Source organism: Rothia nasimurium (genome assembly GCF_004569295.1).
Taxonomy (GTDB): Bacteria; Actinomycetota; Actinomycetes; order Actinomycetales; family Micrococcaceae; genus Rothia; species Rothia nasimurium_B.
The window spans coordinates 1-57,671 of the sequence record NZ_SPQC01000013.1 but is presented as its reverse complement, the minus strand read 5'-3'; the positions used below and the strand labels follow the sequence as shown (position 1 = coordinate 57,671).

Here is a 57,671-nt window from a genome sequence, read left to right as displayed (position 1 = left end):
GGTAAGGGCCTCTCCGGCGGCCGCATTATTGTGGCTCCGGACGCCGCAGCCCCCCTGGTTGCCGAAGAGAACGTGGTAGCCGGTAACGTCATCGGCTACGGCGCCACCAGCGGCGAAATGTTTATCCGCGGTATCGTCGGTGAGCGTTTCCTAGTTCGTAACTCCGGTGCCACTGCCGTTGTTGAAGGCATCGGCGATCACGGCTGCGAATACATGACCGGTGGCAAGGCCCTGATTCTGGGCTCAACCGGCCGTAACTTCGGCGCGGGCATGAGCGGCGGTACCGCCTACGTGCTCGACCTCGATATGGCCAAGGTCAACAAGCAGTCCCGTGAATCCGGCGAACTCGGCTTCTTGGAACTGACCGAGGACGACCGCGCCGAGGTTGCCCAGCTGCTGACCCGCCACCGTACCGAGACCGGCTCAACCCTGGCGTCCGCCCTGCTGGAAGACCTGGAGGGCACCTACGCCCGCATCACCAAGGTACTGCCGCGCGACTTCGCCGCCGTACAAGCTATCCGTGCCGAGGCCGAAGCCGCCGGCGAAGACACCGAATCCATGCAGGTTTGGAACAAGATTTTGGAGGTGACCGCTCGTGGCTGATCCCCGCGGTTTTCTGAAAGTAACCACCCGTCAAGACCGACCCAAGCGCCCCGTCCCCGTGCGCATCCTTGACTGGAACGAGGTGCAGGTCGCCCAGAACTCAGCAGTTCTCAAGACCCAGGCCTCCCGCTGCATGGACTGCGGCGTTCCCTTCTGCCACGTCGGCTGCCCCCTCGGCAACCTGATCCCTGAATGGAACGACCTGACCTGGCGTGAGCAGACCGAAAAGGCTGTGGAACGCCTGCACGCGACGAACAACTTCCCGGAGTTCACCGGACGCGTGTGCCCGGCTCCCTGCGAAACCTCCTGCGTGCTGGGCATCAACCAGCCCGCGGTAACCATCAAACAGATCGAGTACTCGATCGCCGAGCAGGCTTTCGAGGGCGGCTATATCGAGCCGATCATGCCCGACCGTATGCTCGATAAGACCGTGGCAGTGGTCGGTTCAGGCCCCGCCGGCCTAGCCGCAGCCCAGCAGCTCACCCAGGCAGGCTTCACCGTTGCTGTTTTCGAACGCGACGACAAGGTGGGCGGCCTGCTGCGCTACGGCATCCCCGACTTCAAGCTAGAAAAAGATATCGTTGACCGCCGTATCGAGGTTATGAAGGCAGAAGGTACCCGCTTCCGCACCGGCATTGAAATCGGCAAGGACATCACCTGGGATGACCTCAAGCGCCGCTACGACGTCGTCATCGTGGCCACCGGCGCCACCGCCCCCCGCGCCCTGCCCATCCCCGGGGCCGACCTGGACGGCGTCCACTACGCCATGCCTTACCTGACCGAAGCCAACCGCGTGGTAGCAGGTGATCTCGCCGCCCCCACCATCGACGCAGCGGGTAAGCATGTAATCGTACTCGGTGGTGGCGACACCGGCTCAGACTGCATCGGCACCGCCGTCCGCCAGGGAGCTGCCTCCATCACCACCCTGGCCATCGGCGCCCAGCCCCCGGCAAACCGCGCCGACCACGAGCCCTGGCCCATGTTCCCCAAGGTCTTCGAGATATCCTCATCCCACGAAGAAGGCGGCGAACGCAAGTACCTAGCCTCAACCGTCGAATTCGTGGGCGAAAACGGTAAACTCACCGGCCTCAAGGTCGCAGAAACCGAATACCTACCCGACGGCCGCCGCGTTCCCAAGGTAGGCACCGAACACGTAATCCCCGCTGACCTGGTCTTCCTAGCCCTGGGCTTCACCGGCCAGGAAAACGATGCCATCATCACCCAGGTCGGTGCAGAACTCGACCGCCGCACCAACGTGGCCCGCGACGAGAACTACATGACCAACGTCCCCGGCGTCTTCTCCTGCGGCGACGCCGGACGCGGCCAGTCCCTGGTCGTGTGGGCTATCGCCGAAGGACGCGCCTGCGCCGCAGCCGTCGAAAAGCACCTGACCGGCTCCACAGAACTGCCCTCACCGGTAGCTCCCAGCGACCGGGCGATTGATTTGGCGCTCTAGATAGAAAGGGAGGCAGATTCGCAGCGAAGCTGCTGGCTCGGCGGCTGGCGTGAATCGCTTGTGAGCGAAGTGAACCGGCGAGAGGGTCGGCAGCGAGCGTGAATCTGCCTCCCTTTTCGAACAAAAACGGTAAAAGAAACCGGCCCCGTCCCAGAGATTCTGGGGCGGGGCCGGTTTTCTGTGGTGCCTTGGTCTTGCCTTAGGCTAGGGCGGCTACTGCCTCGACCAGCGGTTCAACCTGCTCTTGACTGGAGTAGTCAACGGTTTTGCGGGTGAAGCTATCGAGCATCTGCTGGTTAGCATCAGACTTCTTAGGCAGGGCGGCAATGGCCGAGCGGATGCCCACCATCACGGTTTTGTGCTTGAAAGAAAGCCGGGTGTGGTCGAGGCCGCCGCGCAGGTGAAAGGTGCCCAGGGCGTCCTGAACCAGGCTCTCGCCCAGGTTCTTGGCCAGCAGGGTATCGAGCTTCTGCTGGCTTGCCCCTGCCAGGCCACTAAACGAGACGGTGAAGAGGGCAAAGGGCTTGAACCTCAGTTCCTGCTCGTACTTCTTGAGCTCCTGGGCGCCGGTGAGGAACCCGCCGTAGTCGCTCAGGCCCGCCACCAGGACGTCCGCGTCGGCTACGGCGCGTTCGGTCAGCTGGTCTAGGGGGAGTAGCTGGGTGGCAAAGTGCCCCTCTAGCTGCTGGCTGATCCAGCGGGCGTACTGCTCGGTGTAGCCGTACTGGCTACCGTAGGCGATCAGTAGTGTTTTCATCGCTAGGAGGCGGCGATGTCGGTCAGGTAGGTTTCGACCTCGGCGACCAGGGGCTTGGTCCATTCGCGGTTGGTGTGGTCGGCGCCGCCGTTCTCGAAGGCTTCGATGAGCTGCTTGTCGTACTCGTTCTGCTTGGGCTTGAGCTTGTAGGCGGTCTTGACGCCGGTGAGGGCGGTCTTGTGCAGCTTGGACATTTCGTCCATCTTGAGGCCCCCGCGGAAGTGGAAGGCGGGGCGGTCGCCGGCAACGTCCGCCTTGTAGCTCTTCATGACGCGCTCGTCGAGGTAGGAGCGGGGGTAAACTTCGGTGCCGTTGAAGGAGACGGTGTAGAAGACGCGGTTGGGCACGGTGAGCATGGCTTCGCGGCGCTTGCGCAGGGTGGGGGCGCCGGTGAGGAAGCCGCCCAGGTAGCTGGCGCCGACGATGAGTACGTCGGCCGCTTCAATCATTTCGTCGGTGGCTTCGGCGACGGGGGAGAGGGTCACCTGCGGTGCGGACGCGTGGGCGCGCAGGTCTTCTGCGATCCAGTGGGCGTAGCGTTCGGTATGGCCGTAGGTGGAGCCGAAGAGGATGAGGACGTTCGGGGTAGGCATGGGCACTCTTTCGTCGGTTTGCGGTTGGGTAGCTAGCGTTGTGTTCTGCATTCAGGATACGCGCCCGGGGCGTGTGCTCTCAAAGCTGACAAGCTAGATGACAGATTTTGTTTGTTTGTGACTGTTTATGTGTGTTTTGGTGGGGTTTGTGTCGAATATTTACACAGAAAGTACCCAATGCCTCCACCAAAACCTCACGAAACAACGTATAATGAGGTGTGGACATGTTGGTTTCATGCTGACTATCTGTGAATATGTTGGTTGTTGGCGGTGGTCAATCCGCTACCGACAGAAACCACGCCAAAGGTTCTCAGGCCCCTACAAACCTAAGGTTGATTGATGAGACGCGCAAAGATTGTTTGTACTATTGGCCCCGCAATTTCTGCACCCGAGAAAATTGCAGCGGCTATCGAAGCGGGCATGAACGTCGCCCGCCTGAACATGAGCCACGGTGACCACGAGGTTCACACCAACTCATACGCAACCATCCGCGAGCAGGCCGAAAAGCTTGGTCACAACGTCGCGATTCTCGCCGACCTTCAGGGCCCCAAGATTCGCCTTGAAACCTTCAAGAATGGCGCTGAGGTTCTCGAACCCGGTGACACCTTCAAGATCACCATCGAAGATGTTGAAGGCACCAAGGAAATCTGCGGCACCACCTTCAAGGGTCTGCCCGACGACGTCAAGCCCGGCGACACCCTGCTGATTGATGACGGCAAGATCCGCCTCGAAGCTATCGAAGTTGACGAGACCACCGTGACCACCCGCGTCATCGTCGGCGGCCCCATCTCCAACAACAAGGGCATCAACTTGCCCGGCGTTGCTGTTTCCATCCCCGCCCTCACCGAGAAGGACGAGCGCGACCTGCGCTTCGCCCTGAACCTGGGCGTGGACATCATCGCTCTCTCCTTCGTCCGCTCCGGCGACGACATCCAGCGCGTCCACGAAATCATGGAAGAAGAAGGCCGTAAGATCGCCGTCATCGCCAAGATTGAAAAGCCCCAGGCAGTTGAAAACCTGCAGGATATTGTCGACAAGTTCGACGGCATCATGGTCGCCCGTGGCGACCTGGGCGTGGAGTTCCCCCTCGAAGAGGTTCCCCTGGTACAGAAGCGCGCCATCGAACTGGCCCGCCGCTGGGCAAAGCCCGTTATCGTGGCAACCCAGGTGCTGGAAACCATGATCCAGAACCCCACCCCCACCCGTGCAGAGGCCTCTGACTGCGCGAACGCTATCCTCGACGGTGCCGACGCTGTCATGCTCTCCGGTGAAACCTCAGTGGGTAAGTACCCCATTATTACCATCCAGACCATGGCCCGCATCATCAAGTCCACTGAAGAGCGCGGCCTCTTCCGCGTTCCCGAACTGGGCACCTCACCTAAGACCCGCGGTGGCGCTATCACCCGCGCAGCGGTCAACATCGCTGACCAGCTGGATGTTAAGTACATCGCCACCTTCACCCAGTCTGGTGACACCGCTCGCCGTCTGGCCCGCCTGCGTCCGGCCAAGCCTGTGCTTGCCCTGACCCCCGAGCCCTCCGTGCGTGCCTTCCTCTCCCTGCTGTGGGGCGTTGAGGCAGCGGTTTCACCCACCGCTAAGGACACCGACGAGATGACCGCCGTGGTCGACCGCTACATGCTGGCTAACGGTCTGGCTCAGGCCAACGACATGGTCGTCATGGCTGCCGGTTCACCTCCCGGCGTTGCAGGCTCCACCAACACCGTCAAGGTTCACCGCGTTGGTGACCTTGATGACGCCGGTGCTGTGCTCCCCGAGGCCCGCGAGCAGGTTGGCCCCTACACTGACTAAGGGTTAGCCCGCTCCTAGGAGCTGACATCAAGGCCCCGCCGCTTCATTACGATGAAGGGGCGGGGCCTTCGTCTGGGCAGAATGGTTGACATGACAAATACTTTACTCACTCGCTCCACCGCTATTGATGCTCCCGTTGATCAGGTTCGCGCCCTGATTGAGGATCTGCACGCCTGGGGGAGTTGGTCACCCTGGCAGGAGCTTGACTCCGCTATGCAGCAGACCTACTCCGGTGCTGAACGTGGCGTCGGCGCAAAGATGGCCTGGGTGGGCAATAAGAAGGCCGGCGAGGGCCGCACGACCGTGGTGACCGTGCAGGACGACCTGGTTGAGGTTGATATCGAATTCATCAAGTCTTGGGCCGCTAAGAACCGCAGCCACTTTAAGCTACAGCAGGTTGGCGAGGGCACCGCGGTGTCGTGGTCGATGAGCGGCGAGCAGAACCTGATGATGAAGGTGATGTTTAAGGTCTTTAATATGCAGAAGCGTATGGCGCGGACTTCGAGCACGGTCTGGCCCGCCTTAAGGCGGTAGCGGAGCGTTAGGACGCCCGCCGCCGCTGGTTGCCTGCGGGAAAGTTCTTCGTCATATAGGGGTCATAGTTGCCTATTTTGGTTGAAGAATGAACTTTAACCTGACTGACAGGTGTAGACTGGTTAATGGTGATTCAGGACCGGAGATTTGGTTTTGAATCGAACCGCCGTAGGAACCACAAGATTAAAGCCTGGCTTCGGTCTTGTATCCTCACCAGCCCGCCTACCCTTCGGGGTGGGCGGATTTTCAGTTATAGGACAGAAGGTGTGTCCCTACTCGCATGAACTAAATCGCCGAATGTGCACCGGGTAAACGCACGCTCAGCGATATCAAGCACGCTCACTTATGGACACAGGCAGCACAAGGGTTGCACTGTGAGAAAAACCCGGCGGTATCTGGCCAAGCCTGCATAGACGTCAATGCTCAGATTCACCTCAAAACTTCCCGGGGTGGGGCACCCGTTATGTCCTATAATCCGATTTTGTGCCGTTCGCTGTCTAAAGGCAGTCAAAACAGCCTGTTTGGAAAAGCAAAACCCCCGACCTTGAATATTTCACCAGGTCGAGGGCTTGTTTTGTGCCCAAGGTGGGACTCGAACCCACACTCCGAAGAACCGCATTTTGAGTGCGGCGCGTCTGCCAATTCCGCCACTTGGGCAAGTGCGAAAGCTCTTCTACAATACACGTTTTTGCCCGCTAAAAGCCAATCGGCCCTTACCCTGGAAGAAAGTGCCCGCTCCCGACTATGATGGGAATCGAAGAGGGTACGCACCGTCACCCGTTGCATGCACGTCCACAAGGTTGTGCGCGTGCGAAAATAGATAGCGAACCTCAACCAAACGCTGAAACGACCTAAGGAGCAGGGTATGTCAGAGCAGACCACCCAGGAGCCCGAGAACCACGATCAGCAGCCCGCACGCACCGTCGTCGTCGCTGAAGACGAGGCGCTCATTCGCCTCGACATCGTTGAAATCCTCAAAGACCAGGGCTTCAACGTCATCGCCGAAACCGACAACGGCAAAAAGGCTGTAGAACTGGCCGAGGAGCACCGCCCCGACCTGGTGCTCATGGATGTCAACATGCCCATCATGGACGGCATCGAAGCAGCCGGCCAAATCAGCGAGCAGCAGCTGGCCCCGGTCGTCCTGCTCACCGCCTTCAGTCAGAAAGAACTGGTAGACCGCGCCACCGAAGCAGGCGCCATGGCCTACGTGGTCAAGCCCTTCACCCCCAACGATCTGATTCCCGCCATCGAGGTGGCAATTAGCCGCTACGAGCAGATCCGTGCCCTTCAGGACGAGGTCACCAGCATCAAGGAACAGTTCGAGACCCGCAAGCTGGTTGACCGCGCTAAGTCCCTGCTGATGACCAAGATGGGCCTGAGTGAGCCCGAGGCCTTCCGCTGGATTCAGAAGACCTCCATGGATCGCCGCCTCTCCATGCGCGAGGTCGCCGAAACCATCGTCAAGCAGGTTCAGTAGGGCAGCACCCCCTAGCCTGTAACAAAGCCCACCTCAGCATGTTGCTGGAGCGGGCTTTGCTGTATCCCAAAAAAAAGGGGGCGGACGCCTGCCGGTGAGGTAGGCGTCCGCCCCTCTTCCGGGGCGCTAGAGGGCGTCCTTGTGGTCGCTCTTCGTTCCGATTCCCCAGAGGGTGATGGCGGCACTGACGGTCACAGCGGCCCACCAGAGGCCGCCCTGGCTCAGGGTCGTCACCGTGAAGATGAGGGTCAGTACCAGGAAGATATTGCCGATGAGTTTGCGGCGTGCTGCGGTCATGGTGAGCCTTTCGTGAACTGGAGGTTAGTGGGCTGCTGCCAGGCTGCCGTTGAGCTCGTCGGTCTCGGGCAGGTCGTCCTCGTCCGCGCCGAAGGCCCTAGCCACGCGCTCGGTGAGTGAGGCGATAGCGGCGTCGCCGGTGACGTTGGTGGCGGTGCCGAAGGAGTCCTGGGCCAAGTAGAGGGCAATCATCAGGGCGATCATAGACTCATCGAAGCCCAGCATGGACTGGAGCAGGCCGATAGCGGTCATCACGGCACCGCCGGGCACGCCGGGAGCTGCAACCATCATGAGGCCCAGAACCAGAACCACGGGGATCATGGCGGTGATGCTGAGGGAGCCGCTGGTCATGTACACCACAGCAACCGCGCAGGAGGTAATGGTAATCATGGAGCCGGAAAGGTGAATGGTGGCGCAGAGGGGGATCGCGAAGTCCACGATCTTGCCCTTGATGCCCACGTTCTTAGCGGACGCCACGGTCACGGGGATGGTGGCGGCTGATGACTGGGTGCCGATTGCGGTGAAGTAGGCGGGCAGCATGCCGCGCAGCATGGTGATGGGGTTGCGCTTGGAGACGGCGCCGGCGACGGTGTACTGGATAGCCAGCATGACCCAGTGCAGGATGATGACCATGATGAAGACCTTGCCGAAGACTGCAAGAATCTGGCCGACCTGGCCTGCCATGGTCATGTTGGCGAAGACACCGACGATGTGGACGGGCAGCAGGGGGATGATGACGTAGCCCAGGAGCTTCTCGATGATGGTCTGGAAGTCCTGGAAGAGGTTCAGCATGTTCTTGCTGTTCAGGGCGGTGATGCCCAGGCCCATGATGAAGGCCAGAATCAGGGCGCTCATGACCGACATGATGGGGTCAAGGGTGAATTCCAGGTAGCCGGCTGAGAGGGCTTCTTCGGGGTTTTCGAAGGCGGTGAGCTGCTGGCCCTTGAGGATGATGGGGTAGAGGAAGTGGGCCACGGTTACGGCAAGGAAGCCCGCTGCGATAGATGAAGCATAGGAGAGAGCTACGGTGGTGCCGAGCAGTTTGCCTGCGCCCTTGGCCAGTGAGCCGATACCGGGCACGATGAAGCCGATGATAATCAGCGGAATCGCGAAGCTCAGGAAGGCGCTAAAGACGGTGGAGAAGGAGACAAAGAGCTGGACGACGAAGTCGGTGGGAATGGCTGTTCCCAGGGCGTCGTTGACGCCGGAGACGAGGCCGGGGGTGAAGGCACCGATGAGGATACCGCCGAGGATTGCGACGATAATCCACACGAGCAGAGGAATCTTCTTCATGGGGTTCCTTGGTGTTGTGTGGTCTTGTGTGCGTTTGCACGGACTGCCAGTTTATCAGGACGCCGCCCGGGCCGCCCGGAGTTAGGGGGCAGACACCGGGGCTAGGGTAGACCGCTAGGGCAGGTTGATAATGTTATTGGTGATGCGGGCGGTGGCAATGAGTTTGCCCGCCTCGTCGGTGATATCAATAGCGTGGACGCAGACGGTGCGGCCCAGCTTGACCGCCCGGCAGGTCGCGGTGACGGTACCGGAGCGCACCGAGCGAAGGTGGGTGATGTTCAAATCAACGCCCACAGCAGCCTTCTTCTGCTCTGCCACCGAAAGAAAAGCGGAGATAGACCCCAGGGTTTCTGCCAGGGCGGCAGAAGCACCCCCGTGAAGCAGGCCCACCGGCTGGGTGTTGCCCTCCACCGGCATGGTAGCGACGGTTAGTTCGGGGGAGGCCTCGAGAATAGTGATACCCAGCTTCTGCGCCAGGGCCCCTGTCCCTAGCTGTTCAAGTATCTGCTGGTAGCGGGCGTCCTGCTCCTGGGTCTCAGTCATGGGTGCTCCTTAGAAAATAGGGGGAGATTGTCTGCCTTCATATCGTAGGGCAGGGGCAGGCGGTAGGATGGTAGGCGTGATGACTAGACCTGAAATTTCTGCACCTGCACCCGGTAAGCTCATGCTCATTGACGGGCATTCCCTGGCTTTCCGTTCTTTTTACGGCACCCCGGTGGATGTCTTTGTGAATGCTGAGGGCCAGCACACCAATGCGGTTCATGGCTTCCTCTCAACCCTGATTTCCCTGATTAAAAATGAGCAGCCCAGCCACATTATTGTGGCCTTTGACCTCTCTGGCGGAACCTTCCGCACCGAGGAATACGGTGAGTATAAGGGTGGGCGTAATGAAACCCCGCAGGAGTTCTTTGGCCAGATCGAGCTGATTCAGAAGGCCCTGGCGGCCCTGAATATTCCTTCGGTGACCCTGCCGCGCTATGAGGCTGACGATATTGTCGCTACCTACACCCGTCAGGGGCGGGAGGCTGGCTTTGAGGTGCAGATTGTGTCGGGTGACCGTGATGCCTTCCAGCTGGTGACCGATACCGTTACTGTGCTGTACCCGGTCACGACCGGCCCTACCAAGGGCATCCGCTACATGACCCCCGCTGCCGTCGAGGAAAAGTATAAGGTTGCACCTCACCTTTACCCCGATCTTGCTGCCCTCACCGGCGAACAGGCGGACAACCTGCCGGGCGTGCCCGGCGTAGGCCCTGGCTTTGCCGCCAAATGGATTAACGAATACGGCGACCTCAACGGCGTGCTGGACAACGCCGAGAAGATCAAGGGTAAGAAGGGCGAGGCCCTGCGCGAGCATATCGACGACGTGCTGCGCAACCGCCGTCTCAACCGCCTGGTGGACGACCTTGACCTGCCGGTGACCCTCGATGATGCTGAGGGCTACGGCCCTAATACTGAGGAGCTAGAAGAGCTCTTTGACTACCTAGAGTTCAATTCCATTCGCAAGCGCGTCGCTGAGCTCTTTGAGGGCATGGGGCAAACTACACCTGCGGTTGAGATTGATATCGAAGCGGTAGAAACCATCACCAGCGCGGACGCCCTCACCGCCTTCCTGGCAGCTGCCCCCGAAGCGCTCGCGGCGGTTGAGCGGCCGGTTGAAGTACCTGAACGCCTGGCGCAGGCCATCACCCTCTGGCCCGTGGTTGATGAGCAGGTCGGTGAAAAGGGGCTAGCCCACGGACAGGCCCTGCACGGCCTCATGCTGGTTGCCGGTGCCCGCGCAGCTTACCTTGATTTTGAGAAGCAGGCGGACGGCGTCCGTGCGGCTCTGTGCGACTGGCTGGGGGACGCGTCCGCCCCCAAAATCACCTTCGATGTTAAGCAGAACTTTAAGTCGCTAGCCGCCTACGACCTGCCCCTAGCGGGCGTCATTGAAGACCCGGTGCTCTCTTCCTACGTCTGTGGCTTCATCCCCACCGCCCGCCGCCGCGGTCACCGCGAGATGCTCGAAGACCTCACCCGCGACTACCTGGGGCAGACTTACCCGGCTGCTCCCGAGCAGGAAGACCAGGGGGAGCTCTTCTCGCTCGAACCTGCCGTCGATACCGACTACCAGGCCCTTGCCGCCCGCCACGTACAAGAGCTGGCCTACGCCCTACACCTTGACCTGGTTGCCAAAAACCAGCTTGGCCTCTACGAAGAAATTGAGCTGCCGGCTGCGTCCACCCTGGCCCGCATGGAAATCGCCGGTGTAGCAATCGACGCCAGTGCCATCTCGGAACTCAAGGGCTACTACGGCGAACACGTCACCCGCGCCACCGAAGCGGCCTACGAAATTCTGGGCCACGAGGTCAACCTCTCGTCCCCCAAGCAGCTGCAGGGCGTCCTCTTCGACGAGCTGGGCCTACCGGCCACCCGCAAGCTCAAGAGCGGCTACTCCACCGACGCCGACTCGCTCGCGGGAATCCTCGGCCAGGTAGACCCCGAGAGCCAGGGGGCCTCCTTCCTGGGCGAGCTGCAAACCTACCGTGACTACACCAAGCTCAAGCAGACTGTTGAGGGGCTGGGTAAGGCAACCGCTGCAGACGGCCGCATCCACACCACCTACCAGCAGAATGTCGCGGCTACCGGTCGTCTCTCATCAACAGACCCCAACCTGCAGAACATCCCGATTCGCACCGAAGAAGGCCGTAAGATCCGCGACGCCTTTGTCGTGGCCCCCGAACCGGTCGACGGCACCGACTACACCACCCTGCTGACCGCCGACTACTCCCAGATTGAAATGCGCATCATGGTGCACCTGTCGGACGACGAAGACCTCATCGCCGCTTATCAGGCAGGGGAGGACCTGCACCGCTTCGTCGGCTCAGAGGTGTTCGGAGTAGCGCCAGAAGACGTGACCCTCGAGATGCGTTCTAAGGTCAAGGCCATGAGCTACGGTCTTGCCTACGGCCTCTCACCCTTCGGCCTGTCAAAGCAGCTGGGAATCAGCGTGGACGAAGCGACCAGTCTGCGCACCAACTACTTCCAGCGCTTCGGTAAGGTCGGCAGGTTCCTGCGCTCCATCGTGCGCGATGCCCACAAGACCGGCTACACCGAGACCATGTTTGGCCGCCGCCGCGCCCTGCCCGACCTGGCCTCGTCCAACCGTCAGCGCCGCGAAGCCGCCGAACGCGCAGCCCTCAACTCACCCATTCAGGGTACGGCCGCCGATATCATCAAAATCGCCATGATCAACATCGACGAGCGCCTCCGCCGCAAAAACCTTGCCAGCCGTATACTCCTGCAGGTACACGACGAACTAATTCTCGAAGTTGCCGCGGGTGAAGAAAAGCTCGCCGAGGCCATCCTGGTTGAAGAAATGAGCGGGTCAGCCTCCCTGCGCGTCCCCCTGGATGTCCAGGTCGGCTGGGGCCGCTCCTGGCACGAGGCGGGGCACTAGCAGGGCAGGCATAAGGCGTGCGGACGCCGGTGCAACACACCCGAGCACGGGTTAAGACCAACATCACCCCACTTTCCCGTGAACACGCGGTGAAAATGCTCGTCAAACCATTGACCGGCACCCGCACGCGCCTTAGACTTGAATCTGTGCGTGTACATTGCCCGCTTTGGCGCGCGCTACACCCGCACATCACATTGTCCGTATCAACGCTCAATACAGAGAACCATGCGGACCTTACCCCGCCCACAGCCACAAGCTACACCGCGGGACCCAGTAAGGCCTTGCCTGTATTGACCTAGAAAACTATCCATATTGGAGCCCTACTCTCTATGAGCACCAACGTTCCCCAGGTTGCAATCAACGACATCGGCAACGAAGAAGAATTCCTCGCAGCAGTCGACGCAACCATCAAGTACTTCAACGACGGCGATCTCGTTTCAGGCGAAGTTGTCAAGGTTGACCACGACGAGGTACTGCTCGACATCGGTTACAAGACCGAAGGCGTTATCCCCTCACGTGAACTTTCCATCAAGCACGACGTAGATCCCGACGAAGTTGTTTCTGTTGGTGACACCGTTGAAGCTCTTGTCCTCACCAAGGAAGACAAGGAAGGCCGCCTGATTCTCTCCAAGAAGCGCGCACAGTACGAGCGCGCCTGGGGCGACATCGAGAAGGTCAAGGAAGAAGACGGCGTCGTTACCGGTACCGTCATCGAGGTTGTCAAGGGTGGTCTTATCCTCGACATCGGCCTGCGTGGCTTCCTCCCCGCTTCACTCGTCGAAATGCGTCGCGTCCGCGACCTGGCACCCTACATCGGCCAGGAAATCGAAGCCAAGATCATCGAGCTCGATAAGAACCGCAACAACGTTGTTCTGTCACGCCGTGCATGGCTTGAGCAGACCCAGTCAGAGGTCCGCTCAACCTTCCTCAACCAGCTCGAAAAGGGCCAGGTTCGTACCGGCGTTGTCTCCTCCATCGTTAACTTCGGTGCCTTCGTTGACCTCGGCGGCGTTGACGGTCTCGTCCACGTATCCGAGCTCTCCTGGAAGCACATCGACCACCCCTCAGAGGTTGTCGAAGTTGGTGACGAAGTAACCGTTGAGGTCCTCCTCGTTGAGCACGACCGTGAGCGCGTCTCACTGTCACTGAAGGCTACCCAGGAAGATCCCTGGCAGGCATTCGCTCGCACCCACGCACTGGGTCAGGTTGTACCCGGTAAGGTCACCAAGCTCGTACCCTTCGGCGCATTCGTCCGCGTTGAAGACGGCATCGAAGGCCTCGTCCACATCTCCGAACTCGCCGTTCGCCACGTGGACCTGGCAGAGCAGGTTGTCTCCGTCGGTGACGAACTGTTCGTCAAGGTTATCGACATCGACCTCGATCGTCGCCGCATCTCCCTGTCACTGAAGCAGGCCAACGAAGGTGTAGACCCCGAGTCCACCGAGTTCGATCCCGCTCTCTACGGCATGGCTGCAGAGTACGACGAAGAAGGCAACTACAAGTACCCCGAGGGCTTCGACCCCGAGACCAACGAATGGCTCGAAGGCTTCGAAACCCAGCGTGCAGCATGGGAGCAGCAGTACGCTGACGCCCAGGCTCGCTGGGAAGCTCACAAGGTACAGGTCGCTAAGGCTCTCGAAGCCGACGCAGAAGCAGCAGCTGCTGTCCCCGCGTCCGCTCCCGCCGAAGCTGCACCCACCTCATACTCATCCGAGAAGCCTGCCGAAACCGGCACCCTGGCTTCCGATGAGGCACTGGCTGAGCTACGCAAGAAGCTGACCGGTAACTAATTCTCTGAATTAGTCACAGCAGTCAAGGGCCCCTTCCACCTTCGGGTGGGAGGGGCCCTTGCTCTTGCTTAAAGCAGCGGACGCCCCGGCAAGCGGCTGCCCCGCCTATAGTTCATGCTCAGGCTAGGGTTAGTTAACCTTGTGTTAACCTTTTCCCCAGAGTATTAACAGGGCTCAAATTTTGCCTTAAGACCGTATGAATACAACCTCAAAGGGGGGACTCGTGGATTCCAGCGCGAATTCGGGTTCACATCTCGCAACCCCCGCGTTGCAACGAGACACCACCGACAAATGGTGGCACCTCGCCTTCGGCAGCCTCATGGCTGTCTCACTGACACTCTTTACACTCTGGTCCCTCAACTACGTCGACCAGTCAGCTCACACCCTCGTCCTCATCGCAACCGTCCTCTTGGGCCTCTTTATGGCCTTCAACATCGGCGGTAACGACGTAGCGAACTCCTTCGGAACCTCCGTGGGCGCAGGCACCCTGACCATCAAGCAGGCCCTGCTCATCGCGGCTGTCTTCGAGGTCTCAGGTGCTGTGATCGCTGGCGGTTCGGTCACCGACACCGTGCGTTCAGGCATTGTCGACCTGGGTGCTATCGACCTGGACCCCATGCAGTTCGTCTACATCATGATGGCAGCCCTTCTGGGCGCAGCTATCTGGCTGCTGGTCGCCACCAAGATGGGCTGGCCCGTCTCCACCACCCACTCCATCATCGGCGGTATCGTGGGTGCGGCCCTGACCATCGGCTTCACCACCGGCACTGGCGGCATGGACATGGTGCAGTGGAACAAGATCGGCCAGATTGCCATTTCTTGGGTTCTCTCACCGCTCCTGGGCGGTCTGTTCGCCTGGGTTCTCTTTGGCTTCATCAAGAAGTACATCCTGGGCTACAACGAGAAGGTCGATGCGGCCATGCTCGAAATCAAGAAGCACCAGGAAGAAGAGCGTGCAGCCCACACCCCGCACGACGGCTTCCAGCGCATTACCGACCTGCAGCAGGACGCCTACTCCAACGCTATGCTGCGCAAGAAGAAGTTCAAGCTCAAGAAGCTTGACCCCGAGGCCCCTGAGAGCGAGTACTACCGCCAGGTGCATAAACTTGACGTGAAGGCTAAGCGCGCTGACTCCCACCGGGCACTTGAGGTCTATGTGCCTATCCTGGCTGCCTTCGGTGCGGCTCTGATTGCAGCTATGCTGCTCTTCAAGGGTCTGGATAACCTGGAGCTGGGCATCTCAACCATGGGTAACATCATGATCATGGTGATGGTTGCGGCTATCGCCTGGGTGAGTGTCTCCGTCTTTGCCCGCAGCCTGCAGAAGCAGGAACTCTCCCGTGCCACCTTTACCATCTTTGCCTGGTTGCAGGTGTTTACCGCAGCTGCCTTCGCCTTTAGCCACGGTGCCAACGACATCGCCAACGCTATCGGCCCCTTCGTGGCAATTCTTGATGTGCTCAAGGCCGGCGCCATTGGCGACGAGGCCGTCGTGCCTATGCCCGCTCTGGTGACTTTCGGTATCGCCCTGATTGTGGGTCTTTGGTTCGTGGGCCGTAACGTGATCGCTACTGTTGGCCACGGTCTGACCAAGATGCACCCCTCATCGGGCTTTGCTGCTGAGCTGGCCGCTGCCGGTGTGGTTATGGCTGCATCTGTTCTGGGTCTGCCTGTTTCGTCCACCCACATCCTGATCGGTGCGGTGCTGGGCGTTGGTATCGTCAATCGCTCAGCTAACTGGAAGCTTATGCGACCCATCGCCCTTGCCTGGATCATCACCCTGCCCATCTCAGCCGCTATCGGCTCGGTAGGTGTGCTGGCTATTTCAGCGATCTTCTAGACTAGATCAACCCACTGGGTTTCACCCCACGAAATGTGCCCTGTGCCGGCTGTCAGCTCGGCCAGGGCCGTTTCTGTTTGGGCCCGGGTTGCTGCGTCATCAAAAACGCCCAGGGTGATGTGGGCGCCGCTGGCTGTGTAATCCGTACCCAGCACTGTGTAGTCTAGCGCGCGCAGGTCGTTCTCGAAGCGTCCGGCCTCGGCGTGTGAGGCGGTGACGGTTCCCAGTCGCAGGCGTTCGCGGGGCACCAGGGGAGCGGCGTCTAGGGTGGCGACGACCGCGTCGGTATAGGCGCGTACCAGCCCACCGGCACCCAGCTTGATGCCACCGAAATAGCGCACCACCACGGCGCAGATGTCGGAGAGGTCGGTGGTTTCGCCGTTGCGCCCTTCGGTGCGGCGGGCCAGCAGGGCCTGGAGCATGGGAATTCCCGCGGTGCCTGCGGGCTCGCCGTCGTCGTTGGAACGCTGGGTTTGCCGGTCTGCCCCGATGATAAAAGCAGAGCAGACATGGCGTGCATCGTGGTAGGCCTTGCGCTTGGACTCAATAAAAGCGCGGGCCTCTTCTTCAGTTTCCACGCGCTGAACATAGCCGATGAACTCACTGCGCTTGATTTCTAGCAGGTGCCGGGTCTCGTTGTGGGTGGCAAGCACGGTGTAGTGGTTGGCGCGGGTTTCATCAGTCATAGTGTCTATTCTAGTGTGCGGTCGGTAGGGCGCGTAGGCTGGTGGGAGCGGGCGCCTGCCCGATGCTTAGAGACGAAAGGACGCCTGTGGTTGCGAGAATTGGTCTGACCGGCGGTATCGGATCGGGTAAGTCGACGGTAGCGAAGATGCTGGTGGAGCGCGGAGCTGTGCTGATTGACGCCGATGCTATCTCCCGTCAGCTGATGGAGCCGGGCCAGGCGGTGTTGACTGAGACCGTCCGCGCCTTTGGCGAGGGTATTTTGACCCCTACCGGTGGGCTTGACCGGGCTGCCCTGGCATCGTTGGTCTTTGCGGACGAGTCTGCCCGCGCCCGCCTGAATTCCATCGTGCACCCGGCGGTGCGGGCTGAAGCCGCTCGGCAGCGTGAGGCGGCGGTGCAGAAGCTGGGGGAGGGCGCCGTCATTGTTGAGGACATCCCCCTGCTGGCCGAGACTGGCCAGGCAGCAGACTTTGATGCGGTGATTGTGGTTGAGACGCAGCACGGGGAGCGGCTGCGCCGCCTGGTTGAGGTGCGCGGTATGAGTGAGGCGGACGCCCACGCCCGCATGGCGGCGCAGGCCAGTGACGAGCAGCGCCGGGCTATTGCCACCTGGGTCATTGATAATTCGGGAAGTCTAGAGCGCACTGCTGCGCAAGTGCGCGAGGTCTTTGCCAACATCACAGCCGGTTCGTTACATGAATAAATTTTTAGCAAGCAGTATTTGAACTTCTATTCTAAAAAAGCCGGTCGTGACCAGTAGAAACAGTCGAGAACAAGGGCTTATATAAAAATCAAGTAGACTTACCTCTCCTGGAAAACAACCCCAAGCCCGCTTATCATTGATACGTTGCCCAGAGACCGGGCAGCCGCTGTGCGGGCGGTGGATGCAAGGGGCCCGCACGGTCACACACGTACTTCCACCGGGATAATCCTGTGCTGAACAAGCTACACGACAGACTGGGGTTGCGAACCAACCCCGTCATTTTCTTCTCATCTGCACTCTTTATCATCGTCTTCACCCTGCTGATGATGGCCTTCCCGACGGCCATGTCAGATGGCATTGGCGTCATCTCCGACTTCATTATCACCTACCTGGGCTGGGTCTACACCCTGGGTATTGCCATCTTCTTTTTCTTCCTGATTTACATGGCGATGAGCCGCTTCGGCCGTATCAAAATCGGTGATGACGACGCAGAACCCGAGTACTCCGGCCTCGCCTGGTTCGGTATGCTCTTCGCAGCTGGTGTTGGTGCCGTCCTGCTCTTCTGGGGTGCGGCAGAGCCCATCACCCACTACGCTAACCCACCCTACGACGGGGTAGAGCCCCAGTCGGATCACGCCGCTCTCGAAGCGCTCGCTATTGCTAACTGGCACATCGGCCTGGGCGTCTGGATTATTCTCACTATTCCCGCCCTGGCTTTCGGCTACTTTACCTACAAGCGCAAGCTGCCCCCGCGCGTCTGATCCATCTTCCAGCCCCTGCTGGGCGAGCGTATCCACGGCCCTATCGGTAAGACCATTGACTCGGTTGCTATCGTCTCTACCGTCTTCGGTATTGCGGTTTCGGTGGGTCTGGGTGCCCTACAGATTAACTCGGGTATGGGCATCATGTACGGTGTGCCCCTGGGCGGCTGGATTCAGGCAGCTATCGTTGCTGTGATTACTGCCGCCGGTATTACCTCGGTGCTGATGGGTATGGACAAGGGTGTTAAGCGCCTGTCCTACATCAACATTCTGCTGGCTATTGCCCTGATGCTCTTTATTCTGATGACCGGCGCAACCCGCTTCGTCACCCTGGGCACCATTGAGTCAGCCGGCTACTTCCTGCAGAAGCTGCCCGTGATGATGCTCTTCAATGACGCCTTTGCCGATACCGGTTGGATTGGTTCCTGGACGGTCTTCTACTGGGCCTGGACCGTGACCTGGGCACCCTTCGTGGGCCTTTTTATTGCCAAGATTTCCCAGGGGCGCACCATCCGTCAGTTTGTTGTCGGCGTGCTGGCTGCCCCCACCACCTTTACCCTGATTTGGGTTGGTGTCTTTGGTCTGAGCGCTTTCAATATCGAGCGCAATAAGAACGGCACCCTGGTGCAGACCGTGGTGGAAGAAGGCGACATTCCCGCTGCCCTCTTCGAGTTCCTGGGCCATTTCCCGCTCTACCAGCTGGTCGCTGCGGTGACCCTCTTGGTGATTACCATCTTCTTCATCACCTCTATTGACTCAGCGGCTCTGGTGATGGACGCGATTGCTAACGGACATGAGGACCCGGCCCCTAAGAAGCAGGGTATTTTCTGGGCTGCCTCCATCGGCGTTGTATCGGCCTCCATTCTGGTAGCGGCGGGCGATAATGGTCTGACCGCCTTGCAGAACGTCATTATTGTAATCGGCTTCCCGGTGTGGCTTATCGGCTTCATGCAGATGTGGATGCTGGTGCGCGCCCTGCGCGAGGACGCAGGTGAGCTGCCGCCCATGCGCACCCGCCAGTGGAAGCAGGTTATCCCCATCGAGGAATACCACCGCCGTGCTCAGGAAGACTTCTCGTCGATTGAAGAGGTCACTATCCGCCCCGAGTACGAGCTGGGCACCGAGCCCGAGTTTGAGGGTCTGGTTCCCAACACCGGTCAGATTCCTGTGGTGACTGCCGAAGATATTGCTGAGGACGCCGACGCGAAGAAGGCTGCCTCAAAGCTGGCTGAAGAGCAGGGCACCCATACCGCTGTGGTAACCGGTGACCTGCTCGCTACCGATATCGACCCGAAGAAGTAAGGTCTGAGCGGTTGCTTGTTAGCCCCCGATGAAACTAGTACATATGTTCTAGTTTTGTTGGGGGTTTTTCGGTAGGGTAGAGGGTATGAGCCTTGCCCAAGAAATTAACCGCGTCGTTGCGCCTTTTGAAGTTGTCTCTGAGTATCAGCCGGCTGGTGACCAGCCCAAGGCAATCGCGGAACTGACCGAACGCGTCCAGAACGGTGAAAAAGACATCGTGCTCATGGGTGCCACCGGCACCGGTAAATCTGCAACGTCTGCCTGGCTCATCGAGGCCGTCCAGCGCCCCACCCTGGTCATGGTGCAAAACAAGACCCTGGCTGCCCAGCTGGCCAACGAACTGCGCGAGCTGCTACCCAACAACGCTGTTGAGTACTTCGTTTCCTACTACGACTACTACCAGCCCGAAGCCTACGTGCCGCAGACCGACACCTTCATCGAAAAAGACTCCTCCATCAACGAAGAAGTCGAACGTCTGCGCCACTCCGCCACCAACTCCCTGCTGACCCGCCGCGACGTCGTGGTGGTTGCTACCGTCTCCTGCATCTACGGCCTGGGTACCCCCGAAGAATATGTTGCCCAGATGGTGACCCTGCGCCAGGGCGAAGAAATCGACCGGGACGAGCTGCTGCGCCGGTTCGTCTCCATGCAGTATGCCCGCAACGACCTAGACTTCCACCGCGGCACCTTCCGCGTCCGCGGCGATACCGTCGAAATCATCCCCATGTACGAAGAAAACGCGATCCGTATCGAGTTCTTCGGCGACGAAATTGAAGCTATCTATACCCTGCACCCGCTCACCGGCGAGGTCATCCGCGAAGAAACCGAAATGTACGTCTTCCCGGCCTCCCACTACGTCGCCGGCGCCGAACGCATGGCCCGAGCCATTACGTCCATCGAGGACGAGCTGCGCGACCGCCTGCAGGAGCTGGAGTCCCAGAACAAACTGGTTGAAGCTCAGCGCCTACGTATGCGCACCCAGTATGACCTTGAGATGATGGAGCAGATGGGCTTCTGCAACGGCATCGAAAACTACTCCAGCCACATTGACGGGCGCGCTCGCGGCACAGCCCCGCACTGTCTGCTGGACTACTTCCCCGATGACTTCCTGCTCATCGTCGACGAATCCCACGTGACCATTCCCCAGATTGGTGCCATGTTTGAGGGCGATATGAGCCGCAAGCGCACCCTGGTTGAACACGGCTTCCGCCTGCCCTCGGCTATGGACAACCGCCCCCTCAAATGGGAGGAATTCCTCGACCGCATCGGCCAGACCGTCTACCTATCAGCTACCCCCGGCAAGTACGAGCTGGCCCAGGCCGACGGGGTGGTGGAGCAGATTATTCGCCCCACCGGCCTGGTCGACCCCGAAATCGTGGTCAAGCCGACCGAGGGGCAGATTGACGATCTGCTCGAAGAGATCCGTGTGCGGGTAGAACGCGACGAGCGCGTGCTGGTTACGACCCTGACCAAACGTATGGCTGAGGATCTCACCGACTACCTGCTGGAACACGGGGTTAAGGTGCAGTACCTGCACTCTGACGTTGATACCCTGCGCCGTGTGGAGCTGCTTAGCGAGCTGCGCCAGGGCGTCTTCGACGTGCTGGTGGGCATCAACCTGCTGCGTGAGGGTCTAGACCTGCCCGAGGTTTCCCTGGTCGCCATTTTGGACGCTGACAAGCAGGGCTTCTTGCGCTCCACCACCTCCCTGATTCAGACCATCGGTCGAGCCGCCCGTAACGTGGGCGGTCAGGTGCACATGTACGCCGATAAAATCACCGACTCCATGCGCACCGCTATCGACGAAACCAACCGCCGCCGCGAGATCCAACAGGCCTACAACCGCGAGCACGGCATCGACCCCCAGCCCCTGCGCAAGAAAATTGCCGATATCACCGATGCCCTGGCCCGCGAGTCAGAAGACACCGCAGAGCTCCTTGCCGCCCGCAAGGGTGCCTCGGGCAAGCTGGCTCCGGTCAAGAAGGGCACTAAGTACGCGGCAACCAGCCCCGAAGCCGAAGAGCTCTTCAAGAAGGCAGAAGCCCGGGTGCGTCAGGACGGCCTTGCGGCAGCTCCCGCCGAAGACCTGCTGGGTCTAATCGAAGAGATGCACGCCCAGATGATGCAGGCCGCCGAAGAGCTCAAGTTTGAGCTGGCGGGTCGCCTGCGCGATGAAATTGCCGACCTGAAGAAAGAGCTACGCGCAATGCAGGAAGCCGGGCACGCCTAAAACCCGGGGAGGTCTTTCGAAGCTCGCGGCCTTAGTGTAAACTGGTGCAGTTTGTGTCAGCACCACTTAGGGATCCTCTATGAGCCAGAAAACCGCGCGTCCCAGCGTTGCCCGAATGCCGGGTATGCCCCAGATTCTGCTTACCTTCGGGCTGACCATTTGCAGTCTATCTATCCTGCTTCCAGCATCCCCCGCCTGGGCGCTCGCAGGTGAGGCAGGTTCCCTGGGGGCTGGCGCCACCAACGCGGTACTCATGGCTGTCACCGTAGCCACCCAGTTCAGCGTCCCTGCCCTCACTCGCCGCTTCTCCTGGGCTTTTGTGCTGCCGGCGGGCACCCTCTTTATGGGGCTGCCCTCCCTCATTCAGGCTCTTAGCCCCGATTTGCTCAACGTCCTTGTTACCTCGGGTTTGCGCGGTATCGGCTTCGGCATTGTCACCGTCTGTTGCTCATCGGCTATGTCCTACCTCATTCCCGTCGAATACCGTGGGCGGGCCGTCGGGCTCTACGGGCTGGCAGCTGCAGGTGCCCAGATGTTCTTTACACCCGTCGCCCCCTGGGCTCTCGATACTTTCGGGTACCGTTCGGTGATCTCAGCCGGTGCAATCGCTGCAATTGCAGCTCCCTTCGCCCTGCAGCTAGGTCGACTGGTTGACCACTTCATGGAAGAACAAAGGGCCGGTGAGCAGGGAAGTAGCGCTACCCCGGTAACCTCCACCGCAACCATCATCGCCCGCATCTGGCCCGCACTGCTGACCCTCACACTCGTCACCAGCGTCGGCGGTGCCTTCATGACCTTCTCCACTGAAATCGCTCCCACTGCCACCCTGGCGACCGGGGCCCTGCTCCTACTCTGCGCCTTGGCAACTCCCACCCGTCTCTACGGCGGCTCCCTCACTGACCGGTTTGGTACCCGCCTTCTCATGACTCCGGTGCTGGCCCTCACGGCCCTGGGCGCTGCCCTCGTTGGCTGGGTCAATGGGGCGAGTCTGCCCTCTATTGTTTTCCTCTTGGCTGGCGCAAGCCTGATCGGGTTCGGTTACGGCTTCCTACAGTCGATGACCATGGTACGCGCCCTCTCGGATGCCGGTGGGGCGGACACCACCCAGCGGGCGTCCGTCGCTTGGAACTCCCACTTCGACATCGGCACCGGCCTGGGCTCTCTCGCCATCGGTGCCGCCGCGCAGGCGACCAGCTTTGTCGCAGCCTGGGCGGGCGCGGCCGTCCTTCTCCTGGCCTGTGCCATCGTGCTCGGTCTTAAGGACGCCTGTATGTCTGTTCAAAAGTAAGAAGATGGGTTATAGTTGTAGACCGAGCAAGGGAGTATCCCACTAATTCCTGCATCGTCAGCACGTTGATCGAAGGCGCCCAACCGGGGCAGGAAACCACCCTGAGCGGTGGTGGGAGAGACTTGTGGATTTTGGCAAACCCCAACCACAAGAAAGGCTCCCAATGCATATCACTGGGTTGCAGTGGGGTGTAACGATTGCGTTCATCCTGGCACTGCTTGCTTACGACTTCTTCTTCCACGTGCGAAAAGCGCACGAACCCACCATCAAAGAGGCCGCGATTTGGTCGGCCGTCTACGTGGGTATCGCCCTGCTCTTTGGCCTGGTCATCCTGTTCTGGGACGGCACCCAGTTCGCCGCAGAATACTATGGCGGCTACATCACCGAGAAGGCTCTGAGCGTCGATAACCTCTTTGTCTTCCTGATTATCATGGCCTCTTTCAAGGTGCCGCGCAAAGACCAGCAAAAGGTGCTGCTCTTCGGTATTATCTTCGCGATGATTGCTCGCACCATCTTCATTCTGATTGGTGCTGCCGCTATTGAGCGCTGGAGCTGGGTCTTCTACCTCTTCGGCCTGATTCTGATGTACACCGCCGGTAACCTCATCAAGGGTGAAGTCACCGACAAGGAAGAAGAGGACGAAGCCAACAACTTCGTCGTTCGCCTGGCCAAGAAGATGTTTAACACCGTTGACTACTACGACGGCGACAAGCTCTTCACCGTAGAAAACGGCAAGAAGGTCATGACCCCCATGCTGCTGGTCATGGTGGCTATCGGTGGTACCGACATCCTCTTCGCTCTGGACTCCATCCCCGCGATTTTCGGTCTGACCCAGGAGGCCTACATCGTCTTCACCGCGACCGCTTTCTCACTGATGGGTCTGCGCCAGCTCTACTTCCTGATTGACGGCCTGCTGGACCGCCTGATCTACCTCTCATGGGGTCTGTCCATCATCCTGGCCTTCATCGGTGTGAAGCTGCTGCTGCACGCTCTGCACTCCAACACTTTGCCCTTTGTGAATGATGGTCACCCGGTTCACGTAGTTGAAGTTGGAATTGAGCTCTCACTTGCTGTTATTGTAGGCGTTCTGATCATCACTGTTCTGGCTTCTCTTTACAGCCCGAAGGGCCGTGCTCTGGCAACCATTCAGCGTGTTCAGACCTTGTCTGAGAAGTACCTGAACCTGCCCGCCGACGCTTCTGAGGCTGAGCGCGCTGAGATTCAGAGCAAGCTTGATGCTGAGGTGGCTAAGTCCCGCGAGATTCCGCAGAAGTACCGCGACGAGCTGATTGAGTCTGAGAACGAGTACCAGGACCTGGTCCGCCGTGCCCGTACCGCTCACGCCGAGCGCAGCGCCTAACCCGCAGTAGGCGTCCGCCCCAAAAACCAGGGGTGCGGACGCCCACCCCGGCTTCACGACCGCTGGCCCCATCCCTAGAGGGAAGGGGCCAGCGGTCTTTCTATGAGCTGGTAAGAGAAAGGTCTTCTACCTGCAATGTTCACAGTTACTCTTGCCCCCCCGTGTGTGTGTTTGAGTAGAATTGACCTTAACATCTATTGAGAAACTGAAGGGAACTCCTAATGTTTGCAGTTGAGTATATGATCCTAGTTTTTTCTCTCCTTCTGGCAGGTGGGCTCTTGCTAACTCTTGCCCGCATGGGTGCAGCTGGGACTTTAAGCCGTAACAGGGTTATTGGAATTCGAACCGGAGCAACTATGCAGTCAGATGCTACCGCTACTACGGCTGCTAACGCCGCTAACGAGGCCCACCAGCGAGTAAAAGAGGATTCTCAGGCATAGAACGCTTGCAACCTTGACAAGCGCCGCAGGCTTAAACTGAAGCATCGGCGTGCTGACCCTATTATTGGGGTCAGCACGCCGATGCTCTATTTTTCAGGTAAAAACCCTAGCGCATATCAGCTAGCAGATTCTTCAGATGGCCCAGAATTAGGGGGCCGTCAGCGCCTAGACCGTCATGGTGGTGGGTCTTGGAGGTCCACACACGGGTGTTACCCACGAACTCGGCCGTCTTTATCGAGTGGGCATAATCCACGTACACATCGGGCACGTAGGCCGCTGCGACCAGGGGCACCTCGTTGCGGGCCAGCTGGTCGTGGTCGTACAGACGGCCCCAGTCCTTCTTCTCAGCCAGTAGTTGGGCAACCTCAGCCAGCGGACGCAGAGCCGGGTCCTCCTCGTAATACCAGGGGAAGATATGCTCACCGGTCAGCAGCAGGGGAGAGGCATCCTCGGCAAAATCCGGGCGCTCAGCGTACATGCGGGCAGCAGACCAGTTCGTCGGTGAAGCGGACGGCGAAGTGCCCCCCAGCCCCTGAGCGGGGCCGTCCGCATAAATCGTCTCGTGCAGCAGGCCGTAGAGGGGGCCAGCCTGGAAGCTGACCTGGGCGCTAACCTCCGTCAGGAACTGGTCAGAGAGCCACTTATCAGACTCAGCAAAAGCCGACTCCAGTACATAGTGCAGGCCCCTAGCCCGGCCGTTACCACCCAGAATATTGCCTAGCATCTGGAAGCGGTGCGGGGTCAGGCGCTCGCCGGTGGGCAGGTATTCCTCGTTCTTGGCCAGGTGCTCGCAGATGCGGACGGCCAGGTCCTTATCTTCGGGGTACCAGCCGTAGTATTCCTCGGTGCGCTCCTTCATGCGGTCGAGGGTGGAGCGGTAGATGTCATCCACGTGGGAGCGGATGGGGGCAAGCCCGGCAGTCATGCGGGAGTCCTTGAGGGACTCAGGCGCAAAGGAGAGGTAGGAGAGGGTCAAGAAGCCGCCGAAGCTCTGGCCCATGGTCGACCAGCGCTTGTCTGTGCGGTCTGCCAGCAGGAATTCACGGACGACCTCGGCGTCGGCAATGATGGAGTCGGCGCGGAAGAGCTCACAGAACTCAGCCTGTACCTCGGGGGTGCCCTGGGCGGTGATGACGCGGGCAGAGAGCGGGGTGGAATTGCCGGTGCCGCGCTGGTCTAGCAGAATCAGGCGGTGGGTCTTGGCGAGTTCCTGTACCCAGCCGCCTTCAGAGATAGGGCGGGGGCTCTTGCCGCCGGGGCCGCCCTGCAGATAGACCATGTAGGGGCGCTCATCGACGGGGGTGGTGAGGGCATCAGAGGTGTCGATGACTTCGCGGGCGAAGACGGTGATGGTCTGGTCAGCAAAGCGGGATTCCAGGGCTGCCGCTTCACCCTTGCCGTAGATGAGCCCGTGGGTTAGGGGCACGGTGAACCAGTGGTCTACCAGTTTGAGGGAGTCAATGGTGTGGGTGACGCCGACGCGGTGGGTCGGCTGGGGCAGGCTGGGGTGGGTAGGCATGGGTCTCCTTTGCGCGCAAGTAAGGTCTTTCTTCTACCGATAGGCTACCCTAGCTTCCCTGCGCGGGCTCTGAGGTGGTGCGTAAGAAGTTCTAATGTGACCGCTTTAGGTGAGAGCACCCCTAGAATGTGACTGAGGTTACCGACTCAGGGTGCAAATGCAGTAACCTATCTGCATGACACAGAATCCCCTGCTCACAGAATCTTCCCTGCCCTACCACTTGCCCGATTTTGCTGCAATCCGCGCAGAACACTACCTGCCTGTACTAGAGATTGGTCTGGCTGAAGCCCGCTCAACCTATACCGCAATCGCAGAGCTCACCGATGAGCCCACCTTCGACAATGTGGTTGCCCCGCTGGAACGCCCCAGCGATACCCTCGAACGAACCACCAAGGTCTTCTACAACCTGGTATCGGCGGACGGCACCCCCGAATTGCTAGCCCTCGAAGGGGGCATCACCGAAAAACTTACCCAGCTTGAGAACGACCTCTACCTTAATCCCGCTATCTTCGCCAAGCTTGATGCCGTCTACCGGGGCCGTCAAGAGGCAGAGCTGACGGACGAACAGGTGCGCCTGACCGAGAAACTCCACCAGAGCTTCACCCTGGCCGGGGTTGCCCTTAGCGACGCTGACCGTGAGGAACTCGCTAGCTTGAACCTTGCTATTGCCCAGGCCCAAACCTCCTACGGCCAGGGCACTGGCGGTTGCTGATCGCACGGCAGGTACTCCTGAGGCTGTGGAGAAGCTGTTTGTACAGACCATTGAACCGTCTATGCGGAACGCTGACCGGGAGGCGCATGCGATTGCGGCCCTGGCGGCAGAGGACGGTATAGACAAGATTGAGCCTTGGGACATGACCTATTACTCAGAGAAGGTCAAAGCCCGGGAATACGCTGTTGATCCTGAAGCCCTGCAGTCCTATTTTGAGCTCAACCGGGTGCTTGAGGACGGGGACGTCTTCCGCCGCTATATTCTGGCGGTCGGCGGCACCCAGCCCATCCCCGAGGCCTTCAAATCCATGACCGGACGTACGGCCGACACTGCCCCGTTGTTGAAGCGGCGCGGGCTGGCCTAGAAAGCCCCCACGCTCTCAATCAGCACCATGGGCGCGCCTTCCTCGTCTGAGGCGTCCAGGTCGACCCTGGCGACAATCCCGAAATCATGGTTGTCGTCGGGGTCGGCAAAGATCTGACGCACCTTCCACACCCCGGGGTGCTCAGCCGTGTCGTCGTCAATCTCAATCAGGCGCGGTGAGCGAGCCTCGGCGTCCGTATAGATATCCTCGTACTCCTCAAAGTAGTCATCCATCGCCTCAGCCCAGCGGTCGGCGTCCCAACCCGAGCGCTCACCGTCCAGCTCGCCCAGCAGGCGGTCGCGCTCGTCCGCAAAGAGCTCCACCCGACGGAACATCGCGTTACGCACCATCACCTTAAAGGCGCGGACGTTGCTCGTCACCTTGGGAGCAGATTCGGCAACGAGCTCTTCGAGTGAGTCCTGAACTGGGATACCTTCTTCACCGGCGGCCAGGCGCTCCCACTCATCCACCAGAGATGAGTCGGTCTGGCGGATAACCTCGCTCAGCCACTCGATCACGTCGGTGAGCTCATCGGTCAGGGCAGATAGGGGCACAGTTTGGCGCAGGGCCTTGTAAGCGTCCGACAGGTAGCGCAGCAGAATACCCTCGGAGCGCTCCAGCCCGTAGAACTGGATGTAGTCGCCAAAGCCCATGGCCCGCTCATACATATCGCGCACCACGCTCTTGGGCTCTACCTCAAACTCCTTCATAAAGGGAGCGCCCGCCGAGTAGGTCTCAAAGGCCTGTTCTAGCAGGTCAGCCAGGGGCTGCGGGTAGGTGATTTTATCGAGCTCAGCCATGCGCTCGTTGTAGTCCAGCCCCTCAGCCTTCATCTCGGCTAGGGCCTCACTCTTAGCCTTCTTCTCCTGGCCAATCAACACCTGGCGGGGCTTTTCCAGGGTGGACTCAATCACCGAGACCGCATCGAGGGCGTAGGACTCCGACTCCTTATCGAGTAGAGACAGCGAAGCCATCGCGAAGGGGGAGAGCGGCTGGTTCAGGGCGAAGTTCTCCTGCAACGAGACAGTCAGACGCACGGTGCGGCCAAACTCGTCGGGCTCCGGCAGGCGCTCCACCACGCCCCCGTTGAGCAGCTCCCGGTAAATACCAATCGCCTTGCGTTTGAGGGCACGCTGCTTAACCGGTGGCTCGTGGTTGGCGGTGAGGAAGAGCATGACGGTCTCAAAGGGGTCAGCCTCACGCTGCAACATATTGAGCATCATGGAGTGGGTCATCTGGAAGGACGAGGTCAGCGGCTCGGGCTCTGCGGCAATAATATGCTCGAAGGTCTTATCGCTCCAGGCCACAAAACCCTGCGGGGGTTTCTTCTTTTTACCCCGCAGCGACTGGGCCATCTTCTTCTCATCCCCATTGAACTTCTCCCGGGCCTTGGCCTCAAGCCGGTCGTTCTCAATTTCGTGTTCGGGGGCCTGAACCACCACGTAACCGGCCGTATCAAAGCCAGCTCGGCCCGCGCGTCCTGCAATCTGGTGGAACTCACGGGACTTCAGGCGGCGGGTGCGCTGCCCGTCAAACTTGGAAAGGGCAGTTACGAGCACCGTGCGGATGGGGACGTTAATACCCACACCCAGCGTATCGGTACCGCAAATGACCTTGAGCAGGCCCGCCTGGGCTAGCTGCTCCACCAGACGGCGGTACTTGGGCAACATGCCGGCATGGTGAATGCCGATACCGTTCTTGATGTACTTCTGCAGCTGCTTGCCGAAGCCCGCCGAGTAGCGGAAGCCGGCGGTCAGCTCGTTGATGCGCTCCTTGTCTTCCTTAGAGGCAATAGCCAGGCTCATGAGCGAAGCGGCTGTATCGATGGCCTGGAGCTGGGAGAAGTGCACAATGTAGACCGGGGCCTGGTGGGTGCTCACTAGCTCGTCTACCTTCTCAACCAGGGGCTCACGGGAGTAGGTGTAGTTGAGCGGAATGGGGCGGTTCTCGCTGGTGACCAGGGAGGTCTGCCGTCCGGTGAGCTCCGTCAGTTCGCGCTCAAAACGGCTAGTATCGCCCAGGGTTGCGCTCATGAGCAGGAACTGGGCCTGTGGTAGGTCAAGCAGGGGAGCCTGCCAAGCCCAACCGCGCTGGGGGTCAGAGTAGAAATGGAACTCATCCATGACTACCTGGGTCAGATCAGCCCCTTCACCCTCACGCAGCACAATATTGGCAAGAATCTCGGCGGTGCAGCAGACGATGGGGGCATCGGCGTTAATAGAAGAATCGCCGGTCACCATACCCACGTTCTCAGCCCCAAAAATCTCGCAGAGATCAAAGAACTTCTCAGACACCAGGGCCTTAATAGGGGCGGTGTAATAGGAGCGCTGGCCAGTCGCCAGACCCATAAAATGAGCTGCAACCGCCACGGTAGACTTGCCCGACCCGGTAGGGGTCGCCAAAATGACGTTGTTGCCCGCCGCTAAATCAAGCACAGCTTCATCCTGGGCCGGGTACAGCTGCATACCGCGAGCCTCAATCCAAGCCAGAAAGGCCTCGTAGGCTTCATCGCCCGTGAGCGGGTTAGAGGCAAAAATGCCACGGAAATAGGGCTTGCTGTTATCGGCTAAAGAGGGGGAGAGAAAGGGAAGAATCTTCATGGTTCTTCTAGTTTAATAGACCGGTCAAGACAAAGACGGGTGTGACGCTTGTCAAACCTGCCCAGAGTGTTCTAAGGTAAAGGGCAGAACTTAACCGCATATCTAGCTCACGAAAGGAGGCCCACGAAATGAATAATCGACCTATTCCCTTCAACAGCCTCCCCGTGGGTAGACACATCAATGGTGCGCTCGCTTCTAGCCCGACTGCTGGTTAGACGAGTACGATAACCTGACGTAGACACACCTATCGGGGCAAGCGAACCCGGTAGGTATTTTTATGCCCTGCGGGTTTTTCCTCACATACGACCTGCCCACCCGCACGCACACGCTGAAAGAGTAGCCTGATGGCTGAGATGACTGACGAGACAAAAACCAAGTCGCCCAAAGAAAAAGTTAAGTTCCGTATCGCCCCGCCGGGCTTCCGCTGGCGCCCGCTCTTCTTTCTGCCCTTCCCCCTCGACATTCTGACCTCCCTCGCCCTGGTGTTCCTGCCGGTTCTAGTGGGCACGATTATTGACCTGTACACCTCAGGCGATGAGGCAGGCGCCTGGCGGTTGGTCTGGTTGCTGGTGGGCTTGGTGGTCTACCTGTCGGTCGTTGAGTTCGTGGGTTGGGGTATCACCTTTAGGGTGGTGGCCCGCATCGAGCGGGACTGGCGGCTCTACATTGCCAGCCTGATGTCCGGCAGCCCCAACCGCGACACCGGCGCCCTCATCGCGATCTTGAACAAGGACGCCCGCTCCATGGCCCAGATGTGGCAGCCCATGATTCTGGCCTTTTCCGCGGTGGGCGTGACCGCCCTGGGCACCTGGCAGCTCTGGCGCATTAGCCCTGTGATTGCTGTGGTGAGTTTGGGTGGCTTGATTCTGACCATGCTGACCCTCACCTGGATTTCCAAGCTGCTCGAGAAGCACGCGGACGTCTTCCGCGACAAGGTGGGGGTGTCTACCTCCCGCGCCTCTGACGTAGCCTCCTCGATTCGCACCATTCTAGGACTGGGTGCCCAGCGCCGCATGATGGGCCGCTACGGGGCAACAGCCCAGGACGTCTACACCTCCCAGATTCGCCTAGAGAGCGTGCAGACCTGGTCGTATGCGGTGCGCAACCTGCTGGTGGGAGCTGTGACCTGGGTGGTCATTGCGCTCGCCCTGCGCGGGGCCGCCCCCGAGGGTACCTGGATTACTGAGGTTCCCGCTGGCCAGCTGGTCACGGTGGTTGGTCTGATCAACACCCTGACCGGCCCTATCTGGTCGGTGGAGATGCTGCTCTTTGCCTGGCGTAACGCCCGCATTGCCCTCAAACGCGTAGATAGACTTGCAGCTGAGGTTGAGGGTAACTCTCAGGTAGAGAGTAAGGACGCTCCGGCCCCGGCGACCAGCGCCGCAGCAGGGCAGGCGCTGGTTGAGGTTCCCCGGGCCAGCGCCCCGGTGCACTACATCAACCCGCGCGAAGCCGGGGTGCCAGCCCAGGACTACGCCGAAACTCTGACCGAAGCCCTATGCCAAGCTCAACCTGCCCCGGGCAGGGAGCAGGCGGCGGGCATCCTCACCGGGGGCGAGCGCGTGCTTCTCTCGGAGCCCAACCCCATGATTTTTGCCGGCTCCCTGGCTGATCACCTGCAGATGGGCACTGAAGGGTTGAGCCGGGAGCGCATGATTGAGCTGCTCCAGCTCACCGACTCCGAAGAAATCGCCTTCCGACTTGGTGGCCGCGACCCCGAAAAGTACCTGTCTAGCACCCTGGCCTCAGAGGGTACCAACCTCTCTGGGGGCCAGCGGCAGCGCCTGGCCCTGGCCCGGGCCCTGGCCCAGCCTGCGTCCGTGCTGGTGCTCACCGAACCGCTGAACTCGGTGGACGAACCCAGCCAGAAGTTTATCTTGAACCAGCTCGAAACCCATACGGGAAGACCCGGCCCCCTCGAACACATCCGCCAGATTTACCTGGTCTCAACCACCATGGAGGTTGAGCGACGACTGAAAGCAGGTGAAGCCCGTGGCTAACCTCCTCCCCATTACCGACGGTAAGACTACCTGGCGGCTGCTGGCCCTCTCGATTCTCAAAACCCCCTGGCAGCTGGTCTGGCTGGTGGTTCTGTTTGTGGCTAGCTCCGTGGCTACCCTGGTGACCCCCATTATGGTGGGGCAACTGATTGACCGGGCTACCACTGGGCAGCTGACCGGCTACCCCTGGGCAGAGCTAGCGGTTATTGGCCTCGCCGTGGTCGCCGGTGCCCTGCTGGCCCGTGCTTGGACCTTCCAGGGCCAGAAAATGGGTGTGCGCCTCAACCGCGACCTGGGCATTGACCTGGTCGGGGCCTCCCTGCAGCTGGACGCCCAAACCGTTGAGGACGCCGGCTCCGGCGACCTGGTAGCCCGCCTGACTGATGACGTCGACAGCGTGCGCCAGGTACTGGCCACCGGCCTGCCGGAATTCGCCCATATCAGCATCTACATGGTGATTACCGCGGCCACCATCTTCACCGTCAACCCGGCCGTCGGCCTGGTGACTGTGCCCATGTTTATCGTGATGACCATCGCGCTCTCGATTTTCCTACCCCGGATCGCCAAGCTCACCCGGGAAAAGACCGAAGCCGTCAGTGACCTGACTGTGGTGGCAACCGAAAACATCCGCGGTGCTGGCACCGTTGAAGAGCTGGGGATCAGTGAGGCCCGTGCTCGGGTGCAGGATGAGCGCATCTGGAAAACCTTTGAGGTCAGCGACCGCATGGTCGTGGTGCGCTCCATCTTCTGGGCTGTGGACGCCTTCAACTCCTTCCTGCCCCTGGTGCTCTCCATGGTCTGGGGCGCTTACTGCGTGGAGCAGGGCTGGGCGACCTGGGGCGACGTTGCAACCGCCTCTATCATGCTCTTCACCATGCGCGTCAACTCGGATATCTTCACCTTCTGGCTCGACCGCCTGCGCGAAATGACCGTCACCATGGGGCGCGTCTTTGGCGTCATCGACCTGTCGAACCAGCAGCAGGTCCGCCGTGCCGCCGGGCAGGTGCCTGCCCCGGCGCACCTGCCCGAGCAGGGCGCGTCCGCCCCGGTCATCAGCCTGCAGAGCGTGACCTACGGGTACGACCCGGACGCCCCCGTGATTAAAGGGGTAGACCTGCAGCTGGCAGCGGGGGAGAGCCTAGCCCTGGTAGGACGCTCCGGCTCGGGCAAGACCACCCTGGCCCGCCTGATTGCCGGGTCGCTCACCGCAGACAGCGGCACCGTGCAGGTCGGTAGTCAGCTAGTGGGCAACGGGCTGTACCCCACCCAGCCTGATGCCAGCGGACGCCCCGCCCTGCTCATTTGCACCCAGGAGGCTCACGTCTTTGTCGGCTCCCTGGCCGAGAACATGACCGTGGCAGCACCCGACGCTAGTGCCGAGCAGATGCTCACCGCCCTGCGGTCGGTGGGCGCCACCTGGGTCGATGACCTGCCCGAGGGGCTGGAGAGTCGGGTCGGTGGCGGTAGCACAGAGCTCACCCGCGACCAGATTCAGCAGCTGGGCCTAGCCCGCATCGTGGCTGCCAACCCCCACGCGGTGATTCTGGATGAGTCAACTACCCAGCTTGAACTGGCGGACGCCCGCCAGTCCCTGGCCGCGGTGATGCAGGGCCGGGCCGTCATCATCATCTCCCACGACGCCCGCATCGTCTCACTGGCTGACCGGGCCGTGCTCCTGGAAAACGGTGAGCTGGTTGTAGAGGGTGCCCCGGCAGAAATCTTTGCCCGCGCCTAAGAAACCTCACAGGTCTAAGATGTCTGGGCCTCATTCGCCCTGGGCTGGTTACTGACCTGGCAGGCGCGGGCGGGGAAGGCGTCCGCCCTATTATCCTGCTCCCGGCCCTGGCTGCCGTCTGGCAGATCGTGGCTAAATTCCCTGACCCTGGCGCCCCCAATGCGCTCACCCTCTTCGTTACCGCAGGCGGGGCCGTGGTGGTCAACCTCATCTGTACCCTGATTCTGGCCCGTTTTCGTACCGGTGCCGGGGCGCTCACCGCAGCCGCCTTTTTGGCAGCTCGCAATGATGTGCTCATCAACCTCGCTATCATCGCCGTAGCTGGTCTCACCGCCTGGGTAGGAAGCGGCTGGCCTAATCTGGTACTGGGTGCCCTCATCCTGGTGCTCAACCTGGGGGCTGCCAGGGCAGGGCTTCTGGTTTTTAGCTGAACAGTGCCAGCGAGCGAATTATGGTCTGGGCTAGGCCATAGACCAAGCCGCTTGTGACGAGTAGGGTCAGGGCCCAGGCTGCCAGGGTATGCAGCGGGCCGCCGGCGTTGACCTTAATTTGTTGGTCAGCGGTGCCCAGCTTCCCGTGGCCTGCCAGCTTTGCCATGTCCTTCTCTGAGGCATGGTGCTTCTCGTTCACCGGCTTGACCAGCAGGTTGGCGATGAACCCAACTGCCAGCACGCCCACCATGATGAAGAGGGAGGGCTGGTAGAGCTCGGCACCAGAGGCATCGGGGTTGCCCCCACGCACGGTGTCCTGAACCAGGTTGACGATGAGCGGCCCAGCAATACCCGCAGCTGACCAGGCGGTCAGCAGGTGGCCGTGGATAGCCCCCACCTGTAGGGTGCCAAACATATCGCGCAGATAGGCCGGGATGGTGGCAAAGCCACCGCCGTAGAAGGAAATGATGATGAAAGCGGTAGCGATAAAGAGCACCAGGCTGACGTTGCCGAAGAGTGCCCAGATGATGTAGAGGGCCAGCCCCACGCCCAGGTACATGATGTAGATGTTCTTGCGGCCGATGATATCTGAGGTCGATGACCAGACGAAGCGGCCACCCATATTGCCCAGGGACAGCAGACCGACGAAGCCGGCTGCCGCCGCAGCGGAGATGGTGAAGTAAGACTGAATCATGGGGGAGGCTGATTCAAGCAGGCCGATACCGGCGGTGACATTGGTGAATAGTACAGTCCAGAGCAGCCAGAACTGGGGAGTGCGGATAGCCCGGGCTGCGGTGACGTTCTTGTTGGTGCGCATGGTATTGGGCTTCTGCTGGGCCGGGTCGAAACCGGCGGGCTTCCAGTCGGGGTGGGGGACCCTGATGACGAAAGCGCCCAGCAGAATAATAAGGGCGTAGGAGGCAGCGAGAACTAAGAATGAGGGGACGAGCGCTGATGCCTGTTCTGTCTTTTCGGCTGAGCCTGAAAAGAGCTCCATGAGCTGGGCCGATACGGGAGAAGCAATGAGCGCACCGCCGCCAAAACCCATGATGGCAAGCCCGGTGGCCATGCCCGGGCGGTCAGGGAACCACTTCATGAGGGTGGATACCGGGGAAATGTAGCCCAGACCCAGACCAATGCCGCCGAGTGCACCGTAACCCAGGAAAACTAGCCATAGCTGGTTGGTGGTCACGCCGAGAGACGCGATGAGAAAGCCTAGAACCCAGCAGGTTCCCGCCGTTAGCATCGACTTGCGAGGGCCAACCCGCTTCACCCAGGTGCCACCGATGGCCGCTGAGATACCCAGCATGGCGATGGCGAGAGAGAAGACCCAACCCACTGCGGTTTCAGTTGATCCAAAGTGGGTGACCAGCTGGGTCTTAAAAACTGACCAGGCGTAGACTTGCCCGATGCAGAGATGGATGGCAAGTGCCGCTGGCGCCATGAACCAGCGGTTAAAAGTGATGGGTGCTACGATAGCTGACCTATCAAGAACTGACATGAAGCTTTCCTCTGAGATGTGTGTCTGCTGGCGAAATTCAATGTGTAGTGATGCGCTCAACATTACCCCATGCCGGCGGCTGGCGTATGTTATCTGTCCTAGGGGTGGCGAGTCTGGTAGCTCTTCTAAAATTTTGAGCATTCCTTGAGATGTATGAGTGTGCTGGCTCTGCAAAACATGACTCAGGGCACTAAACTGGGTGGTGGCAGATAAGCTAGTTAACCAAGGAAGTTCACATTATGAGCAAGCACTTCCCCTCTGATCTTGAAATCGCCCAGGCAGCGACCCTGCAGCCGATTACCGAGATTGCCGCAGCATCAGGCATCAATGAGGATCGCCTGGAACCCTACGGCAAGTACGTTGCCAAGGTGCAGCTGACCGACGACACCACCGCAGAAAAGGCCCTGGCCCGCGGCTCCAAGTACATCGTGGTCACCGCCGTTACCCCCACCCCTCTCGGCGAGGGTAAGACCGCAACCTCGGTCTCCCTGGCCCAGGGTATGGCAGCAACCGGCCGCAAGGCCATGCTGACCCTGCGTCAGCCCTCCATGGGCCCCACCTTCGGCATCAAGGGTGGCGCAGCAGGTGGCGGCTACTCCCAGATCGTCCCCATGGAAAAGCTCAACCTGCACCTGACCGGTGACTTCCACGCCGTCACCGCAGCCCACAACCTGCTCGCTGCCATGATTGATAACCACCTGCACCACGGCAACGAACTGCGCATCGACACCCGCGCCATCACCTGGCGCCGCGTCATCGACATGAACGACCGCGCCCTGCGCAACATCGTTATCGGCCTGGGTGAGCGCATGGACGGCGTGCCCCGCGAAACCGGCTTCGACATCACCTCAGCCAGCGAAATCATGGTGATTCTCTCGCTCTCCACCAGCTTCGCTGACCTGCAGGAGCGCCTGGCCAAGATCGTAATCGGCCTCAACGTGGACGGCGACCCCGTCACCGCAGCCGACCTCAAGGCCGACGGCGCTATGGCCGTCATCCTGGCTGACGCTATCAACCCCAACCTGCTCCAGACCCTCGAGAAGACCCCCGCCCTGATTCACGCGGGCCCCTTCGGCAACATCGCCACCGGTAACTCCTCGGTTGTCGCTGACTACGTTGGTCTTGAGCACGCCGACTATGTGATTACCGAGGCCGGCTTCGGCGCAGATATGGGTGCGGAGCGCTTCTTTAACGTCAAATGCCGCGTCTCCGGCCTCAAGCCGGACGCCGCCGTCCTGGTGGTCACCGTCCGCTCCCTCAAGTCCCACTCGGGCCGCTACAAGATTGTGCCCGGCAAGCCCCTGCCCGAGGGCTTGCTGGCAGAGAACACCGAGAACGTCGAAGCAGGCGCCGCTAACCTGCTCAAGCACATCGAGATTGTGCGCTCCTTCGGCGTGCAGCCGGTGGTTGCTATCAACGCCTTCCCCACCGACTTCGAGTCAGAACACGAGACGATTCGCCGCATTGCCGAGGAGGCTGGCGCTCGCGTGGCGATTCACCGCGGCGTTGCCGAGGGCGGTAAGGGCGTGACTGAGCTGGCGGACGCCGTCGCCGCAGCCTGTGATGACGTGAGCGAGCTGACCTACACCTACGAGGACGAAGATAGCCTGACCACCAAGATTGAGAAGGTTGCCACCAAGGTCTACGGCGCGGACGGCATTGAGGTCGCCCCGGCTGCGGCTAAGCAGCTGGCCCGCTACGAGGAGCTAGGCTATGGCAAGCTGCCGGTTGTCATTGCCAAGACTCACCTGTCCATCTCGGCTGACGCCTCGTTGAAGGGTGCCCCGACCGGTTGGACTCTGCCGGTGCGCGAGGTGCGCCTGGCTGCCGGTGCCGGCTATGTTTACGCTATCTGCGGCACCATGCGTACCATGCCGGGCCTGGCCAAGTTCCCGGCTGCCGAACGAATTGGCTTTGACGAGGACGGCACTATGGTCGGCCTCTTCTAAACCGCCTTTAAACAGGTAGATACCATCTAAATCAGAAAAACCCACGTGACTGGTGGGTTTTTCTGATTTAGATGGTATCTAGTCCCTTAAGGGGGAGGTTACTGCTGTTCGGGGGGCGTTCGGCTGGCACACGGTGCCGGTCGCGGGCAAAACCGCACAGCCGAACTCGGTAAACTCAGCCAGCACCTCATCGGTGATCTCAGGGCCGCCAATGACCTCGGGAACGCCCACCTCCTTCATGCGAGCCAGCAGGGCCTCTACGTCCGGAGTCTTAGGCTTCGAGGGGCACACCACCAGCTGCCCGGCCGTATCAATCTCAGCGCTATTGGTCGCAATCATCTGGGCAAGGGCGTCTACCGCTTCCTTATCCCCGGCCTTGGCTTTACCCAGCAGGTCCAGGCCGTCTCCCTGTATGACGTCCGGCCCGTAGAGCTGGCTGGTCAGGTAATCACGCAGCTCCGAACCGGTAATTTCGGTGTCGTCACTGGCTACCAGGGGCTTGTCGGTCAGGGACTTCTGGTAGTCGAGCATCTCGCGCTCGCTGGTGAAAGGGCAGGTCACGACTGTATCTTCTGAGGTGGTGAGGTCGGAGCAGCGCTCTGCCAGGGCACCCACAGCTTTCGATACGGCTACCATCTGGTCGTAGTTGTGGGTCAGGACCCCACTGGGCATTTTCAGCCGAGTCGAGCACCAGGCGTCCTGCCTTCTCGGGGAAGAGAGTAGCGTAGGTGGCCCCCAGCATAGTGCCGTAGGAGTAGCCCAGGTAGTCGAGGCGCTCGCCCCCGGCCAGGGAGCGGAGCAGCTCCATATCGCGGGCTACCTGGGAGGTGCCCATGTAGTTGGCAACGCCCCAGAGCTGGTGGCTTTCCAGTACGGGTGCAAAGGAGGGGTCGGTTGCCAGCGACATGGCGTGCTGAATGCCGCCGATGCCCGGCCCGCCGGGGTTGGTGAAGAGGGGTACCTGTGGGTCGCTGCCAGTAGAGACGGTGCGGCTGACGGCTAGGTCAAGGGTGCGGTTATCGTCCGAATCTCCCCAGTTGGGCGGGGCGGTGACGGTGCCGCACTCGTAGTTGGCGTAGTCGAACCCGGTTTCTTTCAGCAGCTCTTCGTTCTCGAGGGAGAAGCCGCTGTGCTCGGCGGTGCACTCGCCCCAGGTGATGGTCTGCTCGTAGAAGTTTTCAAAGTTTTCCCGCTGCCAGCTGGCTCAGTGGGCGCGGTCGGCTGCGGGAGCGAGGGCCTAGTCTGACGGCTGCTGGGCGGAGGGGACGCTGAGGCTACAGCCTGCCAGGGCTAGAGTGTGCTGGCTGCCAGGACGGCTGTGGTGAGGTAGGCGGCGCGGTGTCGGGCTGGTTGGTGCTGGAGTGTGATCACACCTGTCTTAAAAAATTAGCCGTCAGGATGAACCTGCTCCCCGCCTACAGGCGGATAAACAGCAATTAGGCCCAGCCCTTCTTAGGGGAGGTGCCGCCGATGCCGGCGTTGAAGGTGTTGGTGGGGTCAAGCTGCTTAAAGTGCTCCACCATAGCCTCGGGCATGTGGTAGAGACGCCCATAGTTGTGCTCAGCAGGCAGTTTGGCGCCACGGGCCTCAAGCAGCTCCTGGATATCGTCGTGCAGCTTATGGGGGTCAACGCCCTTTTTGGCGACGTAGTCCTGGTGCATGACGTGGCAGAAGAAGTGACCGTAGTAGGCGGTAACATCCAGCTGGCTAGCAATTTCAGGGGGCAGTACCTCTAGCCAGTCCCAGTCATCGCGGCGCAGGGCAACATCGATGGGTATAAGCTCGCCTAGCTCCTTGCGCTTCATGCTGGCGTAGCGGGTGGCGGCACTGGCAGCACCAAAACGGTTGAGGTTGGCGCTCTGTGCCTCGTCCGCCGTGCAGATAAAGAAGTCACCCTCGTGCTCGGGGGCCGCAAAAAAGTCCTTGAGCATGGTTTCGGTCGCCTGCTTCTGGGCCTCACTGACGGTGAGCAGCAGGTGGTGTTCGAAGCGGTCGCGGTAGTCTAGCATACGCTTGGGCAGCTGGTTGGGGACCAGGTCGAAGATACGCTGGGAGACGGTGTCGGCGAAGGTGGGGCCGATGCCCGGGACCTTGCTGAAGACCCCGTTGGCCCAGGTCTTGAAGGCAAACATGCGGGTCTGCAGGGCAGAGCTCATGTACTTGAGGAAGACGAAGGTGTCTTTGCCGTACTTTTCTGCCAGGTCGAAGGCGCTGCGACCCATGTATTCGCCCGAGATGGGTAGGGGCATGTCGGCTTCGAGGAAGATGCGGCGGATTTCTTCGAGCTCGCGGGGGTTGTGGGTGCCAATGTAGAACATGGCGGGGTTCTTCTCGAGCGGGAAGGTGCGGGTTCGCACGGCAAAGACCATGATTTTGCCAGCGGATCCGGACGCCTCAAATAGGTACTCAGGGTTGGAGTTGTAGCGGGCGGGGGTCGGCTCCATCTTGCGTAGGTGGGCGGCGTACTCGGTCTCACTGCTGTCGGCAGGGGCGGGGGTGACGTCGTCCGCCGACCAGGTGCCGCGCTGCAGGCGGTCGAGGGCGGCCTCGGGGTCGTCGCCCAGGGAGATACCCAGGTGGTTGACCAGCTCGACCTTGCCTTCTTCGGTGACGCGGGCGTAGATGGCTTCGCGGGTGAAAGCCGGGCCCTTACGAATTTGGCTACCGCCGGAGTTGTTGGCGATACCGCCGATGACCGAGGCGCCGATGGAGGTTGACCCGATCACCGAGTGGGGCTCGCGGCCATGCGGGGCCAGCTCTTCGGTTAGGTGAGTGAGGGTGGCGCCCGCCAGGGAGATGGCCTCGTGGGCGTCGTTAATCAGGTGCACCTGGTTGATGAGGTGGGTTGAGATGAGCACGATGGGCCGGTCGTAGTCCTGGAAGCCCGGGCCGGAACCGCCGGTCAGACCGGTGTTAGAGGCCTGGGGAATTACCATGAGGTTGTGGTCAACGCAGACCTGGAGCACCTTCCACATCTGCACCAGGGTGGTGGGGCGGAGGACGGCAAGCAGGGGGCCGCCGCCGAAGCGGTAGCCCTTGCTGTAGGGAATGGTCGCGTGCTCTGCGGTGAGCACGTGGTCAGCGCCCACGATGTCCTTGAATGCCGCGAGGGCCTGCTGATGGGCTCCTGGGTGTGCTGGGGAGGTCATCTCACATCTTTCTGTCGGTTCGTACTCCCGTTTGCAGGCTGTGCCGTTGCACCGGGAGGGGCCGCGCCCCGTGGTAAGGCCCATAGCCATCATCCGTCGCCGACCTGGGGCTGTCAAACAGAAAGGGTGCGGCGGTGAGCTTGGTCGAAGAAATGCAGTTCATGGGCGGACGCCTGCTGGTAGGCCTGCGCCGCGAGGGGGCGGACGCGCGGCGGGGCATCTTCGAGAGCTGCCTCCACGTAGCTGAGGGCTTGTTCGACAGAGGCCCTAAAATCTGCTGACCCGTACATGCTTAACCAGGCGGTGTGCGTGCGCTCGGGCGTGTTGGAGGTAGCAAGGCCAGCTCCCGTGGAGTAGGGACTCTACCGTGAGCCCCACGTGCCCAGAAAACCTGCTGCTCGGAGGTGGGAGCCTTGGCGCTCAAGAGGGCCAGGGCCCGTGAGTATTCCCGCAGGTAGTAGGGCATCTTAATCCTGATAGAAAGTGAAATCCTCGGCCGGCAGCGTTCCATCGGCTAGCTGGCGGATGAAGGGCAGGGCCGTGATGCGCTCCCAGAGACCGCCGGTCATTTCCCAGAGGGCAGCCGTGTGCGGGCCAGCTGCCGGAATCAGGGGAGTCGGGGAGGCGGCGTCCGCAAAAGCACCCAGGGGAATCGGAGTGGCACCGGCAGTCACCGAGCCAGCCCACAGGTTCCAGAAGTGGTTAACCGGGCCGTGCCCGGCTCCCACCTGCAAGCGGTCGCTGGTAGCGATAGCCCCGTGCAGCCAGGCAGTGACCCATGAGAGGGCCTCTTCGAGACTGTCACCCGCGCCCAGGCGGGTGGCCAGCGCGGACGATAGGGAACAGCCCGTGCCGTGCGTGTTAGCGGTCGCAAGGCGCTGCCTACTAAAGACCGCCTGTACCCCGTCGGCTGTGACCACCGCGTTCCCTGCCTCGGAGCAGGTCAGATGCCCACTCTTGACGATAACGGCAGCCCCGTACCGGGTAGCAACCCGCTGGGCCATCTGGCAGGCATCGTCCCAGGTGGCTGGCGGCTGCTCCTGGGCTAGAATCGCAAGTTCCGGGGTATTGGGGGTAAGCACAGTAGCCCGGCGGGAAAAGTCGCGCAGGGCCTCTTCTGCGGCAGGTTCTAAAAGCCGGTCGCCGCTGGTAGCAATCATCACCGGGTCAAGGACCACAACCTGCTGGGGGTTATCGTCGAGCCAGGCGGCCACCGTATCGATAATGTCCACCGACCCCAGCATGCCAATTTTGACGGCGTCAATACGCACATCGTCGCTCACCGCATCAAGCTGGGCCCGTAAAAAGTCGGTGGGCGGAACCTCAATGGCCCGGACCCCCAGGGTATTTTGGGCGACCAGGGCGGTGATAGCACTCATGCCGTAGCCGCCTGCTGCCGCAATGGATTTGAGGTCAGCTGAAGCACCTGCTCCGCCGCTGGGGTCAGTGCCTGCGATAGACAGAATATTGGGGACGGGGCAGGAGTGCCGGGAGCCCTTTGCCGTAAAAAGCCCGCGTAACCGAGTAGCGGTTAGCTCCGGCTCAGATGCCCCCATGAGGGCAGAGACCACGCAGATTCCGTTGACCCCGGTGGCAGCGAGTTCGGCCGCGTTATCAAGCTGGATGCCGCCGATAGCCACGCTCGCGATGCCCGCCTCGGCCGCCCGTTGGGCCAGGTCGGTGATACCCGCAATCCCCAGGGCCGGTGCCGCATCGGGCTTGGTGGGTGTATCAACCAGCGGGCCCAGGCCCACCACATCGGGGAGCCGAACCCCGGCCGCTGTGCACTGGGCGATACAGTCCTCTAGCTGGTCGCGGTTCTCAATCGACAGGCCAATCATCAGATGCTCCGGCAGGATCTGGCGGGCCTGAACATAGGGCATATCGGACTGCCCAATATGCAGGTGTAGGCCCAGTGAGAGAGCAAGCTGAACCCGGTCGTTGACGAAAATTGGCACCCGTCTGCCCCCGGCGCGGGCCAGAGCTCGGGCCTGAACTTCAAGCTGCTCGTCACTGGCCTGCTTATCGCGAAGCTGCACCACGCTGACCCCGCCCTCGATAGCCCGCAGGACGTGGTTGGTCAGGTGTTCGGCAGGTTGAAAGGACGGGTCCGTGACCAGGTAGAGCGACCAGTCAACGGATGCGCGCTTGGTAGGGAATACAGTCATGCCTGCCCACCTGCCTTCAGCTCCCGCAGGCTGACCCGCTCAAGAATCTGCTCAGCACTCAGCTCGGCCAGGGCATCGAGCCAGGCAACCGCGAAGGAACCGGGCTTGGTGGCATAAAGACTTCCGGCAACTGAACCGGCAGCTGCCGTATGGGCATGGGCGGCAACCACAGCATCGTGGCGGTCAAGACCCGCTGCCAGCGCTGCCCCGGCATAGGCAGCTACCAGGGCCCCTAAGAAACAGCCGGTACCAATCACCTGGGCCATGGTGGGGTGCCCGCCTTCTACCGCCGTTACCTGGTCGCCGGTGACAACGTAGTCAATTGCTCCACTGATAGCAACCGTGGCACCGGTCTGTTGACTGAACACGCGGGCTGCGGCGAGTACGTCCTCGGCCTTATCGGTTGCGTCTACCCCGCGTCCGCCCCGGCCGCTGCCGGCCAGCACCCCAACCTCTGAGGCGTTACCTCGAATCACGGCGGGGGAGAGCTGCATTACCTCCCGGTAGAAATCGGTGCGGGCTGTGAGGGCGCCGGCGGCAACGGGGTCCAGCACCCAGGGAGTTCCCGCGTCCTTGGCTCCGGCAATAGCCTGGCGCATTCCTTCGTACTGTTCGGCGCTGGGGGTGCCACCGTTGACCAGCACGCCGGTAGCAATCCGGGCAAAATCGTAGGACTCAGCCGGCGTATCGCACATAGCCGGGGCAGCACCCGCCGCTAGCAGGGCGTTAGCGGTGATGTTACTGACCACAGCGTTGGTTAGGCACTGCACCAAAGGCGTGGTAGTTCGCACCGCTGTGATTGCTGCAAGGATGGCGGTGCTTGAGTCAGAGGGCACGTCGAGGCGCGCAGAAATAGAGGCATGCTCCTGCATGGGTTTCCCTTCGCTAGTTCTAACTAGAGCAGGTTCAGTGGGTGTGTTCTCAGCCCCGTCCGCCCGAAAAGAATTGGCAGTAGGGGCACCCCAAACCAGTTGTAAGGTTCATGCTAATAAGTAGACCGGTGGGCGACAAGGTATAACTTCTGTATTACGGCTCCACCGGGCTTGCCAGAGGGGGCTCCTACCAGCCCCGCTCCTTCCACTTAGGCAGCTGGGGGCGTTCCTTGCCCAGGGTGGTGGAGTCGCCGTGGCCCGGCAGCACCAGGGTGTTATCGTCAAAGCGGCCGAAGATGCGCTCTGAAACATCGGCAAAGAGCTGCTCAAAGTCCTGGGGAGAGTTGGTCTTGCCCACCCCGCCTGGGAAGAGCGAATCCCCGGTGAACAGCAGAACCCGCTCGCCGGCGTCTGCACCATCAGGTACCCGCAGGGCCAGGGCAATTGAACCCGGGGTATGCCCGCGCAGGGCAATCACCTCAAGCTCAATGCCGGCTAAGGTCAGATGCTCGCCACCTACCAGACGTTCTTCAACCTCTACGCTTTCCTGCTCCGCAATGGCCTCAGCATCGGGGGCGCCGCAGTAGGTTGCCGGGTCCCAGGTCTCCACTGCCTCCGGCAGAGCTCGGATGTGGTCCCAGTGGGAATGGGTGGTTACCAGGGCGCGGACGCCAGCCCCCGCCTGGTCATAAGCAGCGAGTGAGTCGGCAGCGGCAGCCTGCTGGACAAAGGTGTTGATGGCGGGAAAATCGTCCGCGGCGTCAATCAGCACCTGCCCACCGCTTGCCCGGTGGGTCAGCAGGTAGACGTTGTTTTCCATCTCCGATACCGCAATGGACCGCACGGTCAGGGCATCGGACTCAAAAATCAGGGTATTGGCTAGGTCACTCATGGCCCCATTCTAGGCTCTCACCCCGCCTTTGTACCATGCCCTGCCCGGTTTAAGACCCCAGAATGAGCCGGGCGCGGTACAAACCGGGAGGGGCAGACGCTTTCATCGCTCACGCAAACCCTATAGAATATATCTTCGAAACAATCTCTTAGATAGGTGACTCATGGCAGGCTCAGCCACACAACCCACCGGCAACGACCTCACCCATATCCGTGTGCAGGGCGCCCGCGAAAACAACCTCAAAAACGTCGACCTCGACATCCCCCGCGACGCCATGGTCGTCTTCACCGGCCTCTCCGGGTCGGGCAAATCCTCCCTCGCCTTCGATACCATCTTCGCCGAGGGCCAGCGCCGCTACGTCGAATCCCTCTCCTCCTACGCCCGCATGTTCCTGGGCCAGGTCGACAAACCCGACGTCGACTTCATTGAGGGTCTCTCACCGGCCGTCTCTATCGACCAGAAATCTACCTCTAAGAACCCGCGCTCTACCGTCGGCACCATCACCGAAATCTACGACTACATGCGCCTGCTCTGGGCGCGCGTAGGCCACCCCCACTGCCCCGAATGCGGCGAGGAAATCTCCAAGCAGTCCCCCCAACAAATCGTTGATACCCTCATGGACTACCCTGAGAAAACCCGCCTTCAGGTGCTCGCCCCCGTCGTCTCAGCCCGCAAGGGCGAGTTCGTCGACCTCTTCAAAGAACTCTCCACCGCCGGCTACGCCCGCGCCCGCGTGGATGGCGAGGTCATCCAGCTCACCGACCCGCCCAAACTCGAAAAGCAGTACAAGCACACCATCGAGGTCGTCGTTGACCGCATCGCCATCAAGGAGAGCGTCCACCAGCGCCTGACCGACTCCGTCGAAACCGCGCTGGAGCTCGCCGACGGAAAGGTGCTCATCGACTTCGTGGACGAGGACGCCGACGCCCCGGGTCGCACCCGCTCTTTCAACGAAAACCTGGCCTGCCCTAACAGCCACCCCCTGGCTGTTACCGAGGTAGAACCCCGCGCCTTCTCCTTCAACTCGCCTTTCGGCGCCTGCGCCGCCTGCGACGGCATCGGCTCCACCCTTGAAGTAGACACCGACCTGATCGTGCCCAACCCCGACCTCTCCCTGGCCGAGGGAGCGGTCGCCCCCTGGGCCACCGGCAAGGCAACCAGCGAATACTGGCTACGCCTCCTCGCCGGTCTCGCCGACGAACTCAACTTCGACCTCGCCACCCCCTTTAAAGACCTTCCCGCCAAGGTCAAAAAAGCTATTCTGAACGGCAAGGACTACAAGGTTACCGTCGCCTACAAAAACCGCTTCGGCCGCGAACGCCGCTACACCTCCGGCTTCGAGGGCGCCAGCGCCTACATCAAACGCAAGTACGAAGAAACCGAATCAGACTGGTCAAAAGACCGCTACGAACAGTACATGCGTAAGGTCGCCTGCACCTCCTGCAAGGGCGCCCGCCTCAACCCCACCATCCTGGCCGTCACCGTCGGCGGCAAGTCCATCGCCGACGTCACCGACATGCCCATGCGCGAAGCCCTCACCTTTATGCGCTCGCTGACCCTGAGTGAGCGCGAGGCTAAGATTGCTGAGCTGGTGCTCAAAGAAATTGATGCCCGCCTGCAGTTCCTGCTCGATGTGGGCCTGGACTACCTGAACCTGGCCCGATCAGCGGGCACCCTCTCGGGCGGTGAGGCCCAGCGTATCCGCCTGGCAACCCAGATTGGCTCCGGCCTGGTGGGCGTGCTCTACGTGCTGGACGAGCCCTCCATTGGCCTGCACCAGCGCGATAACCGCCGCCTGATTGAAACCCTTACCAAGCTGCGCGACATGGGTAATACCCTAATCGTGGTGGAGCACGACGAAGACACCATGAAAGAAGCCGACTGGATCGTGGACGTTGGCCCCGGCGCTGGCGAGCACGGCGGCCAGATCGTGCACTCGGGTACCTTTGCCGAGCTCCTTGAGAATAAAAACTCCGTGACCGGTGACTACATGGCCGGACGCCGCGCTATCACGGTGCCCGCCACCCGCCGTCCGGTTGACCCCAAGCGCACCATCAAGGTCATTGGGGCCCGCGAAAACAACCTCAAGAACGTGGACATCGAGTTCCCCCTGGGCGTGCTCACCGCCGTCACCGGCGTCTCCGGTTCAGGCAAGTCCACCCTGGTTAACGATATTCTCTACACCTCCCTGGCAAATAAGCTCAACGGGGCCAAGCAGGTGCCGGGCCGTCACAAGACCATTACCGGCCTGGACCACCTCGACAAGATTATCCACGTGGACCAGTCACCCATCGGCCGCACCCCGCGTTCTAACCCGGCGACCTATACCGGCGTCTTCGACCACATCCGCAAGCTCTTTGCAGAAACTACCGAAGCCAAGATGCGCGGCTACCAGCCCGGTCGCTTCTCCTTCAACGTCAAGGGCGGACGCTGCGAAGCCTGCTCGGGTGATGGCACCCTCAAGATTGAGATGAACTTCCTGCCCGACGTCTACGTGCCCTGTGAGGTCTGCAAGGGTAAGCGCTATAACCGCGAGATCCTCGAAGTGCACTACAAGGGCAAGACTATTGCCGATGTCCTTGACATGCCGGTCTCTGAAGCCGCCGAATTCTTCGCCGCCTTCACCAAGATTTCACGGTATCTCGACACCCTGGTGGACGTGGGCCTCGGCTATGTGCGTCTGGGCCAGTCAGCGACCACCCTCTCCGGCGGTGAAGCCCAGCGCGTCAAGCTGGCTACCGAGCTCCAAAAGCGCTCTAACGGCCGTTCCATCTACGTGCTCGATGAGCCCACCACCGGTCTGCACTTTGAAGATATCCGCAAGCTCCTTGGAGTGGTGCAGGGCCTGGTCGATAAAGGCAACACCGTCATTACCATCGAGCACAACCTGGATGTCATCAAGAGCGCCGACTGGCTCATCGACATGGGCCCTGAAGGTGGCGACGGCGGTGGCACCGTGCTGGCAACCGGTACCCCCGAGCAGCTGGCAACCGTTCCCGAATCTCACACCGGCCGCTTCCTAGCTGAGATGCTCTAGGGCAGCAGCACCCCGCCGGGGTATGCTAAATAGGTCAAAACAGCCCTAAAATTTCAAAAAGCATACCCCGGGTGGGGTGCCTGCCACGGTAGGCCCCGCCAGCTGTGCACCAAGGAGTTCTCATGTCCCTCAAATACAAGGCAACTCAAAAGACTGTCGAAGCCCTGCTCCGTACCGTCTTCCGCGCCCGCGTGACCGGCCTTGAGAACTTCCCCGCTGAGGGCCCCGTCATCGTGGCCTCCAACCACCTGGCCTTCCTTGACTCGGTGATTATCTCAGCCCTCATGCCCCGTCGAGTTGCCTTTCTCGCCAAGTCTGAGTACGTCAACTCACCGGGCCTCAAGGGCAAGGCCATGAAGACCCTTTTCCAGGTCATCGACATTATTCCGGTCAACCGCACCGACAAAAAAGAGTCCATGAAGGCCCTCGAAACCGCCCTCGACCGCCTCAATAAGGGCAAGGTCTTCGGCATCTATCCCGAGGGCACCCGCTCCCGCGACGGCTACCTCTATAAGGGAAAAATCGGGGTGGCCTGGCTGGCTCACATGACCGGGGCCACCGTAGTGCCTATCGGCCTGATTGGTACCGATAAGATTCAAAAGCCGGGCTCCAACATGGTCTACCCCCACCGTTTTACGGTGCGGGTGGGGGAGCCCATGACCTTCGAAAAACTGGGGGATCGGATGAGCGGCAAGCAGCGCCGCCAGACCACCGACCAGATTATGGACGCTATCGCCCAGCTCTCTGGCCAGCCCCGCAAAAACGAATACAACGTCTCACCGTCAGCAGAACGCGACGGGGGAATCTAGCCCAGCACCCAGCGCGGGCTAGAGGCTCCTATCGCCCCTGACCTAGCTCAAAGGACCTGATACACGTGGCCGATCCTGCCTCCTACCGCCCGGCGTCCGGCGAAATCCCCACCAACCCCGGGGTTTACCGCTTCCGCGACGAGGTGGGTCGTATTATCTACGTGGGCAAGGCCAAGAACCTGCGCAACCGCCTGAACTCCTATTTTGCCCGCGTAGATTCCCTGAGCCCCAAAACCTACGCTATGGTACACACGGCCGCCTCGGTGGAGTGGACCGTGGTGAGCAGCGAGCTCGAATCCCTGCAGCTAGAGTACACCTGGATTAAGGAATACAAGCCCCGTTTCAACATCGCCTTCCGCGATGATAAGTCCTACCCCTACCTGGCCGTCACCCTTAAAGACCGCTTCCCGCGCGCCCAGGTCATGCGCGGGGAAAAGAAGAAGGGTGTGCGCTATTTTGGCCCCTATTCCCAGGCCTGGGCTATCCGCGAAACCCTTGACGCCCTCTTGCGGGTCTTCCCGGTGCGCACCTGCTCAGCTGGCGTCTTTAACCGGGCCCAGGCGTCCGACCGGCCCTGCCTGCTGGGTTACATCGACAAGTGCGCTGCCCCCTGCGTGGGTAGGGTGAGCCGCGAAGACCACCAGAAAATCGCTGAGGACCTGTGCTCCTTCATGGCCGGGGGAGCCGAGAAGTTCATTGCCGAGCTGACCCGGCAGATGAAGGACGCCGCCGCCGACTTTGATTTTGAAAAGGCGGCCCGCCTGCGCGATGACATTGAAGCCTTAACCAAGGCCTTTGAACGCAACGCCGTGGTGCTGCCCGATTCGGTGAATGCCGACCTGTTCAACTTTGTCGAAGATGACCTAGAAGCTGCGGTGCAGGTGTTTTATGTGCGCGGCGGACGCATCCGCGGCCAGCGGGGCTGGATCGTTGAGAAGGTCGAAGACTCCACCCCTGAAGCCCTGGTCGACCACCTACTGGTTCAGGTCTACGGTGAGGCCGCTGTCGCCCTGGCCGCTGGGTCAACCGAGGAAGAAATCAACCACAACCTCAACGAGATACCCCGCCATATCAATGTGCCGGTCCTACCCGAAAACCATGAGAAGCTCGAAGAATGGCTCTCGGGTGTGCGCGGGGCCAAGGTGACCATTAGCGTGCCCCAGCGTGGTGACCGCGTTGAGCTGATGGCAACCGTTGCCGAGAACGCCAAGCAGGCCCTGGCCCTGCACAAGACCCGCCGGGCAGGGGACCTCACCACCCGCTCGGCCTCCCTGGTGGAGCTCCAAGAGACCCTGGAACTGCCCGAGGCCCTCATGCGGATCGAGTGCTACGACATCTCCCACGTGCAGAGCACTAATGTGGTGGCCTCCATGGTGGTCTTTGAGGACGGCCTGCCCAAGAAGAGCGACTACCGCAAGTTCTCCATTACCGGTGCCGCCGCCCGCGATGATACCGCTAGCATGTACGACGTCATCTACCGTCGTTTCCGCCGCTATCTCACCGACGAGGCCCCAGGGGCCCGGGTGCGGGCTTCCGGCCAAATCAGCGACGAGGACCTGCACACCAAGGAGCCGGCCAAGTTCGCCTACCCGCCCAACCTGGTCGTGGTAGATGGCGGCCAGCCCCAGGTTGCCGCCGCCACCCGGGCCCTCGAAGACCTGGGAATTATCGATATCTACGTGGTCGGTATCGCCAAGCGCCTCGAAGAGCTCTGGCTGCCGGGTGACGACTTCCCCGTCATTCTGCCCAGAACCTCTAACGCCCTGTACCTGATTCAGCGCATCCGCGATGAGGCCCACCGCTTCGCTATTACCTTCCACCGTTCCAAGCGGGGTAAAGAAATGGTCAAATCTGCCCTCGACACCGTACCCGGGCTGGGCCCTGCCAAACGCGAAGCCCTCATCAAGCACTTCGGCTCCCTTAAACAGCTTTCTGAAGCAAGCGTCGAAGAACTTCAAGAGATACCGGGCATTGGCCCCGCTATGGCCCAGAAAATACGGGAGCGCTTTGCGCCGGGGCCGGGGAATGAACCCGAGAGTGAAGCAGTGCACTAAGCTAGAAGTACCAACCGAATGATTCGTGGAAGCGAGAGACCCCCACCCATGTCACCCAACTCCAGCGAGCAGACCGTCAAGCCGCAAATTCTTGTGATCACCGGTATCTCGGGTGCCGGCCGATCCACCGCAGCCAACACCCTCGAAGACGAGGGCTGGTACGTGGTCGATAACATTCCGCCGCAGATGCTCGGCTCCCTGGCCCAGCTGGTCAAAGACTCACCGGGTAAACTCCCCAAAGTAGCTGTGGGTATCGATATTCGTGCCCGCCGCCAGCTGGCTGACCTGCCCGAGGCTATTAACAAGCTCCGCGCCTCTGATGTCGATTTTTCCATGCTTTTCATGGACGCCGCCGATAAGGACATTATCGCCCGCTACGAGGCCCAGCGCCGTCCCCACCCCCTGCAACAGGGTGGTCTTGTAGCTGAGGCAATTGCCGAAGAACGCCGTATTTTCGCTGGCTTGCAGGAGGAAGCCGACTACGTTATCGACACCTCTGGCATGAACATCCACCAGCTGGCAAAAAAGGTGCGCGAAACCTACGCCCCGGGTAAGGAACGCCTGGTCAACATCACCGTCATGAGCTTCGGCTTCAAGTACGGTACCCCCTCAGATGTGCACTACATGGCCGACATGCGTTTTATTCCTAACCCCCACTGGGTGCCCGGCCTGCGGGCCCAGACCGGGCAGGACGCCGGCGTCCGCGACTTTGTCTTCGCCCAGGACGGCACCGAAGAGTTCATCAGCAACTACATCGCTGCCCTGCAGCCCGTTATCGCGGGCTACCGCCGTGAGGGTAAGCTCTACGCCACCTTCGCCATCGGCTGCACCGGCGGTAAGCATCGTTCGGTGGCCGTGAGCGAAGAAATCGCCCGCCGCCTGAGCGAGATGGAAGACGTGAATATCTCCGTACACCACCGCGACATGGGGCGAGAATAATGTCTGAGGCAACTCGCATGAGCCGGTTCCCCGAAACCGGCCTACTGCCCGTCACCGCCCAAGGGCACGACCTACCCGTTCGCGTCACTGCCCTGGGCGGTGGGCACGGCCTCTACGGCTCCCTTTCTGCCCTCAAGCTCATCACCACCGCCCTCACCGCCGTGGTAACCGTGGCGGACGACGGGGGCTCCTCGGGTAAGCTCCGCGAAGAGCTGGACGTGCTGCCACCTGGCGATTTGCGCATGGCCCTTTCGGCCCTGTGCGACGACACCGACTGGGGGCGCACCTGGCGCGACGTTATGCAGCACCGCTTCACCTCCCGCAGCCCTGAACGTCCTACCGCCCTTGAAAACCATGCCCTGGGCAACCTGCTGATTGTCACCCTCTGGGAGCTGTTAGGCGACACTATCGCCGGGCTGGACTGGGCCGGGGCCCTGCTCAACGCCCGCGGACGCGTGCTCCCCATGGCTACTAGGCCCCTGGTGATCGAGGGCGATATCGTTACCACCAACGACCACGGGGTGACCTTCCGCGATACCGTCCAGGGCCAGGCCACCCTGGCCAAGGCAGGGCGTGTGGACAAGGTCCGCCTGCTACCTGAGAACACCGAAGCCTGCTCGGACGCCGTCCGCGCGGTACACGAGGCCGACTGGGTGGTCTTGGGGCCAGGTTCCTTCTATACCTCCCTACTCCCGCACCTGCTCCTGCCCGGCCTGCGCGACGCTATCCTCAACACCAGCGCCAAGATTTGCCTGGTGATGAACCTCGAACTTGACGGCAAAGAAACCCTCGGCATGAGTGCCGCAGACCACCTGCTCGTTTTGCGTGAATACGTTCCAGAAATTAGGGTTAATACAGTCATCGCTGATCCCGCCGCCGCAGGAGAAGGCACGACATTTGAAGATGTAGCAGCCCAGCTAGGGGCGAAGGTGCTCTGGGCTGATGTGGCAGAAGCTGACCAACCCGGCGTGCACGATCCCCTCAAACTAGCAGCTGCCTACAAGCACGTCTTTAAACACTAACGCCGACCACACACCGGCACCCCGCGCTTACGAGAGCAGACACAACTTTGGAGGAAGACCCGCATGGCCCTGACGGCATCGGTCAAAGAAGAGCTGGCACACTACGAAGCCACGCGCTCATCCGTGCGCAAAGCTGAGGTAGCCACAATCTTGCGCTTCACGAACGGTCTGCACCTCGTGCAAGGCAAAATCGTGGTCGAAGCTGAAGTTGACCTCGAAATCACCGCAGAACGCCTGCGCTATAACATTGCCGAAATGTACGGCCACGAGGCTTCCATTACCTCTATCTCGGGTGGCGGGCTGCGCCGGGGTGGGCGCTACGTTGTTCGTGTTGATCAGGGCGGCGAAGCGCTGGCCCGGCAGACCGGTTTGCTGGACGGACGCGGCCGCCCCGTCCGCGGTCTACCCCCTGCCGTGGTCAACGGTTCTTTGGCCGATGCTGAAGCTGTCATGCGCGGGGCCTTCCTGGCTCACGGTTCGCTGACCGAGCCCGGGCGTTCGTCCGCCCTGGAATTTACCTGCCCCGGCCCCGAGGCTGCCCTGGCCCTGGTCGGTGCCGCCCGCCGTCTCGACGTGATCGCCAAGGCCCGCGAAGTGCGCGGGGTGGACCGGGTGGTCGTGCGCGACGGTGAAACCATCTCCCTGCTGCTAGAGCGAATGGGCGCTGTTGACGCCCTCGACAACTGGCGGGAACGCCGCGCCCGTAAAGAGGTGCGAGCGACCGCCAACCGCCTGGCCAACTTCGACGATGCCAACCTGCGCCGGTCAGCCCAGGCCGCTGTGGCCGCCGGTGCCCGTGTTGAGCGGGCCCTAGAGATTCTGGGTGATAAGGTACCCGAGCACCTGCGCTACGCCGGTGAACTGCGTGTTGCCCACAAGCAGGCATCCCTTGACGAACTGGGGCGCCTGGCTGAACCTCCCATGACTAAAGATGCTATTGCCGGCCGTATCCGCCGCCTGATTGCTATGGCCGATAAGCGGGCAGCTGAACGCGGCATTCCCGGCACCGAAGCCGGTGTGAACGGCGTCAGCCACCTCAATTAGGATGTGTGGGTTTTTGTTGGTTTGCCCTTTACTGGGTGGTCTTGCTCATGCTCTCACCCGGCAAAACCCATATTTCCAGGTCAAAACGGGGGTCAAGCATCCATAAACGCACGCAAGTCCACTCAAAAAACCGACAGAAACACACCAAAACTCACATAAACAGGGTATGATGGTTAACGAACCGGACGAGAGCTCACCCGCTTGAGCTGAAGGAACCACGTTTTCCCAAGTTCGGCGATGAAACGCCAGAACCGGCGTCTCGTCCACCAACGTCACTAACTGTATCTAGGAGTTTGATTTCAGTGACTGTACGCGTAGCAATTAACGGCTTTGGCCGCATCGGTCGTACCTTCTTCCGCGCAGCTGCCCAGCACGGCGAAGGCTTCGAGATCGTTGCTATCAACGACCTGACCGACGTCAAGACCCTCGCACACCTGCTCAAGTACGACTCCATCATGGGTCGCTTCGACGGTGAAGTAGCTGTTTCCGAAAACGGACTGGTCGTCAACGGCAAGGAAATCAAGGTTCTGGCTGAGCGCAACCCCGCAGACCTGCCCTGGGCAGACCTCGGCGTAGACGTTGTTCTCGAATCCACCGGCTTCTTCACCGACGGTGAAAAGGCAAAGGCACACCTCGAAGCTGGCGCCAAGAAGGTTATCCTCTCTGCACCCGGCAAGAACATCGACGGCACCTTCGTCATGGGCGTCAACGACGACCAGTACGATTCAGCCACCATGAACATCGTTTCAAACGCATCCTGCACCACCAACTGCCTGGCACCCATGGCCAAGGTACTGAACGACAAGTTCGGTATCGAAAAGGGCCTGATGACCACCATCCACGCCTACACCGCTGACCAGCGCCTGCAGGACGCCCCCCACTCAGACCTGCGCCGTGCCCGCGCCGCAGCCCTGAACATGGTTCCCACCTCAACCGGTGCAGCAGCAGCTGTTGGCCTGGTTCTGCCCGAACTCAAGGGCAAGCTGGACGGCTTTGCAGTTCGCGTACCCACCCCCACCGGCTCCATCACCGACCTGACCTTCACCGCTTCACGTGAAGTTACCGTTGAAGAGGTCAACGCAGCCGTCAAGGAAGCAGCAGAGGGTCTCATGAAGGGCATCATCACCTACTCCGAGGAGCCCATCGTCTCCAAGGACATCGAAGGTGAGCCCGTCTCAACCGTCTTCGACGCACCCCTGACCAAGGTCATCGGTAACCAGGTCAAGGTTATCGCCTGGTACGACAACGAATACGGCTACGTTTCACGCCTGGTCATGTTCACCAACAAGGTAGTAGCAGCTCTCTAAGCTGTCATCCACCGGTCTTGAACAAGACAGCAATAAGATAGGGTTAGCGAATCGACGCGCACGCGCGCGGTTCGCTAACCCATCCCTTTATCCGGCCCCATACCGGGGCTAGCCACAACCAACTCTCACTGTATGGAGATGAAAAATCCCATGGCAAAGACTCTCGCAGAGCTCATCGACGGTGGCGTAGCAGGCCGCCGCGTTCTCGTCCGTTCCGACCTGAATGTACCCCTCAAGGACGGCGTCGTCACCGATGACGGCCGCGTCCGCGCCTCCCTGCCCGTACTCAAGAAGCTCACCGACGCCGGTGCCCGCGTCATCGTCACCGCCCACCTGGGCCGCCCCAAGGGCCAGGTAGACCCCCAGTACTCCATCAAGCCCGCCGCAGAGCGCCTGGCAGAACTGGCAGACTTCCCCGTCATCATCGCAACTGACCTGGTGGGCGAGGACGCCAAGGCCAAGGCCGAGGCACTGAAGGACGGCGAACTGCTCGTCGTTGAAAACGTACGCTACGACGCCCGCGAAACCTCCAAGGACGACGCCGAGCGCGCCGAATTCGCAGCAGAACTGGCAGCCCTGACCGGCGAGAACGGCGCCTACGTCAACGACGCCTTCGGTGCTGTGCACCGCAAGCACGCCTCGGTGTACGACATCGCCAAGGAACTGCCCGCCTACCTGGGCGACCTGGTCAAGACCGAAGTTGACGTCCTGCAGAAGGTCATCAAGAACCCCGACCGCCCCTTCGTCGTTGTCATGGGTGGCGCTAAGGTCTCAGACAAGCTGGCAGTTATCGACAACCTCATCGGCAAGGCAGACGCCCTGCTGATCGGTGGCGGCATGGGTTACACCTTCGCTAAGGCCATGGGCTACGAGGTCGGCCAGTCCCTGCTGGAAGAAGACCAGATCGAAAACTGCAAGCGCTACATGGAAGAAGCCCCTAAGAAGGGTACCGAACTCATCATCGCCTCAGACATCGTCTGGTCAGATGACTTCTCTAACGACGCTAACACCGAAATCCGCCCCATCGAAGACCTCACCGGCGGCAATCTGGGCGCCAAGGCAGAAGGTCTCGACATCGGCCCCGCAACCCGCGAACTCTTCGCCCAGAAGATCAAGGAAGCCAAGCTGGTCTTCTGGAACGGCCCCGTAGGCGTCTTCGAAATTGAAGCCTTCGCAGGCGGCACCAAGGCAGTAGCCGACACCCTCGTTGAGTCAGAGGCCTTCTCCATCATCGGTGGCGGCGACTCAGCATCAGCAGTGCGCAACCTGGGCTTCTCCGACGACCAGTTCGGCCACATCTCCACCGGCGGCGGCGCTTCCCTCGAATACATCGAAGGTAAGACCCTGCCCGGCCTCGAAGCACTCGGCGCCTAAAACAACACCAGGTGGCAGTAAGCCACCCGGCGGTTAACCCGCCAGCGGACAGGACGGGCGCACCCGCCGCGTCCTGCCCACCCACCTCAAGATTTCGCGAAAGGAACGAGCCCATGACTCGCAAGCCCCTCATCGCAGGCAACTGGAAGATGAACATGGACCACACCGAAGGTGTGACCCTGCTCCAGAAGCTGGCCTGGACCCTGGATGACACCAACTTCGACTACGATACCGCCGAAGTTGCCGTTTTCCCTCCCTTCACCGACATCCGCTCCGTACAGACCCTCGTTGACGGCGACAAGCTCAACATCGTCTACGGCGGCCAGGACCTCTCAGACCAGGACTCCGGCGCCTACACCGGCGACATCTCCGGCGTCTTCCTCAAGAAGCTCGGTGCTACCTACGTGCTGATCGGCCACTCAGAGCGCCGCACCATCCACGGCGAAACCGACGCCGTCTGCGCCGCTAAGGTACAGGCTGCCTACCGCAACGAGCTCACCCCCGTACTCTGCGTCGGTGAAGGCCTCGACAAGCGTGAAGCCGGCGAGCACGTCGACTTCACCCTGGACCAGCTACGCGGCTCCATCGAGGGTCTGACCGAAGAACAGGCTGAGACCCTGGTCGTAGCCTACGAGCCCGTCTGGGCTATCGGTACCGGCAAGGTTGCAACCGCAGCTGACGCCCAGGAAATGAGCAAGGCTATCCGCGAGGAACTGACCAAGCTCTACTCCGCAGAGGTCGCCGGTAAGGTCCGCGTACTCTACGGCGGCTCCGTCAAGGCAGCATCAGCCCCCGAGATCGTGGCCGAGGCAGACGTCGACGGCGTACTGGTGGGCGGCGCTTCCCTCGACGCCACCGAATTCGCTAACATCGCTCGTTACAAGGCCTAAAAAAATACCCTAACTAGGGGTATAGTAGATTGATGGCGCTTCGAAACGCCCTTCAACCCGACTGAAAGGTTCTGCGTGGAAACCCTCAAGATTATCCTGATGGTCCTAATCGCTATCGCGAGCATTCTTACCATCCTGCTGGTTCTGCTGAACCGCGGTAAGGGCGGCGGCCTTTCAGATATGTTCGGTGGTGGCATGACCACCTCGCTGAACTCTTCGGGCATGGCATCTAAAAACCTAATCCGTCTGACCGTCACAGTGATTCTGCTCTGGGTCTTTGCGATTATCGGTTACGCCCTGGTGCTGCGTTTCTCTGAAACCGCCGTTATCTAGGCTTTCATCAAAAATTCCCGCCCACCGGTTCACCGGTAGGCGGGAATTTTTTGTCTCTAAATACCTGAACTCTAGGAAGTCGAGCCGAGGGCGTCCTCGGTTGCCAGAATCAGGGTTTCGAGCAGGCCGCGAGCCCCAGCTGCCGGGGTCTGGGTGAGGATCTCGGCGGTTAGCTGGGTTTCCGGTAGAGCGGACGCCGCCCGCAGGCGGGCAGTTGCCTCGGCCTTGTCGCTACCGGCAACCAGGAACCAGATGCGCTCTGAGTAGTTGATAACCGGTAGGGTCAGGCTCACGCGGGTGGGCGG

At 60.8% G+C, this 57,671-nt stretch carries 44 protein-coding genes, 1 tRNA gene, 2 pseudogenes and 1 riboswitch (1 of these 48 running past the window's edge); of the genes and pseudogenes, 29 read left to right on the top strand and 18 right to left on the bottom strand.

From position 1 onward, the window contains the following. Together E4U03_RS05015 and E4U03_RS05010 are read left to right on the top strand one after the other, a co-directional pair. Positions 1 to 603: part of a glutamate synthase-related protein coding region (locus E4U03_RS05015; protein ID WP_245207667.1), annotated on the top strand (this coding region is incomplete at its 5' end). The annotated region extends 985 nt beyond the left edge of the window; the window shows 603 of its 1,588 annotated nt. Beyond that, complete coding sequence (locus tag E4U03_RS05010; protein WP_135012083.1) at positions 596 to 2,059, top strand: glutamate synthase subunit beta; 1,464 nt, start codon at positions 596 to 598, stop codon at positions 2,057 to 2,059. The genes E4U03_RS05015 and E4U03_RS05010, both read left to right, overlap by 8 nt. A gap of 199 nt (positions 2,060 to 2,258) precedes the next feature. Here the strand turns inward: E4U03_RS05010 and E4U03_RS05005 are convergent, their stop codons facing one another. Together E4U03_RS05005 and E4U03_RS05000 are read right to left on the bottom strand one after the other, a co-directional pair. Then, complete coding sequence (locus E4U03_RS05005; RefSeq protein WP_167752297.1) at positions 2,259 to 2,816, bottom strand: flavodoxin domain-containing protein; 558 nt, start codon at positions 2,814 to 2,816, stop codon at positions 2,259 to 2,261. A 2-nt stretch (positions 2,817 to 2,818) separates the two neighbouring features. Further along, positions 2,819 to 3,409, bottom strand: coding sequence for a flavodoxin domain-containing protein (locus tag E4U03_RS05000; RefSeq protein ID WP_135012079.1), 591 nt, complete (start codon positions 3,407 to 3,409; stop codon positions 2,819 to 2,821). Positions 3,410 to 3,748: 339 nt separating this feature from the next. Between E4U03_RS05000 and pyk the strand changes: the two genes are divergently transcribed. Then, positions 3,749 to 5,218 carry a pyruvate kinase gene (gene pyk, locus E4U03_RS04995; protein WP_135012077.1) on the top strand — a complete coding sequence of 490 codons (1,470 nt, stop codon included), beginning with the start codon at positions 3,749 to 3,751 and terminating at the stop codon, positions 5,216 to 5,218. Positions 5,219 to 5,308: 90 nt separating this feature from the next. Then, positions 5,309 to 5,752: an SRPBCC family protein gene (locus E4U03_RS04990; RefSeq protein ID WP_167752295.1), complete on the top strand. Its 444-nt coding sequence runs from the start codon at positions 5,309 to 5,311 to the stop codon at positions 5,750 to 5,752. A gap of 577 nt (positions 5,753 to 6,329) precedes the next feature. Here the strand turns inward: E4U03_RS04990 and E4U03_RS04985 are convergent. After that, positions 6,330 to 6,409 (bottom strand) — tRNA-Leu (locus tag E4U03_RS04985). A gap of 208 nt (positions 6,410 to 6,617) precedes the next feature. Here E4U03_RS04985 and E4U03_RS04980 point away from each other — a divergent pair. After that, positions 6,618 to 7,232 carry an ANTAR domain-containing response regulator gene (locus E4U03_RS04980; RefSeq protein WP_135012073.1) on the top strand — a complete coding sequence of 205 codons (615 nt, stop codon included), beginning with the start codon at positions 6,618 to 6,620 and terminating at the stop codon, positions 7,230 to 7,232. Positions 7,233 to 7,358: 126 nt separating this feature from the next. Here the strand turns inward: E4U03_RS04980 and E4U03_RS12775 are convergent, their stop codons facing one another. The 3 genes from E4U03_RS12775 to E4U03_RS04970 form a co-directional block, all read right to left on the bottom strand. Beyond that, on the bottom strand, positions 7,359 to 7,529 hold the full coding sequence (locus E4U03_RS12775) for a hypothetical protein (RefSeq protein WP_167752293.1): 171 nt from the start codon (positions 7,527 to 7,529) through the stop codon (positions 7,359 to 7,361). A 24-nt stretch (positions 7,530 to 7,553) separates the two neighbouring features. Next, the gene (locus E4U03_RS04975; RefSeq protein WP_135012071.1) at positions 7,554 to 8,822 is read right to left on the bottom strand and encodes a dicarboxylate/amino acid:cation symporter; all 1,269 of its coding nucleotides are present in this window, start codon (positions 8,820 to 8,822) and stop codon (positions 7,554 to 7,556) included. 114 nt (positions 8,823 to 8,936) lie between these two features. Beyond that, positions 8,937 to 9,365 (bottom strand): PaaI family thioesterase, encoded by a 429-nt coding sequence (locus E4U03_RS04970; protein ID WP_135012069.1) that lies wholly within the window; start codon positions 9,363 to 9,365, stop codon positions 8,937 to 8,939. A 79-nt stretch (positions 9,366 to 9,444) separates the two neighbouring features. Between E4U03_RS04970 and polA the strand changes: the two genes are divergently transcribed. The 3 genes from polA to E4U03_RS04955 all read left to right on the top strand — a co-directional run bounded on the left by polA (position 9,445) and on the right by E4U03_RS04955 (position 15,894). Further along, a complete protein-coding gene (polA, locus tag E4U03_RS04965; protein ID WP_135012067.1) occupies positions 9,445 to 12,264 on the top strand; it encodes a DNA polymerase I in 2,820 nt (939 codons plus the stop codon). A gap of 329 nt (positions 12,265 to 12,593) precedes the next feature. Then, a complete protein-coding gene (gene rpsA, locus E4U03_RS04960) occupies positions 12,594 to 14,054 on the top strand; it encodes a 30S ribosomal protein S1 (protein WP_135012065.1) in 1,461 nt (486 codons plus the stop codon). A gap of 196 nt (positions 14,055 to 14,250) precedes the next feature. Continuing rightward, positions 14,251 to 15,894, top strand: coding sequence for an inorganic phosphate transporter (locus tag E4U03_RS04955; protein ID WP_135012063.1), 1,644 nt, complete (start codon positions 14,251 to 14,253; stop codon positions 15,892 to 15,894). On the opposite strand, the gene E4U03_RS04950 is transcribed toward E4U03_RS04955, so the two are convergent. Beyond that, positions 15,891 to 16,580 carry an IMPACT family protein gene (locus E4U03_RS04950; RefSeq protein WP_135012061.1) on the bottom strand — a complete coding sequence of 230 codons (690 nt, stop codon included), beginning with the start codon at positions 16,578 to 16,580 and terminating at the stop codon, positions 15,891 to 15,893. The two genes, E4U03_RS04955 and E4U03_RS04950, sit on opposite strands and share 4 nt — an antisense overlap. Before the next feature lie 86 nt (positions 16,581 to 16,666). On the opposite strand from E4U03_RS04950, the gene coaE reads away from it, so the two are divergent. The 5 genes and pseudogenes from coaE to E4U03_RS04925 all read left to right on the top strand — a co-directional run bounded on the left by coaE (position 16,667) and on the right by E4U03_RS04925 (position 24,225). After that, on the top strand, positions 16,667 to 17,284 hold the full coding sequence (gene coaE / locus E4U03_RS04945; RefSeq protein ID WP_322785915.1) for a dephospho-CoA kinase: 618 nt from the start codon (positions 16,667 to 16,669) through the stop codon (positions 17,282 to 17,284). Between the two features lie 230 nt (positions 17,285 to 17,514). Next, positions 17,515 to 19,347: pseudogene (locus tag E4U03_RS04940) on the top strand (BCCT family transporter). Positions 19,348 to 19,432: 85 nt separating this feature from the next. Beyond that, positions 19,433 to 21,577: an excinuclease ABC subunit UvrB gene (uvrB, locus tag E4U03_RS04935; protein ID WP_135012057.1), complete on the top strand. Its 2,145-nt coding sequence runs from the start codon at positions 19,433 to 19,435 to the stop codon at positions 21,575 to 21,577. 79 nt (positions 21,578 to 21,656) lie between these two features. Beyond that, a complete protein-coding gene (locus E4U03_RS04930) occupies positions 21,657 to 22,865 on the top strand; it encodes an MFS transporter (RefSeq protein WP_135012055.1) in 1,209 nt (402 codons plus the stop codon). A gap of 163 nt (positions 22,866 to 23,028) precedes the next feature. Further along, positions 23,029 to 24,225, top strand: coding sequence for a TerC family protein (locus E4U03_RS04925; RefSeq protein WP_135012053.1), 1,197 nt, complete (start codon positions 23,029 to 23,031; stop codon positions 24,223 to 24,225). Between the two features lie 546 nt (positions 24,226 to 24,771). On the opposite strand, the gene E4U03_RS04920 is transcribed toward E4U03_RS04925, so the two are convergent. Next, positions 24,772 to 26,184, bottom strand: a complete 1,413-nt coding sequence (locus E4U03_RS04920; protein ID WP_135012051.1) for an alpha/beta fold hydrolase — start codon at positions 26,182 to 26,184, stop codon at positions 24,772 to 24,774. 175 nt (positions 26,185 to 26,359) lie between these two features. Between E4U03_RS04920 and E4U03_RS04915 the strand changes: the two genes are divergently transcribed. Further along, positions 26,360 to 26,896 (top strand): hypothetical protein, encoded by a 537-nt coding sequence (locus E4U03_RS04915; protein ID WP_135012049.1) that lies wholly within the window; start codon positions 26,360 to 26,362, stop codon positions 26,894 to 26,896. Between the two features lie 25 nt (positions 26,897 to 26,921). Continuing rightward, positions 26,922 to 27,260: a M3 family metallopeptidase gene (locus E4U03_RS04910; RefSeq protein ID WP_245207665.1), complete on the top strand. Its 339-nt coding sequence runs from the start codon at positions 26,922 to 26,924 to the stop codon at positions 27,258 to 27,260. On the opposite strand, the gene E4U03_RS04905 is transcribed toward E4U03_RS04910, so the two are convergent. Further along, a complete protein-coding gene (locus tag E4U03_RS04905; protein ID WP_135012045.1) occupies positions 27,257 to 29,860 on the bottom strand; it encodes a DEAD/DEAH box helicase in 2,604 nt (867 codons plus the stop codon). The two genes, E4U03_RS04910 and E4U03_RS04905, sit on opposite strands and share 4 nt — an antisense overlap. A 344-nt stretch (positions 29,861 to 30,204) precedes the next feature. Here E4U03_RS04905 and E4U03_RS04900 point away from each other — a divergent pair, with 344 nt between their 5' ends. The 3 genes from E4U03_RS04900 to E4U03_RS04890 all read left to right on the top strand — a co-directional run bounded on the left by E4U03_RS04900 (position 30,205) and on the right by E4U03_RS04890 (position 34,026). Continuing rightward, positions 30,205 to 31,860, top strand: coding sequence for an ABC transporter transmembrane domain-containing protein (locus E4U03_RS04900; RefSeq protein ID WP_135012043.1), 1,656 nt, complete (start codon positions 30,205 to 30,207; stop codon positions 31,858 to 31,860). Next, positions 31,853 to 33,595 carry an ABC transporter ATP-binding protein gene (locus E4U03_RS04895; RefSeq protein WP_167752290.1) on the top strand — a complete coding sequence of 581 codons (1,743 nt, stop codon included), beginning with the start codon at positions 31,853 to 31,855 and terminating at the stop codon, positions 33,593 to 33,595. The genes E4U03_RS04900 and E4U03_RS04895 overlap by 8 nt, the downstream gene beginning before the upstream one ends. Before the next feature lie 128 nt (positions 33,596 to 33,723). Next, positions 33,724 to 34,026 carry a hypothetical protein gene (locus E4U03_RS04890; RefSeq protein WP_135012039.1) on the top strand — a complete coding sequence of 101 codons (303 nt, stop codon included), beginning with the start codon at positions 33,724 to 33,726 and terminating at the stop codon, positions 34,024 to 34,026. On the opposite strand, the gene E4U03_RS04885 is transcribed toward E4U03_RS04890, so the two are convergent. Further along, the gene (locus tag E4U03_RS04885) at positions 34,019 to 35,527 is read right to left on the bottom strand and encodes an L-lactate MFS transporter (protein WP_135012038.1); all 1,509 of its coding nucleotides are present in this window, start codon (positions 35,525 to 35,527) and stop codon (positions 34,019 to 34,021) included. The genes E4U03_RS04890 and E4U03_RS04885 overlap by 8 nt on opposite strands. A gap of 239 nt (positions 35,528 to 35,766) precedes the next feature. Here E4U03_RS04885 and E4U03_RS04880 point away from each other — a divergent pair, with 239 nt between their 5' ends. Further along, on the top strand, positions 35,767 to 37,476 hold the full coding sequence (locus E4U03_RS04880; RefSeq protein ID WP_135012036.1) for a formate--tetrahydrofolate ligase: 1,710 nt from the start codon (positions 35,767 to 35,769) through the stop codon (positions 37,474 to 37,476). Between the two features lie 78 nt (positions 37,477 to 37,554). On the opposite strand, the gene E4U03_RS04875 is transcribed toward E4U03_RS04880, so the two are convergent. The 7 genes and pseudogenes from E4U03_RS04875 to E4U03_RS04850 form a co-directional block, all read right to left on the bottom strand. After that, positions 37,555 to 38,037 carry a hypothetical protein gene (locus E4U03_RS04875; protein WP_135012034.1) on the bottom strand — a complete coding sequence of 161 codons (483 nt, stop codon included), beginning with the start codon at positions 38,035 to 38,037 and terminating at the stop codon, positions 37,555 to 37,557. Continuing rightward, on the bottom strand, positions 37,958 to 38,383 hold the full coding sequence (locus E4U03_RS04870) for an alpha/beta fold hydrolase (RefSeq protein WP_135012032.1): 426 nt from the start codon (positions 38,381 to 38,383) through the stop codon (positions 37,958 to 37,960). Before E4U03_RS04870 ends, E4U03_RS04875 begins: the two co-directional genes overlap by 80 nt. A 529-nt stretch (positions 38,384 to 38,912) precedes the next feature. Next, positions 38,913 to 40,625 (bottom strand): D-lactate dehydrogenase, encoded by a 1,713-nt coding sequence (gene dld / locus E4U03_RS04865; RefSeq protein ID WP_135012030.1) that lies wholly within the window; start codon positions 40,623 to 40,625, stop codon positions 38,913 to 38,915. Positions 40,626 to 40,738: 113 nt separating this feature from the next. Then, a pseudogene (locus E4U03_RS13110) lies at positions 40,739 to 40,933 on the bottom strand (bifunctional hydroxymethylpyrimidine kinase/phosphomethylpyrimidine kinase); the annotation flags it as partial. A 159-nt stretch (positions 40,934 to 41,092) separates the two neighbouring features. After that, complete coding sequence (gene thiD / locus E4U03_RS13105; RefSeq protein ID WP_209304118.1) at positions 41,093 to 42,793, bottom strand: bifunctional hydroxymethylpyrimidine kinase/phosphomethylpyrimidine kinase; 1,701 nt, start codon at positions 42,791 to 42,793, stop codon at positions 41,093 to 41,095. After that, a complete protein-coding gene (gene thiM, locus E4U03_RS04855) occupies positions 42,790 to 43,665 on the bottom strand; it encodes a hydroxyethylthiazole kinase (RefSeq protein WP_135012028.1) in 876 nt (291 codons plus the stop codon). The genes thiD and thiM overlap by 4 nt, the downstream gene beginning before the upstream one ends. Continuing rightward, positions 43,654 to 43,768, bottom strand: a riboswitch (TPP riboswitch). It overlaps the preceding gene by 12 nt. A gap of 84 nt (positions 43,769 to 43,852) precedes the next feature. Continuing rightward, the gene (locus E4U03_RS04850; protein ID WP_135012026.1) at positions 43,853 to 44,557 is read right to left on the bottom strand and encodes an MBL fold metallo-hydrolase; all 705 of its coding nucleotides are present in this window, start codon (positions 44,555 to 44,557) and stop codon (positions 43,853 to 43,855) included. 163 nt (positions 44,558 to 44,720) lie between these two features. Between E4U03_RS04850 and uvrA the strand changes: the two genes are divergently transcribed. The 10 genes from uvrA (at position 44,721) to secG (ending at position 57,366) form a co-directional block, all read left to right on the top strand. Beyond that, positions 44,721 to 47,594, top strand: a complete 2,874-nt coding sequence (uvrA, locus tag E4U03_RS04845) for an excinuclease ABC subunit UvrA (protein WP_135012024.1) — start codon at positions 44,721 to 44,723, stop codon at positions 47,592 to 47,594. 122 nt (positions 47,595 to 47,716) lie between these two features. After that, positions 47,717 to 48,403: a lysophospholipid acyltransferase family protein gene (locus E4U03_RS04840; protein ID WP_135012022.1), complete on the top strand. Its 687-nt coding sequence runs from the start codon at positions 47,717 to 47,719 to the stop codon at positions 48,401 to 48,403. A gap of 65 nt (positions 48,404 to 48,468) precedes the next feature. Then, entirely contained in the window at positions 48,469 to 50,457 is a 1,989-nt protein-coding gene (gene uvrC, locus E4U03_RS04835) for an excinuclease ABC subunit UvrC (protein ID WP_135012020.1), read from the top strand. Positions 50,458 to 50,505: 48 nt separating this feature from the next. Further along, on the top strand, positions 50,506 to 51,396 hold the full coding sequence (gene rapZ / locus E4U03_RS04830) for an RNase adapter RapZ (RefSeq protein WP_194210384.1): 891 nt from the start codon (positions 50,506 to 50,508) through the stop codon (positions 51,394 to 51,396). After that, a complete protein-coding gene (locus E4U03_RS04825; protein WP_416220613.1) occupies positions 51,396 to 52,418 on the top strand; it encodes a gluconeogenesis factor YvcK family protein in 1,023 nt (340 codons plus the stop codon). The genes rapZ and E4U03_RS04825 overlap by 1 nt, the downstream gene beginning before the upstream one ends. Before the next feature lie 63 nt (positions 52,419 to 52,481). Beyond that, on the top strand, positions 52,482 to 53,462 hold the full coding sequence (gene whiA, locus E4U03_RS04820) for a DNA-binding protein WhiA (protein WP_135012016.1): 981 nt from the start codon (positions 52,482 to 52,484) through the stop codon (positions 53,460 to 53,462). Positions 53,463 to 53,764: 302 nt separating this feature from the next. Then, positions 53,765 to 54,769, top strand: coding sequence for a type I glyceraldehyde-3-phosphate dehydrogenase (gene gap, locus E4U03_RS04815; protein ID WP_135012014.1), 1,005 nt, complete (start codon positions 53,765 to 53,767; stop codon positions 54,767 to 54,769). Positions 54,770 to 54,919: 150 nt separating this feature from the next. After that, positions 54,920 to 56,143 carry a phosphoglycerate kinase gene (locus E4U03_RS04810; RefSeq protein WP_135012012.1) on the top strand — a complete coding sequence of 408 codons (1,224 nt, stop codon included), beginning with the start codon at positions 54,920 to 54,922 and terminating at the stop codon, positions 56,141 to 56,143. Positions 56,144 to 56,256: 113 nt separating this feature from the next. Then, positions 56,257 to 57,033: a triose-phosphate isomerase gene (tpiA, locus tag E4U03_RS04805; protein WP_135012010.1), complete on the top strand. Its 777-nt coding sequence runs from the start codon at positions 56,257 to 56,259 to the stop codon at positions 57,031 to 57,033. Positions 57,034 to 57,108: 75 nt separating this feature from the next. Further along, on the top strand, positions 57,109 to 57,366 hold the full coding sequence (gene secG, locus E4U03_RS04800) for a preprotein translocase subunit SecG (RefSeq protein WP_135012009.1): 258 nt from the start codon (positions 57,109 to 57,111) through the stop codon (positions 57,364 to 57,366). 71 nt (positions 57,367 to 57,437) lie between these two features. Here the strand turns inward: secG and E4U03_RS04795 are convergent. After that, positions 57,438 to 57,671 (bottom strand): 6-phosphogluconolactonase (locus E4U03_RS04795; protein ID WP_194210383.1); only part of this gene is annotated, 234 nt, incomplete at its 5' end.

What these genes read in the sequence shown, in the direction of transcription:
- E4U03_RS04840 (WP_135012022.1), top strand. Translation starts at nt 47,717, where the DNA reads ATGTCCCTCAAATACAAGGCAACTCAAAAGACTGTCGAAGCCCTGCTC.
- E4U03_RS04905 (WP_135012045.1), bottom strand. Translation starts at nt 29,860, where the DNA reads ATGAAGATTCTTCCCTTTCTCTCCCCCTCTTTAGCCGATAACAGCAAG.
- E4U03_RS04930 (WP_135012055.1), top strand. Translation starts at nt 21,657, where the DNA reads ATGAGCCAGAAAACCGCGCGTCCCAGCGTTGCCCGAATGCCGGGTATG.
- E4U03_RS04925 (WP_135012053.1), top strand. Translation starts at nt 23,029, where the DNA reads ATGCATATCACTGGGTTGCAGTGGGGTGTAACGATTGCGTTCATCCTG.
- rapZ (WP_194210384.1), top strand. Translation starts at nt 50,506, where the DNA reads ATGTCACCCAACTCCAGCGAGCAGACCGTCAAGCCGCAAATTCTTGTG.
- E4U03_RS05005 (WP_167752297.1), bottom strand. Translation starts at nt 2,816, where the DNA reads ATGAAAACACTACTGATCGCCTACGGTAGCCAGTACGGCTACACCGAG.
- E4U03_RS04955 (WP_135012063.1), top strand. Translation starts at nt 14,251, where the DNA reads ATGAATACAACCTCAAAGGGGGGACTCGTGGATTCCAGCGCGAATTCG.
- E4U03_RS04975 (WP_135012071.1), bottom strand. Translation starts at nt 8,822, where the DNA reads ATGAAGAAGATTCCTCTGCTCGTGTGGATTATCGTCGCAATCCTCGGC.
- whiA (WP_135012016.1), top strand. Translation starts at nt 52,482, where the DNA reads ATGGCCCTGACGGCATCGGTCAAAGAAGAGCTGGCACACTACGAAGCC.
- uvrA (WP_135012024.1), top strand. Translation starts at nt 44,721, where the DNA reads ATGGCAGGCTCAGCCACACAACCCACCGGCAACGACCTCACCCATATC.
- E4U03_RS04950 (WP_135012061.1), bottom strand. Translation starts at nt 16,580, where the DNA reads ATGACTGATGAAACCCGCGCCAACCACTACACCGTGCTTGCCACCCAC.
- E4U03_RS04880 (WP_135012036.1), top strand. Translation starts at nt 35,767, where the DNA reads ATGAGCAAGCACTTCCCCTCTGATCTTGAAATCGCCCAGGCAGCGACC.
- thiD (WP_209304118.1), bottom strand. Translation starts at nt 42,793, where the DNA reads ATGACTGTATTCCCTACCAAGCGCGCATCCGTTGACTGGTCGCTCTAC.
- pyk (WP_135012077.1), top strand. Translation starts at nt 3,749, where the DNA reads ATGAGACGCGCAAAGATTGTTTGTACTATTGGCCCCGCAATTTCTGCA.
- E4U03_RS04970 (WP_135012069.1), bottom strand. Translation starts at nt 9,365, where the DNA reads ATGACTGAGACCCAGGAGCAGGACGCCCGCTACCAGCAGATACTTGAA.
- E4U03_RS05000 (WP_135012079.1), bottom strand. Translation starts at nt 3,409, where the DNA reads ATGCCTACCCCGAACGTCCTCATCCTCTTCGGCTCCACCTACGGCCAT.
- E4U03_RS04920 (WP_135012051.1), bottom strand. Translation starts at nt 26,184, where the DNA reads ATGCCTACCCACCCCAGCCTGCCCCAGCCGACCCACCGCGTCGGCGTC.
- tpiA (WP_135012010.1), top strand. Translation starts at nt 56,257, where the DNA reads ATGACTCGCAAGCCCCTCATCGCAGGCAACTGGAAGATGAACATGGAC.
- E4U03_RS04810 (WP_135012012.1), top strand. Translation starts at nt 54,920, where the DNA reads ATGGCAAAGACTCTCGCAGAGCTCATCGACGGTGGCGTAGCAGGCCGC.
- uvrB (WP_135012057.1), top strand. Translation starts at nt 19,433, where the DNA reads ATGAGCCTTGCCCAAGAAATTAACCGCGTCGTTGCGCCTTTTGAAGTT.
- thiM (WP_135012028.1), bottom strand. Translation starts at nt 43,665, where the DNA reads ATGCAGGAGCATGCCTCTATTTCTGCGCGCCTCGACGTGCCCTCTGAC.
- E4U03_RS04900 (WP_135012043.1), top strand. Translation starts at nt 30,205, where the DNA reads ATGGCTGAGATGACTGACGAGACAAAAACCAAGTCGCCCAAAGAAAAA.
- E4U03_RS04885 (WP_135012038.1), bottom strand. Translation starts at nt 35,527, where the DNA reads ATGTCAGTTCTTGATAGGTCAGCTATCGTAGCACCCATCACTTTTAAC.
- rpsA (WP_135012065.1), top strand. Translation starts at nt 12,594, where the DNA reads ATGAGCACCAACGTTCCCCAGGTTGCAATCAACGACATCGGCAACGAA.
- E4U03_RS04825 (WP_416220613.1), top strand. Translation starts at nt 51,396, where the DNA reads ATGTCTGAGGCAACTCGCATGAGCCGGTTCCCCGAAACCGGCCTACTG.
- E4U03_RS12775 (WP_167752293.1), bottom strand. Translation starts at nt 7,529, where the DNA reads ATGACCGCAGCACGCCGCAAACTCATCGGCAATATCTTCCTGGTACTG.
- E4U03_RS04850 (WP_135012026.1), bottom strand. Translation starts at nt 44,557, where the DNA reads ATGAGTGACCTAGCCAATACCCTGATTTTTGAGTCCGATGCCCTGACC.
- E4U03_RS04980 (WP_135012073.1), top strand. Translation starts at nt 6,618, where the DNA reads ATGTCAGAGCAGACCACCCAGGAGCCCGAGAACCACGATCAGCAGCCC.
- E4U03_RS04870 (WP_135012032.1), bottom strand. Translation starts at nt 38,383, where the DNA reads ATGTCGCTGGCAACCGACCCCTCCTTTGCACCCGTACTGGAAAGCCAC.
- E4U03_RS04915 (WP_135012049.1), top strand. Translation starts at nt 26,360, where the DNA reads ATGACACAGAATCCCCTGCTCACAGAATCTTCCCTGCCCTACCACTTG.
- polA (WP_135012067.1), top strand. Translation starts at nt 9,445, where the DNA reads ATGACTAGACCTGAAATTTCTGCACCTGCACCCGGTAAGCTCATGCTC.
- dld (WP_135012030.1), bottom strand. Translation starts at nt 40,625, where the DNA reads ATGACCTCCCCAGCACACCCAGGAGCCCATCAGCAGGCCCTCGCGGCA.
- E4U03_RS04990 (WP_167752295.1), top strand. Translation starts at nt 5,309, where the DNA reads ATGACAAATACTTTACTCACTCGCTCCACCGCTATTGATGCTCCCGTT.